This is a genomic window from Streptomyces sp. NPDC096311 (assembly GCF_044763085.1).
In the GTDB taxonomy this organism is placed as follows: domain Bacteria; phylum Actinomycetota; class Actinomycetes; order Streptomycetales; family Streptomycetaceae; genus Streptomyces.
Genome location: NZ_JBIWFN010000014.1, coordinates 55653 through 112807, shown reverse-complemented (window position 1 = coordinate 112807; position 57155 = coordinate 55653). Strand labels below are relative to the sequence as shown.

Annotated in this window: 48 protein-coding genes and 2 pseudogenes (2 of these 50 cut by a window edge); 21 read left to right on the top strand and 29 right to left on the bottom strand. The window is 70.5% G+C overall.

Annotation, left to right across the window (positions count from 1 at the left end):
• The 9 genes from ACIRA5_RS32445 to ACIRA5_RS32405 form a co-directional block, all read right to left on the bottom strand.
• Nucleotides 1–479, bottom strand: partial view of a response regulator gene (locus tag ACIRA5_RS32445; RefSeq protein ID WP_403696778.1) — the 5' portion only. 262 nt of this gene lie to the left of the window's left edge; 479 of the gene's 741 nt are visible here — the first part of the coding sequence; its start codon is at nt 477–479; its stop codon lies off the left edge, out of view.
• Nucleotides 472–1887 carry a sensor histidine kinase gene (locus ACIRA5_RS32440; protein WP_403696775.1) on the bottom strand — a complete coding sequence of 472 codons (1416 nt, stop codon included), beginning with the start codon at nt 1885–1887 and terminating at the stop codon, nt 472–474. Before ACIRA5_RS32440 ends, ACIRA5_RS32445 begins: the two co-directional genes overlap by 8 nt.
• Nucleotides 1887–2777, bottom strand: coding sequence for a type II secretion system F family protein (locus ACIRA5_RS32435; protein ID WP_099943132.1), 891 nt, complete (start codon nt 2775–2777; stop codon nt 1887–1889). Before ACIRA5_RS32435 ends, ACIRA5_RS32440 begins: the two co-directional genes overlap by 1 nt.
• Nucleotides 2778–2793: 16 nt before the next feature.
• Nucleotides 2794–3735 carry a type II secretion system F family protein gene (locus tag ACIRA5_RS32430; protein ID WP_403696772.1) on the bottom strand — a complete coding sequence of 314 codons (942 nt, stop codon included), beginning with the start codon at nt 3733–3735 and terminating at the stop codon, nt 2794–2796.
• 28 nt (nt 3736–3763) lie between these two features.
• Nucleotides 3764–5104: a CpaF family protein gene (locus ACIRA5_RS32425; protein WP_382185414.1), complete on the bottom strand. Its 1341-nt coding sequence runs from the start codon at nt 5102–5104 to the stop codon at nt 3764–3766.
• 44 nt (nt 5105–5148) lie between these two features.
• Nucleotides 5149–5514 carry a TadE/TadG family type IV pilus assembly protein gene (locus ACIRA5_RS32420; RefSeq protein WP_403696769.1) on the bottom strand — a complete coding sequence of 122 codons (366 nt, stop codon included), beginning with the start codon at nt 5512–5514 and terminating at the stop codon, nt 5149–5151.
• Nucleotides 5511–7133, bottom strand: a complete 1623-nt coding sequence (locus tag ACIRA5_RS32415; RefSeq protein WP_403696766.1) for a CpaE family protein — start codon at nt 7131–7133, stop codon at nt 5511–5513. The genes ACIRA5_RS32420 and ACIRA5_RS32415 overlap by 4 nt, the downstream gene beginning before the upstream one ends.
• Nucleotides 7134–7172: 39 nt before the next feature.
• The gene (cpaB, locus tag ACIRA5_RS32410) at nt 7173–7886 is read right to left on the bottom strand and encodes a Flp pilus assembly protein CpaB (protein WP_403696765.1); all 714 of its coding nucleotides are present in this window, start codon (nt 7884–7886) and stop codon (nt 7173–7175) included.
• A 146-nt stretch (nt 7887–8032) separates the two neighbouring features.
• On the bottom strand, nt 8033–8908 hold the full coding sequence (locus ACIRA5_RS32405; protein WP_403696763.1) for a hypothetical protein: 876 nt from the start codon (nt 8906–8908) through the stop codon (nt 8033–8035).
• A 367-nt stretch (nt 8909–9275) separates the two neighbouring features.
• Between ACIRA5_RS32405 and ACIRA5_RS32400 the strand changes: the two genes are divergently transcribed.
• Complete coding sequence (locus tag ACIRA5_RS32400; RefSeq protein ID WP_403696761.1) at nt 9276–10970, top strand: chitinase; 1695 nt, start codon at nt 9276–9278, stop codon at nt 10968–10970.
• 11 nt (nt 10971–10981) lie between these two features.
• Here ACIRA5_RS32400 and ACIRA5_RS32395 read toward each other — a convergent pair whose 3' ends face one another.
• On the bottom strand, nt 10982–11467 hold the full coding sequence (locus tag ACIRA5_RS32395) for an ATP-binding protein (protein WP_403696758.1): 486 nt from the start codon (nt 11465–11467) through the stop codon (nt 10982–10984).
• Nucleotides 11468–11671: 204 nt separating this feature from the next.
• Between ACIRA5_RS32395 and ACIRA5_RS32390 the strand changes: the two genes are divergently transcribed.
• The 4 genes from ACIRA5_RS32390 (at nt 11672) to ACIRA5_RS32375 (ending at nt 14545) form a co-directional block, all read left to right on the top strand.
• Nucleotides 11672–12523 (top strand): helix-turn-helix domain-containing protein, encoded by an 852-nt coding sequence (locus ACIRA5_RS32390; RefSeq protein WP_403696756.1) that lies wholly within the window; start codon nt 11672–11674, stop codon nt 12521–12523.
• An 11-nt stretch (nt 12524–12534) separates the two neighbouring features.
• Nucleotides 12535–12726 (top strand): hypothetical protein, encoded by a 192-nt coding sequence (locus tag ACIRA5_RS32385; RefSeq protein ID WP_403696753.1) that lies wholly within the window; start codon nt 12535–12537, stop codon nt 12724–12726.
• Between the two features lie 251 nt (nt 12727–12977).
• Nucleotides 12978–13613: a hypothetical protein gene (locus tag ACIRA5_RS32380; protein WP_403696751.1), complete on the top strand. Its 636-nt coding sequence runs from the start codon at nt 12978–12980 to the stop codon at nt 13611–13613.
• Between the two features lie 602 nt (nt 13614–14215).
• A complete protein-coding gene (locus ACIRA5_RS32375; RefSeq protein ID WP_403696749.1) occupies nt 14216–14545 on the top strand; it encodes a transposase in 330 nt (109 codons plus the stop codon).
• On the opposite strand, the pseudogene ACIRA5_RS32370 reads toward ACIRA5_RS32375, so the two are convergent.
• Nucleotides 14542–15781, bottom strand: a pseudogene (locus ACIRA5_RS32370) (RNA-guided endonuclease InsQ/TnpB family protein). The gene ACIRA5_RS32375 and the pseudogene ACIRA5_RS32370 sit on opposite strands and share 4 nt — an antisense overlap.
• Nucleotides 15782–16075: 294 nt before the next feature.
• Here ACIRA5_RS32370 and ACIRA5_RS32365 point away from each other — a divergent pair.
• The 3 genes from ACIRA5_RS32365 to ACIRA5_RS32355 all read left to right on the top strand — a co-directional run bounded on the left by ACIRA5_RS32365 (nt 16076) and on the right by ACIRA5_RS32355 (nt 19523).
• Complete coding sequence (locus ACIRA5_RS32365; protein ID WP_343324921.1) at nt 16076–16591, top strand: SigE family RNA polymerase sigma factor; 516 nt, start codon at nt 16076–16078, stop codon at nt 16589–16591.
• Nucleotides 16592–16679: 88 nt separating this feature from the next.
• Nucleotides 16680–17993, top strand: a complete 1314-nt coding sequence (locus ACIRA5_RS32360; RefSeq protein ID WP_403696745.1) for a hypothetical protein — start codon at nt 16680–16682, stop codon at nt 17991–17993.
• 192 nt (nt 17994–18185) lie between these two features.
• Nucleotides 18186–19523, top strand: a complete 1338-nt coding sequence (locus ACIRA5_RS32355; RefSeq protein ID WP_403696742.1) for a M14 family metallopeptidase — start codon at nt 18186–18188, stop codon at nt 19521–19523.
• A gap of 68 nt (nt 19524–19591) precedes the next feature.
• Here the strand turns inward: ACIRA5_RS32355 and ACIRA5_RS32350 are convergent, their stop codons facing one another.
• The 5 genes from ACIRA5_RS32350 to ACIRA5_RS32330 form a co-directional block, all read right to left on the bottom strand.
• Nucleotides 19592–20194, bottom strand: a complete 603-nt coding sequence (locus ACIRA5_RS32350; protein WP_403696741.1) for a hypothetical protein — start codon at nt 20192–20194, stop codon at nt 19592–19594.
• Nucleotides 20195–20280: 86 nt separating this feature from the next.
• Nucleotides 20281–21765 carry a GntP family permease gene (locus ACIRA5_RS32345; RefSeq protein ID WP_403697235.1) on the bottom strand — a complete coding sequence of 495 codons (1485 nt, stop codon included), beginning with the start codon at nt 21763–21765 and terminating at the stop codon, nt 20281–20283.
• Between the two features lie 142 nt (nt 21766–21907).
• Entirely contained in the window at nt 21908–22318 is a 411-nt protein-coding gene (locus tag ACIRA5_RS32340; RefSeq protein ID WP_054234976.1) for a RidA family protein, read from the bottom strand.
• The gene (locus tag ACIRA5_RS32335) at nt 22315–23088 is read right to left on the bottom strand and encodes an IclR family transcriptional regulator (protein ID WP_403696738.1); all 774 of its coding nucleotides are present in this window, start codon (nt 23086–23088) and stop codon (nt 22315–22317) included. Before ACIRA5_RS32335 ends, ACIRA5_RS32340 begins: the two co-directional genes overlap by 4 nt.
• A complete protein-coding gene (locus tag ACIRA5_RS32330; protein WP_403697233.1) occupies nt 23085–24110 on the bottom strand; it encodes a sugar kinase in 1026 nt (341 codons plus the stop codon). Before ACIRA5_RS32330 ends, ACIRA5_RS32335 begins: the two co-directional genes overlap by 4 nt.
• A 215-nt stretch (nt 24111–24325) precedes the next feature.
• Between ACIRA5_RS32330 and ACIRA5_RS32325 the strand changes: the two genes are divergently transcribed.
• Nucleotides 24326–25609 carry an amino acid deaminase gene (locus ACIRA5_RS32325; RefSeq protein ID WP_403696735.1) on the top strand — a complete coding sequence of 428 codons (1284 nt, stop codon included), beginning with the start codon at nt 24326–24328 and terminating at the stop codon, nt 25607–25609.
• Nucleotides 25610–25647: 38 nt separating this feature from the next.
• Nucleotides 25648–27270, top strand: coding sequence for an amidohydrolase family protein (locus tag ACIRA5_RS32320; RefSeq protein WP_403696732.1), 1623 nt, complete (start codon nt 25648–25650; stop codon nt 27268–27270).
• A 21-nt stretch (nt 27271–27291) separates the two neighbouring features.
• On the opposite strand, the gene ACIRA5_RS32315 is transcribed toward ACIRA5_RS32320, so the two are convergent.
• Together ACIRA5_RS32315 and ACIRA5_RS32310 are read right to left on the bottom strand one after the other, a co-directional pair.
• A complete protein-coding gene (locus ACIRA5_RS32315) occupies nt 27292–28179 on the bottom strand; it encodes a serine protease (RefSeq protein WP_403696729.1) in 888 nt (295 codons plus the stop codon).
• A 226-nt stretch (nt 28180–28405) separates the two neighbouring features.
• Entirely contained in the window at nt 28406–29137 is a 732-nt protein-coding gene (locus ACIRA5_RS32310; RefSeq protein ID WP_403696726.1) for a hypothetical protein, read from the bottom strand.
• Nucleotides 29138–29265: 128 nt separating this feature from the next.
• Between ACIRA5_RS32310 and ACIRA5_RS32305 the strand changes: the two genes are divergently transcribed.
• Nucleotides 29266–30477, top strand: a complete 1212-nt coding sequence (locus ACIRA5_RS32305; protein WP_099920887.1) for a pyridoxal phosphate-dependent aminotransferase — start codon at nt 29266–29268, stop codon at nt 30475–30477.
• Between the two features lie 104 nt (nt 30478–30581).
• Nucleotides 30582–31001 carry a hypothetical protein gene (locus ACIRA5_RS32300; RefSeq protein ID WP_403696723.1) on the top strand — a complete coding sequence of 140 codons (420 nt, stop codon included), beginning with the start codon at nt 30582–30584 and terminating at the stop codon, nt 30999–31001.
• 93 nt (nt 31002–31094) lie between these two features.
• Here the strand turns inward: ACIRA5_RS32300 and ACIRA5_RS32295 are convergent, their stop codons facing one another.
• Nucleotides 31095–31928 (bottom strand): helix-turn-helix transcriptional regulator, encoded by an 834-nt coding sequence (locus ACIRA5_RS32295; protein ID WP_403697230.1) that lies wholly within the window; start codon nt 31926–31928, stop codon nt 31095–31097.
• Nucleotides 31929–32160: 232 nt separating this feature from the next.
• On the opposite strand from ACIRA5_RS32295, the gene ACIRA5_RS32290 reads away from it, so the two are divergent.
• From ACIRA5_RS32290 to ACIRA5_RS32275, 4 genes are read left to right on the top strand one after another with little or no spacing between them, the layout of a single operon-like run.
• Nucleotides 32161–33234 (top strand): hypothetical protein, encoded by a 1074-nt coding sequence (locus ACIRA5_RS32290; RefSeq protein ID WP_403696720.1) that lies wholly within the window; start codon nt 32161–32163, stop codon nt 33232–33234.
• A gap of 12 nt (nt 33235–33246) precedes the next feature.
• Complete coding sequence (locus ACIRA5_RS32285) at nt 33247–34419, top strand: toxic anion resistance protein (RefSeq protein WP_352049841.1); 1173 nt, start codon at nt 33247–33249, stop codon at nt 34417–34419.
• Nucleotides 34416–35972: a substrate-binding domain-containing protein gene (locus tag ACIRA5_RS32280; protein ID WP_403696717.1), complete on the top strand. Its 1557-nt coding sequence runs from the start codon at nt 34416–34418 to the stop codon at nt 35970–35972. The genes ACIRA5_RS32285 and ACIRA5_RS32280 overlap by 4 nt, the downstream gene beginning before the upstream one ends.
• Nucleotides 35973–35979: 7 nt before the next feature.
• Nucleotides 35980–36570, top strand: coding sequence for a hypothetical protein (locus ACIRA5_RS32275; RefSeq protein WP_403697227.1), 591 nt, complete (start codon nt 35980–35982; stop codon nt 36568–36570).
• Here the strand turns inward: ACIRA5_RS32275 and ACIRA5_RS32270 are convergent, their stop codons facing one another.
• The 5 genes and pseudogenes from ACIRA5_RS32270 to ACIRA5_RS32250 all read right to left on the bottom strand — a co-directional run bounded on the left by ACIRA5_RS32270 (nt 36571) and on the right by ACIRA5_RS32250 (nt 42037).
• Complete coding sequence (locus ACIRA5_RS32270; protein ID WP_403696714.1) at nt 36571–37743, bottom strand: hypothetical protein; 1173 nt, start codon at nt 37741–37743, stop codon at nt 36571–36573.
• Nucleotides 37740–38501, bottom strand: a complete 762-nt coding sequence (locus ACIRA5_RS32265) for a PP2C family serine/threonine-protein phosphatase (RefSeq protein WP_403697224.1) — start codon at nt 38499–38501, stop codon at nt 37740–37742. The genes ACIRA5_RS32270 and ACIRA5_RS32265 overlap by 4 nt, the downstream gene beginning before the upstream one ends.
• 116 nt (nt 38502–38617) lie before the next feature.
• Nucleotides 38618–39355: pseudogene (locus tag ACIRA5_RS32260) on the bottom strand (RNA-guided endonuclease InsQ/TnpB family protein); the annotation flags it as partial.
• Nucleotides 39337–39963 (bottom strand): hypothetical protein, encoded by a 627-nt coding sequence (locus ACIRA5_RS32255; RefSeq protein ID WP_403696711.1) that lies wholly within the window; start codon nt 39961–39963, stop codon nt 39337–39339. The gene ACIRA5_RS32255 and the pseudogene ACIRA5_RS32260, both read right to left, overlap by 19 nt.
• Before the next feature lie 229 nt (nt 39964–40192).
• Nucleotides 40193–42037: a phosphoenolpyruvate carboxykinase (GTP) gene (locus ACIRA5_RS32250; protein WP_403696708.1), complete on the bottom strand. Its 1845-nt coding sequence runs from the start codon at nt 42035–42037 to the stop codon at nt 40193–40195.
• Nucleotides 42038–42371: 334 nt separating this feature from the next.
• On the opposite strand from ACIRA5_RS32250, the gene ACIRA5_RS32245 reads away from it, so the two are divergent.
• From ACIRA5_RS32245 to ACIRA5_RS32230, 4 genes are all read left to right on the top strand, one after another.
• Nucleotides 42372–43085 (top strand): hemolysin III family protein, encoded by a 714-nt coding sequence (locus ACIRA5_RS32245; RefSeq protein ID WP_355308810.1) that lies wholly within the window; start codon nt 42372–42374, stop codon nt 43083–43085.
• Between the two features lie 113 nt (nt 43086–43198).
• On the top strand, nt 43199–44767 hold the full coding sequence (locus ACIRA5_RS32240) for a DHA2 family efflux MFS transporter permease subunit (RefSeq protein WP_403696704.1): 1569 nt from the start codon (nt 43199–43201) through the stop codon (nt 44765–44767).
• Complete coding sequence (locus ACIRA5_RS32235) at nt 44764–45405, top strand: TetR/AcrR family transcriptional regulator (RefSeq protein WP_403696701.1); 642 nt, start codon at nt 44764–44766, stop codon at nt 45403–45405. The genes ACIRA5_RS32240 and ACIRA5_RS32235 overlap by 4 nt, the downstream gene beginning before the upstream one ends.
• Before the next feature lie 33 nt (nt 45406–45438).
• Nucleotides 45439–46197: a Mut7-C RNAse domain-containing protein gene (locus ACIRA5_RS32230; RefSeq protein ID WP_403696700.1), complete on the top strand. Its 759-nt coding sequence runs from the start codon at nt 45439–45441 to the stop codon at nt 46195–46197.
• Here the strand turns inward: ACIRA5_RS32230 and ACIRA5_RS32225 are convergent.
• From ACIRA5_RS32225 to ACIRA5_RS32205, 5 genes are all read right to left on the bottom strand, one after another.
• Entirely contained in the window at nt 46194–48458 is a 2265-nt protein-coding gene (locus ACIRA5_RS32225; RefSeq protein WP_403697221.1) for a galactose oxidase-like domain-containing protein, read from the bottom strand. The genes ACIRA5_RS32230 and ACIRA5_RS32225 overlap by 4 nt on opposite strands.
• Nucleotides 48459–48601: 143 nt before the next feature.
• Nucleotides 48602–49813 (bottom strand): glycosyltransferase, encoded by a 1212-nt coding sequence (locus tag ACIRA5_RS32220; RefSeq protein ID WP_403696698.1) that lies wholly within the window; start codon nt 49811–49813, stop codon nt 48602–48604.
• Nucleotides 49810–51480, bottom strand: a complete 1671-nt coding sequence (locus ACIRA5_RS32215; protein WP_403696696.1) for an ArnT family glycosyltransferase — start codon at nt 51478–51480, stop codon at nt 49810–49812. Before ACIRA5_RS32215 ends, ACIRA5_RS32220 begins: the two co-directional genes overlap by 4 nt.
• A gap of 169 nt (nt 51481–51649) precedes the next feature.
• Nucleotides 51650–52903, bottom strand: coding sequence for a glycosyltransferase (locus tag ACIRA5_RS32210; RefSeq protein ID WP_403696693.1), 1254 nt, complete (start codon nt 52901–52903; stop codon nt 51650–51652).
• A 202-nt stretch (nt 52904–53105) separates the two neighbouring features.
• Nucleotides 53106–55136 (bottom strand): thioredoxin domain-containing protein, encoded by a 2031-nt coding sequence (locus ACIRA5_RS32205; RefSeq protein ID WP_403696690.1) that lies wholly within the window; start codon nt 55134–55136, stop codon nt 53106–53108.
• A 137-nt stretch (nt 55137–55273) separates the two neighbouring features.
• Here ACIRA5_RS32205 and ACIRA5_RS32200 point away from each other — a divergent pair, with 137 nt between their 5' ends.
• Nucleotides 55274–57155, top strand: the 5' portion of a protein-coding gene (locus ACIRA5_RS32200; RefSeq protein WP_403696688.1) for a hypothetical protein. 1319 nt of this gene lie beyond the right edge of the window; only the first 1882 of its 3201 coding nucleotides appear in the window; it begins with the start codon at nt 55274–55276; its stop codon lies beyond the right edge, outside the window.

Below are 57155 nucleotides of genomic sequence, written 5' to 3'. Positions count from 1 at the left end.
GACGACTGTCCCACAGCCAGTTGCAGATGCGAAGGAAAATCGTTCGGTTCGTACGAAACACCGAGTGAATCCGGGACGGTCGCGAAAGCTGAAGTCGCGTGCCGTATCTCCCGTACGGCGGAGATCAGTTCGGCGGCCGTGAACTCGCCGTGGACGAGATAGCCGACCGCGCCCCGCCGCAACGCCTCGGCCACGACCTCGGGTTCGCGGCTGTAGGTCAGCATCATCACGGGGGCGAGCAGGGAGAGGGCGGGTAGGGCCGTCAGGCCGTCCGTGCCGGGCATGCGGACGTCGAGGAGGACGACGTCCGGACGCAGTCGGGTGGCGGCCGCGATGGCCTCCTCGCCGTCGGCCGCCCGCGCGACGACCTCGAGGTCCGGGTGGCCGTCGAGCAACGCGGCCAGACCGGCCCGGACGACCGGGTTGTCGTCGGCCACGAGTACACGGAGGTTCGGGCCGGGAAGTGCCTGGTCAGGCATGTGCGGCCTCCTCTTGGGGGGTGGGGGGACGGTGGGGGACGACGGAGGATCGCGGGAGGGTCAGGTGAATCTCCGCGCCTCCTTGCGGGGAACGGTTCAGGTCGATGCGGCCGCCCAGCGACGCGGCTCGCTCCACCATGCCGAGCAACCCGAAGTGGCCGGATCTGGTCAGGTCGTCGAGGGTCGGGTCGTCGAGGGCGACGGGCGGGGGCAGACCGACTCCGTCGTCCCGTACGCGTACGGCGCACTCGGCTTCCGACACGTCGAGTTCCACCGTCACCCGTGTCGCGTCCGCGTGGCGGTGGGCGTTCTCCAGCGCCTCGGACACGATCGCCAGGACGTGGTGGGCGGTGGCGTACGGGAGGACCGGGCGCTCGCCGCGGTGGTGGAGTGCCGTGGGGAGGTGGGTGCGGGACTCGAAGGCCCGCACCCGGGTGCCGAGTTCGGACAGGACGTCCGTGTTCGCACTCGTGAGGTCCGTGTGGCGGCGCAGGTCGGAGAGGAGGTCGCGGGACTCCGCGGCGGCCCGGCGGGCCGCGCCCGCGACCATCGTCGCCTGCCGCCCCAGCGTGTGCGGGTCCGCGTCCCCGTCGGCGGCCGAGGCGGCGAGGGCATCGGCCGCCAGGGCCAGGCCGTGCAGGGTCTTCGCGACCGAGTCGTGCATCTCGCGGGCCAGGCGGGCCCGTTCGGACTCCACCGCCTCGGCGACGGCCAGGCGGGAGTTCGCCTCCGACAGCGCCTGGCTCGCCGTACCGAAGCGGAACATCAGGTTGCGCAGGGTGACACCGATGATGCCGGCGCCGACACAGAAGCCCGCGACGAGGAGGGTGCTGGCGCCGGACCCGGGATGGTGTTGCCAGGCCCTGTACACCGTCACCAGCACGATCAGCTGGAGGCCGGTGAAGATGCCCGAGCCGCGCCAGCCGTACAGCAGGCCTGCCAGAAGTGGGGTGCAGACCGTCGCGTACGCGAGGGGGGAGGCGGGCGACGCCGTCAGGAGCAGGACCGCGCCGAAGGTCAGGTCCACGGCCATCAGGGTGGGGTGCGCGAGGAGGCGGGGGCCGAACCGGTCCCAGTCCCTGAGCATGGCGTACGAGCCCATGACGCCGAGGACGGCGGCGGTCAGGACCGTGTAGCGGGGTGGGCCGTTCACGGCGTTGGTCATCGCGAAGGGTGCGCCGATGGCGATCGCGGCGAGGCGGACGCCGAAGGCCTGGCGGCACAGGGCCTGGAGGGCGTTGAGCTGGAGGCGGACGCTTCCGGGGGCCGGGGCGTCGTCGGCCAGGTAGCCGTCCTCGGTGCTCGCGAGATGCCGTCGCGCCCACAGGCGGGACAGCCACGGCGGGGGCGCCGACAGCCACAAGGAGAACGGTGACGGCCTCGGCAGGGGAGTACGGCGGCTGGTCATCAGCGGCCCAGGATCGAACCGAAGTTCGTGCCCGACCCCAGGAACATGCCCGTGGCGATCAGGATCATCGTCGCCGGGAGCATGAAGACGAGGGTCACCATCGTCGCCTTGGGGATGGTCTTGGCGGCGCGGCGGCGGGCGTTCTGGGCGTCCGTGCGGCGCATGTCCGTGGCGAGTTGGATGAGGGTCTCGGCGATGGGGGAACCCAGTTCCTCGCCCTGCTGCAGCGCCGAGACGAACTGCGCGACCTGCTCGGAGGAGTTGCGCTTGCGCAGTTCGTCGAACGCCTGGCGGCGGCTGACGCCCATGTCCATCTGGCGCAGCGTGATGCGCAGTTCGTCCGCCCAGGGACCCTCGTACTTCTCCGCGACCCGGTCCAGCGCCTGGCGGAAGCCGAGGCCCGCCGAGACCACGACCGCGAGGACGTCGAGGAAGTCGGGGAGGGTGCGGTCGATGACCTCCTTGCGTTCGCGGACGGCCTGCCAGATGAGGGCGTCGGCGGCGACGAGCCCGAAGGTCAGGGTGAGCACGGCGAACAGGAGCCGGCCGTTGGAGAGGAAGACGAGGCCGAGTACGACGCCGAAGACGCCGTACACCGCGCGGCGGGCGGCGTAGCGGTTGAGGGTCAGTCCGCCGGGGTTGCCCGCCATGTCGATGCGGCGGCGTTTGGCCTCGACACGGCGGGGGCCCATCAGGCGCAGGACCGTGGGTGCGAAGCGCATGCCGAGGCGGTCGACGGCGGACTCGGCGGTGGAGACGCGGGTTCCGCCGACCTCCAGGGCGAGCGCGAGGTCGCTCGGGAGTTTGGCGTCGGCGCGGATCATGCGGATGCCCAGCAGGGCGCCCGCGACGGCCCCGGCCGTCAGGAGGGCGAGCAGCAGCGCGAGCAAGGGGACCCCTCCTCTCTCAGACTTCGATCTTGCCGAGGCGGCGGATGACGAAGAAGCCGACGGTGTAGAGGCCGAGCGAGATCAGGACGAGGGTCTGGCCGAGGCCGGAGCCGGTGACGCGGGCGAGGGCCCCCTCGTTCGAGGAGTTGATCAGGAGCAGCGAGCCCAGACCGAGCATCGGGACCGTGAAGGCGGTGGCGTTGACCTCGGAGAGCATGGTGCGGACCTCGCGGCGGGTCTCCTTACGGTCCTCCAGGGTGTGGGTGAGGTTGCGCAGGGAGCTGACGACCGAGCCGCCCGCCTTGTTGGCGAGGACCAGGGTCGTGACGAGGACGATCAGCTCACGGGACGGGAGACGCTCGGAGAGTTCGCCCAGGGCGTCGTCGATGGTGCGGCCCAGCATCAACTGGTCGGCCACGTGGGCGAGTTCCTCGCCCGCGGGGGCTTCGAGCTCCTCCGCCGCCATCGCCAGTGCCGTCCGCAGGGCCAGCCCCGCGGCGGTCGCGTTGGCCAGCAGGCGGGCCACGTCGGGGAGTTGGCCGATGAAGGCCTCGATGCGTTTCTGGCGCTGCCAGTTGAGGAAGATGGCCGCGCTCCACACGCCCACGAGGGCGGCGATCGGGCCGAAGAAGGGGGCCAGCACCGACGCGGCGATCAGCCACAGCGCGACGACGACGGCGGTGACGTACGCGGCGAACTCCCCCGCCGTCACGTCCAGGCCCGTCGCCGACAGGCGCAGGTGGATCGTCCGGCCGAGGCGGGTGCGGCGCAGTCGGCGGTCGATCGCGGCGAAACGGCGTACGCGGCCGGCCGCGGTGCGCAGCGGGCCGCCGCCGGAGAGGCGGTCGACGAGGGCCTGGCGCTGGGCACGGCCCGAGGCGTACATGTGGACGCCCGCGACGGCGAGGGTGCCGCACAGCACGGTGGCGCCGAGGGCGAGAAGTGCGGGGTCGTTCATGGCTGCCTCCCTTCGGGGGCGGGGTGGGTCATCCGATGGCCCGCCTCGTGTCGAGTACGTCGAGGACCTCGGCCACGCCGAACGCGGGCGGCAGCGGTTCGTTCGCGACGTACAGCTTCTCGGCGACCTGGCGCGGCAGCGGAAGGTGCTCGAAATGGCCGTGTACGACACGGTCGGGGCCTGCGGGGCGGGGGACGAAGCGGGTGACGGGGACGACGCGGAACTGTTCGCGGCCGTGCGAGACGACCAGGGCTATCTCGGTGACCTTGCGGGAGCCGTCGGCGTGGCGGGTGAGTTGGACGACGACGTCCACGGCCGAGTTGATCTGGTCCTTCAGCGCCTCGAAGGGGATCTGGACCTCGGACATCGAGCCGAGGGTCTGGAGCCTCATGAGGGCGTCCTCGGCGGAGTTCGCGTGGACGGTGGCCAGGGACCCGTCGTGGCCGGTCGACATCGCCTGGAGCATGTCGAGGGTCTCGCCGCCGCGGACCTCGCCGACGATGATGCGGTCGGGCCGCATACGGAGGGAGTTGCGGACCAGGTCACGGATGGTGATGTGGCCCTTGCCCTCGACGTTCGGGGGGCGGGACTCCAGCCGGATGACGTGTTCCTGCTGGAGCTGGAGTTCGGCCGAGTCCTCGATGGTGATGATGCGCTCGCGCGACGGGATCAGGCCGGAGAGGGCGTTGAGCAGGGTCGTCTTCCCGCTGCCGGTGCCGCCGCTGACGATGACGTTGAAGCGGGCCCGCACGAAGGCCGCGAGCAGCATCAGCATCTGCTCGTCGAGCGAGCCGAGGCCGATGAGTTCGGGAAGGGTGTACGCGCGGGGGAAGCGGCGGATGGTGAGGGTGGGGCCGGTGAGGGCGAGCGGCGGGATGATGACGTTGACGCGCTCGCCGGTGGGGAGCCGGGCGTCGACCATGGGGTTCGACTCGTCGACGCGGCGGTTGACCGTGGAGACGATGCGCTCGATGGTCTGCATCAGCTGGTCGTGTGAGGCGAAACGGAGCGGGAGCTGTTCGACCCGTCCCGCCCGCTCCACGAAGATGGAGTCCGGCCCGTTGACCATGATCTCGGTGATGGACGCGTCGGCGAGCAGCGGTTCGAGGACGCCGAGGCCGAGGGCCTCGTCGACGACCCGCCGGATCAGCTGGGAGCGCTCGGCGGAGGACAGCACCGGGCCCTCACGGCTGATGATGTGGCCGAGCACGCGCTCCAGGCGTACCCGGCGTTCGGCTGCCGCCAGGCTCGACATCTCCGCGAGGTCGATCTCCTCGAGGAGCTTGGCTCGGTAGACGGCGACGAGGTGTCCGTCCTCGCGGGCGGGGCCCGATTCGTCGGGGGTGGAGAGTCGGCTGCGCAGGCTCATGGTTTCAGCTCCTCCCGGTCATTCGTCGGTTGTCCGTTTCCGGTTCAGTTGTCGGTGGGCATGGTGGCGTGGCGGGTGACGGTGTAGGGGCCGAAGAGGGGGATGACTCCGGGGACACTCACGGTGACCGTCGCCGTGGTGAGGTCGGCGCCCTCGTCGGGCGTCACGTTCGGTTTGAGCCAGCCGCTCACCGCGGCCTGTCCGGCCGCCGTGCCGTCGCCCCCCTGCGAGGCGACCCGTGCCGCCGCCCGCGCGCCCGTCCCGGCCTGGTTGATCCCGTAACCGATGAGGCCGAGCTGTATGGCGGCCATCCCGATGACGAGCAGGATGGGCAGGAACCCGGCGAACTCCAGCATGGAGACGCCCCGGTCGCCGCGCAGCCGGCGCCTCAGCCACCGTAAGGGCCTCATCCGTCGTTCCCCTCCAGCGCGGCGCCCGCGTTCCCGTCCACGTGCCAGCCCGCGTCGAAGCCCGGGAAGAAGAGCGGCACGTCGACCTTCACGGTGGCCTTCATGACCGAGCCCGCCGGGCCGCAGGTGATCGTGGCGCCCTGCCAGGAACCGGGCAGATGTTTGCTTCCAGCGGCCGCGCACGCGCCCTGATAGTCCCCGTGGTTGACCGCGTACGCCGCCGTCGCCGCGCGCGCCGCCTCGTCCGCCGCGTTCCCGGCGAGCGAGTACGAGTAGCCGTACAGCACGCACTGCCACAGGATCGTCATCACGACGAGCAGGATGGGGAACATGCCGGCGAATTCGAGGGTGACCGCACCCCGGTCGCCGCCCTTGCGCCGCAGGGCCAGTGCGCCCCGGTCCGAGGAGGCCTTGCGGCGCCTGCCGCCGCCCCCGCCGGTCTCCTGGGCGACCACGAGCCCGAGTTCCCCCGCCAGCGCCCACAGGGCCTGTTTGACCGTCGAGCGGGTGTCCAGGTCCTGGAGGCGCCCCGCGTCGACGACGGACTGGAGTTCCTTGAAGGCGGCGGGAACGGGGGTGCGGGCGACCTTGGTGCCGGTGACGCGTTCGACGAGGGAGGGCTGGATCTCCGTAGCGCGGGCGAAACGGTTGACGACCGTGGTCGTCTCCTCCGCCTTGCGGATCTGGAGGCGGTCCCACATGCGGACCATGCGCTTGGCGGCGCGCACGGCGACCACGTCGGGGGTGACGAGGAGGAGGGCCCGGTCGGCCATCTCGACGGCCGCGGCGGTCGCGGAGTTCATCTGGGCACCGCAGTCGACGACCACGACGTCGTGGCGGGAGCGCAGGGCGCCCAGCACCTGGCGGGTCACCCGGTCGGTGACCTCCTCGCCGCGTTCGCCCTCGGCCGGGGCCAGCAGGAGGCCCACTCCGCTGTCGTGGGTGTAGACGGCGTCCTGGAGGACGCGGGGGTTGATGTCGCTGATGGCGGCGAGGTCGGCGATCGACCGCCGGAACTGGACGTCCAGGTACGAGGCCACGTCGCCGGACTGGAGGTCGAGGTCGACCAGCGCGACGCTGCGCCCCGATGCCTGGGCGGCGAGGGCGAGTTCGACGGCGGTGACCGTCGCTCCGACGCCGCCCTTCGCCCCGGTGACCGTGACGACGGTGCCGCCGGGGCCCGCGTACAGCTCGGGGGTGCCGCTGCCGAGGTGGCGGCGCATGCCGAGCGACCACCCGGCGGCGGCCTGGACGCGTTCGGCGAGGGCGTCGTAGCCCAGCGGGAGGCCGATGATGCCGCGGGCGCCGGAGTCCATGGCGGCGGTGAGGACACCGGTGCTGGTGTCCGCGGTGATGAAGACGACGCCGATCGCGGGGAAGCGCATGACGACGTCGCGGATCAGGTCCAACGCCGGTACGGGTCCTATGCGTTCGTGGACGAGGACGACTTCGGGCAGTTCGTCGAGGGACTCGGCGGCGAGCCGCGCCAGGGTGTCGAGGAGCGCCGTGGAGTCGGGGACGGGCGGGGCGGGCTCGGCGTCCGCGAGCTGGCTCAGCAGGGTGGCGAGCGCGCGGGCCGAGTCGACGTCACTGACGGCCGGGAGGATACGGATGGTCATCGGCACAGCCCCGTGGGCGTGGACCTCATGCGCGGCCTCCTACTTGTCCTCGTCGAGGGTGTACGTACGGTCGCCGGGGGCGACGGTCGTGTCGGAGCCGCCCGCGACCAGGGCGAGGCGGACGTGTTCGGCGAACGACTCGGCGTACGCGACGCGTTGGGCGTCGGCGGTGTCGAGCGCGAAGGTGATGGGGACGGCCTGGGTGGCGCTGTTGCGGCGGTCGTTGCTGGACTGGCCGGGGTCGAGGGCGGTGAGCTTGCCGACGTCGATGACGCGGGCGTTCGCCACGATGACCTTGGACTGGTCCTTCTGTTTGTCGTTCTCGGCCTTGAAGGTGGCGAAGATGTTGACCCGGGAGCCCGGGTCGATCTTTCCGGCCACCCCGGTCGCCGCGTCGATCATGATCGCGATCTCCTGCTGGCCCGCCGCCAGCGCGGGCCGGTCCACGATCATGTCGGTCTGGAGCAGGGAGCCCTTCTCCAGTTGGGTGACGGCGATCTTCCCGCGGATCTGGCCGAGGTTCGTGACCGCCGTGCTCGACAGCCAGCGCTTGGGCATCGAGACCTTCTGGAACTGGTCGGCCGACAGCTCCTTGTAGGGCGCGATGTCGTCCTTCAGGCGGTACGCCGCCACCTCCGGGCCGACCTTGGAGTTCACGTCGCGGATCACGGAGAGCACTCCGGCGAAGGCGCCCAGGGCGCACAGGACCGAGAGGACCAGCAGGATGACGCCGCGGCGCTGGCGTGAGTTCATGACGCGGGCAACCTCGATCGTGGGGCGGGGACGGGCGGGGTCGAGCGGTCGTGCCTGGTGTGGTTCGACGTGTCGATCAGCGTGTTGTTGTCATTGATCAGAGTGTTGTTGTTGATCGGCGTGTTGTTCGGCCGTACGGACGTGGCTTACGTGGCGCCTCGGGGCAGAGCGCGTACTGAGGATGCTGCCCGCACAGTGGCCGCCGGAAGCTCGGGAGGCGGGGGCAGCGGCGCGGCACAGAATCCGCAGCGGTCACCGATGAGTTCGAGGCCGCACCAGTGGCACTCCTCCCGGCGGACGGACGACACGAGCTGGTACAGCACGGAGACGTCGTACAGACCGGCGGCGAACTCGGCGAGCTTGGTGGTGCCCCACCAGCGGGCGGACTCCTGCGGCAGCGGTACGGTCAGGGCGCCCTGCACACGCCAGGCGGGTGCGAGGGTCGCGGTGACCCAGTCGGAGGGCGGCTGGCCCGCGGCGACGAGCAGCCGGGTGCCGAACTCGGGCCCGGGGAGCTCGTCCTGCCCGATCCGGGCCAGCTGCGGACGCGGATGGGACAGTACGGCGAACTGGGCCCCCGGCACCCATGACTTGGCGTGCGACTTCAGCGTCACCGGGACCCGGTCGAGCTTGGCGACCGAGCCGAGCAGGGCCCCGGCGTAGATGTAGTGGGCGAGCAGCCGGGCGGCAGAGGCGAGCACGCCCGGGCTGAAGTCGCAGACCGACAGCTGCCGCAACTGCTGGGCCAGCAGCGCCACTCCGAGCGGCGGCAGGTCGATGCCGAGCAGGGCGATGCGGTCGCTCTCCAGGACCGAGCGGACGGTGTGCAGCCGCCGGGTGACCGCGTCCTCGACCGAGGCCGGGTAGAGGGCGATGACGTACCCGTGCTGCTCGATGAGGGCGTGCATGCCCGTGAGGGAGCTTTCGAGACTGTCGAGGGGCTGGACCACGGCGGGCGGGGTCTGCCGGTCGTGCGGCGGGAGCACCAGATCGGGACTGGTGACGGCTATCGCGGTCGGCACGCTGCACACACCCCGTTCACTGTGGCGGGGTGGTCGACCACCGCCTCAGATGGCCCCTGTGACGTCCTCTTGCATCAGCACCATATCCACGGCATGGCCGCCTCAACACCGAATCTTCCACATCAACTCACGGAAGGTACGGCCTTGATCAACGGAGAGTAAGACGAATATGCCACAAGTCACCCACCCCGTGGACCCGTTGAGGTACCCGGCCGCCCCTGTCACCCACCAGAGGTCTTGACAACCCAATTGGTCTGGACCAACTTGTACGCCAGCAACGTCCGACGGTGGCCACCGTTCCGCACCCCGCTCCTCCCCCTCTTCTCCCCTCCCCTCACCGGAGGTCCCAGTGGACCGCGTCATACGTATGCCCCGACCGCCCCGACGGAGATGGGCGGGCGCCCTCGCCGCCGTCGTCACCGCCTCCGTCCTCTCCCTCACCGGTCTGGCCGGCCAGGCCCAGGCGGCGGACGTCAACAACGCCAAGAACGGCGGCTACGAGTCGGGCCTGAGCAACTGGACCTGTACGGCGGGCAGCGGTACGACCGTCACCTCGCCGGTGCACGGCGGCTCGGCCGCGCTCAAGGGCACGCCCGCCGGGCAGGACAACGCCCAGTGCACCCAGGCCGTCGCGGTGAAGCCCAACTCGACGTACACGCTGAGCGCGTGGCTGCAGGGCGGGTACGCCTACCTGGGCGTGACGGGCACCGGCACCACGGACGTCTCGACCTGGACCCCCGACTCCGCCTCCTGGAAACAGCTCTCGACCACCTTCACCACGGGCGCGTCAACGACCTCGGTGACGGTGTACACGCACGGGTGGTACGGCCAGGCCCCGTACTACGCCGACGACCTCTCGGTCTTCGGCCCCGACGGCGGCGGAGGCGGCGACCCGGCCCCCACGGTCCCGGCGGCACCCACCGGTCTGGCGGTCTCCTCCACCACGTCCTCCTCCGTCTCCCTCTCCTGGAACACGGTGTCGGGCGCGACGGGCTACAACGTCTACCAGGCGGGTACGAAGGTCCAGTCGACGACGGGGACATCGGCGACCGTCTCGTCCCTCGCGGCCTCCACCTCGTACTCCTTCCAGGTCACGGCGACGAACGCGGCGGGCGAGTCGGCGAAGTCGACGGCGGTGACGGGTACGACGACGGCGTCCTCGGGCGGCGGTGGCGGCACGCTGCCCAAGCACGCCGTCACGGGCTACTGGCAGAACTTCAACAACGGCGCCACGGTCCAGAAGATCTCCGCGGTGCAGTCCCAGTACGACATCATCGCGGTGGCGTTCGCGGACGCGACGGGCACGCCGGGCGCGGTGACCTTCAACCTCGACTCGGCCGGGCTCGGCGGCTACACCGTCGACCAGTTCAAGGCCGACATCAAGGCCAAGCAGGCCGCGGGCAAGAAGGTCGTCATCTCCATCGGCGGCCAGAACGGCACGGTGTCGATCAGCGACTCCACGTCCGCGACGAACTTCGCGAACTCCGTCTACTCCCTCATGCAGACGTACGGCTTCGACGGCGTCGACATCGACCTGGAGAACGGCCTCAACGCGACGTACATGACCCAGGCCCTGCGATCCCTCTCCGCAAAGGCGGGCGCGTCTCTCATCATCACGATGGCCCCGCAGACGATCGACATGCAGTCCACGTCGAACGCGTACTTCCAGACCGCCCTGAACATCAAGGACATCCTGACGGTCGTCAACATGCAATACTACAACAGCGGTTCGATGCTGGGCTGCGACGGCAAGGTCTACAGCCAGGGCTCGGTCGACTTCCTCACCGCCCTCGCCTGCATCCAGCTCCAGGGTGGCCTGGCCCCCTCCCAGGTGGGCCTGGGCCTCCCGGCCTCGACGAGCGGCGCGGGCAGCGGCTATGTCTCTCCGACGGTGGTGAACAACGCGTTGGACTGCCTGGCCAAGGGCACCAACTGCGGTTCCTTCAAGCCCTCCAAGACCTACCCGGACCTGCGCGGCGCGATGACCTGGTCGACGAACTGGGACGCGGCGGCGGGCAACGCGTGGTCGAACTCGGTGGGGGCGCACGTGCACGGGCTCTGAGGATCCGAGGGTCAGCCATCCCTCAGGTACGCTGCCGCGCTCGCCCGCGGCAGCGTCGCCCACATCCGCGTCCCCCCGCCCGGCTCCCGCGCCTCCCCGAAGCCCCAGTCGCCGTCGCAGGCCCGGCATACGCAGGCCAGGACCCGCAGGGCCGCGCGGCGACGGGTGTCGCAGGCGGCGGTCAGGCGAGGGTGGGTGTGGCGCGGGTGACGGTCGTAGACGATCACCCGGAAGGCGCCGCCCCGGTAGCGGAGGGACAGGTAGAAGTCCGGTGACTCGGTGAACTGACATGCTGCGGCCGTCAGTTCACCGACCGCCTGAAGCGCCGCGTCCATGATGTCGCGAAGGCCGTGCGCCACGAGGAACGCGCGCGAGGCCGCCCGCGCGAGCGCCGGACTGGCCAGCGCCGCCGGGAGGGTGAGGCTGTAGGCGAGGGTTTCGGGGCTGGGTCGGGTGGGGTCAGCCGGGTAGGCGGTCGCGAGAGGGCAAGGGGACATCGGTCCTCCTGGGGGGAGGGCAGCGGTGGCCTGTCGCGGGCAGGGGCCTGCGATGCACTTCCAACTGCCGTGAGTGCTGGATGCGTTACTCAATGTAGGGTGCGGTTTGGTTACATTGCCACCTCGGTGCAGAAATTGACCCATACGTGGTCCGTCGACGGCCAGTGACGGCAGACTGCTGCCGAGCCGCGCGAGAGGGAGGCCATGCCACCGAGGACGACACCCACGGAACGTCAGAAGCGTCTGGGCGCCGAGCTGCGCAAGATGCGGACGGCAGCGGGAATGAGCGCGGATCAGGCCGCCGGGCTGCTCGGGCTCGACCGAGCGAAGATCTCCAATATCGAGACCGGCATCCGCACCATCAGCCCCGAGCGGCTACGCACCCTCGCCTGCAACTGCGACTGCTCGGACCCGGCTTACACGGAGGCGCTGGTGGCCATGGCTCAGCCCAGCGCTCGTGGCTGGTGGGAACGTTACCGGGGCTCCCTTCCCTCCAGCCTGCTGGACATCGCAGAGCTGGAGTCGTACGCGGTCAGGATGCGCACGGCCCACACCATCCACATTCCTGGGGTACTACAGACCAGCGACCACGCACTCGAACTCTTCAGGGCCGTACTGCCACCGCTGCCAGAGCGCGAGGTCGCCCTGCGGCTCGCCTACCGCGTGGAGCGGCAGCGTGTGCTGGAAGGCGAGAACCCGCCCGAGTACGTCGGCCTGGTGCACGAGGCCGTGCTGCGCATGCAGTTCGGTGGCCGAAAGGTCGCCCGCGCCCAGCTGGAGCACCTGCTCAACCTGTCCGAACGCCCACCGATCCGTCTGCTGATCATCCCCTTCGCCGCAGGAACGTTCCCCGGCGCCGGCAACACGGTCAACTACCTGGAAGCATCCGTGCCGCAGCTCGACACCGTCCAGGTCGACAACTCGCATGGTCCGGAATTCCTCGGCGGGGCAGCACAGTTGGCCAAGTATCGTGCGCACTTGGACTGGATGGAGCGCATGGCCCTCCCCCCAGAGGCGTCACGCGACTTCATCCGCGGCATCGCCAACAGCCTGTGAGGAGACGCCCGATGGGCAACATCACCTGGGAGAACCCGTTCTGCGGCGAGGGAGCCAGCTGCTTCCGCCTCGGCACCGACGCCCAAGGCAACGCCTACATCGCCATAGCCGGAGCCGAAGACCACTACCTCACCGACACCCGCGAAGCCCTCCGCACCCTCATCCAGGACATCAAGGACGGCAAGGCCGACCATCTGCTCTGAGACGCCATCCGCGAAACTCCAAGATCCCCCGACAGGGTCGAGCCCAGTAGGCAGCAGACCCGATACGGACTTCACGACGCGACCACTGTCATGTCACGAACGTGTCCTGAGCACGCTCAAGAAGCAACTGGGGCAACCACACCGCCTCTCTGAGAGGACAGAAAGCCACCCGGACGAGCAGCCGCCCGGCTCACTCGCCCGCCCGCCCGCCCGCTCCTCAGGAGCGACAGCCCCACGCAGAGGACACCAGCATGCGCACTCGGAAGATCTCGGTACTGACCCTGACCGCTGTGGCCCTCGGCCTGGCGCTGACGGCATGCAACAACGACGGCACCGGCAACGCGTCCTCTTCCGCGAGCAGCTCATCGGTGGCCACGAAAACCCCGCAGTCCGACACGGCGCAGGGCAAGTCGTCGGGCACGCCCACCAAGTCCGCCACGAAGTGCACGGACCAGCTCAACTACGCCGGCGACTCCCGCTCCAACGCCGAGATCAACTCCATCGGCGCCAACACGGGCACCTGCCCGCCGGTCAAGAAGTCCCCGTCCGACACGAAGTGCACGGACCAGCTCAACTACGCCGGCGACACCCGCTCCAACGCCGAGATCAACTCCATCGGCGCCAACACGGGCACCTGCCCGCCGGTCAAGAAGTCCCCGTCCGACACGAAGTGCACGGACCAGCTCAACTACGCCGGCGACACCCGCTCCAACGCCGAGATCAACTCCATCGGCGCCAACACGGGCACCTGCCCGCCGGTCAAGAAGTCCCCGTCCGACACGAAGTGCACCGACCAACTCAACTACGCCGGCGACACCCGCTCCAACGCCGAGATCAACTCCATCGGCGCCAACACAGGCACCTGCCCGCCGGTCAAGAAGAAGTGACTTTCTCACCGTTCCTGAAAAGAAGGGGGCGCCGGGGCCTACCAGCGGCCGAAGCAGAATGAAGCCGCTGGTACTCCGCCTCTGTGCTCGGACGCCGGGTGGCAGCTACCAGCAGCCCGGTATGGACCGACGTACCACACCTCCGCTACGGGTCCGACTGCTTCCACGGGGCGGTGCGGACGGTTGACCGGGGCGTTGCGGTGATGGAGCAAACTCCCGCCCCGCCACGGCACTTCCTTCAGAAGGTGCATCCCAACCGATCACGGATCGTGCGAGTCGAGCCGGTTTCCCGGCGGGGTGATCGCGCGGGCGTGGGCGCATGAAGACAGGGCCTTCTGGCAGCTCGGGGTTGCGAAGCCATTCGAGCACCAAGGAAACCCTGTTGCCGCAGCCTTGTATGTCCGTGCCCGACGCGTTCAACTCCCGCGTGCCGCCGTGCGAATGTCTCACGCACAGGTTCGGAAATGCCGCTGACCGGTCGGAGCGCACCCCGTACTACTCGTCGGACATGACCGACGCGGAGTGGCAGGTGGTGCGGACGTCACTGCCGGTTCCGGCAATCGCTGGAGGGCCGGGCGGCCCGAGGCTACTGCCACCGCGCCATGCTCGACACGGCCCGCTACGTGGTCGACAACGGCGTCAAGTGGGCCAACCCGCCCGCCGACTTCCCGCCGTTTCGGCGCGTGCATGCTTTCGGCCGCCGCTGGCAGGTCACAGGTCTGCTCACCGAGCTCCACGACCGGTTGCGCGACAAGATCCGCCAGATGGAGGGCCGTTCGCCGGACCCGACGGGCGCCATCGTGGACTCGCAGTCGCTGCGGGCAGCGGCGACGCCACGGCCAGCCGTTGACAGCGCATGCCCTCCCGGCCCGCTTCCGACTCCAGCACCGACACAATCCGCTGCGGATGGCATGTCAACTACCCGTCGCTAAAGCGACGGGCTTGCACAACGGGCGTCACTGGCGGTGACGCTGCGTTTGCGTCCAGTCCCACTCCGCTGGCGCGGTGGTGGGGCGGGGGCCGTTGACTCGGCCCCGCGTCGCCACAACTCCCGCGCGCGGGCGCGGATGTTGCGGGAGCCGTTCCGGTCCGCGTGATCAACGAATCCGCAGGACCGGCACGCGAACCAGGCGTGTGAGACCCGGTTCGCCTGGTCGATGTGTCCGCACTCGGCGCAGGTGCGGGTGGTGTACGCCGGATCGACGTACACCACCGGCACTCCCGCCCGGCGGGCCTTGTACGCGATGAACTGCCCCAGCTGGGCGAAGGCCCAGCTGGAGTGGGTGGCCCGTTGGGGCTTGCGAAGCCGTACCCGTTCACGGATGCCCGTCAGGTCTTCCAGGGCGATTCCGCGACCGGTGCGTTCAACCTCGGCCACCACATGTTTCGCGATCTTGTGGTTGATGTCCCTCGCCCGCCGCGCCTCCTTGCGCCTGCGCTTCTTCAAGCGCCGTTTGGCGGACGGAGTGTTCTTCTTTTGGAGTTTGGTGCGCAGGGCCCGCTCCCGGGTGCGGACGCGGTTGATCTCCCGCCCGGCCATGATCTCGCCGTCGGAGGTGGCGACGATGTTCACGATGCCCAGGTCGACGCCGAGGAAGTCCACCGGCTCGGTGTTCGCCGGGGCTTCGGGGACCTCGCAGGTGGCCAGCAGGAACCACATGCCGTCCCGGCACACGAGATCGGATTCGCCCTTGCGGTACAGCGCCAGCGTGGCCAACTGCTCCGGTGCGGCAGTGAAGGCCACATCCTTGACCCGACCGGCCACGGTCCAGATGGACACCCGGCGTTCGGGGATCTGCCAGGACAGCATCCGGTCGTCATAAGGCTGCGCGCCCTGGGAGCGGAAGGCGATCGGCTTTCCGACAGCACTTCGGTAGCGCTTCGAGCCCGGCCTGCCCAGATTCCCGGCCTTCAGGTTCGCCTTCAGCGTGGCGTACGCGTCGCACGTCTTCTTGATCACGTGCTGGGCGGCCTGCGCCCCCAGCCCCCATCGGGCCTTGATCCGGTCGTAGGTGTGCTCGCGCAGCGCGAAGTTCCGCTTCACGTCGTTCTCGAACGCCACGCCGCTGGCCCAGGTGGCCGCTTCGTTGCAGGCACCCAGGGTCGCCTCAAGTGCCGCCCCCCTGCCCGGGCGTCGGCAGCAGCTTCACCTGCACCACCAGCTTCACGATCACCCAACGTACACACACGTACGACAGTCCACCTCACATTCACCATCCATCACCCAACCGGGTGACACTCGCATCGAGCACAGCACCGGCTCCGCCGGAGGGGGCGCCCGGCCACTTCGCGGCCGAACACGCACGAGCGATACCGCGGCGCTCCGCGCCGCGACCACAAGGATGCGATTCCTCCCGGGCGTGAACACCCGGGGTTCCTCGCAAGATCAGGCTGAAACATTTCCATAGGGCTGGCGCATCAATGGAGTGAAGGCGGCGCGGTACCAAAGGCAGGGGGGCGGGATGAGGCAGGTCCGGGGGGACGAGTACGCCGAGTTCGCGGCGGCTCGGGCGGGGCATCTCTACCGTTCCGCCTGTCTGCTCACCGGCGGGGACACCCATCTCGCCGAGGACCTGGTGCAGGAGACCCTCGGTCGCCTGTACGTCCGCTGGTACCGGGTCTCCCGCGTCGGCAACCCCGCCGGATACGCCCAGACCGTCCTCACCCGTACCTTCCTCGCCCACCAGCGGCGCCGCAGCAGCCGGGAACGCGCCACGGACGAGTTCCCCGACCTTCCCGACCCGCGCGCGGCCGACACCGACACGCCCCTGCGGCTGACCCTGGTCGAGGCACTCGGCCGGCTGTCCGCCAAGGACCGGGCCGTCGTCGTGCTGCGCTACTGGGAGGACCGCAGCGTCGAGGAGACCGCCGAGGCCATGAACGTCAGCTCGGCCGCCGTACGCACCCGCTGCACCCGCGCGCTCGCCCGGCTGCGGCTGCTGCTCGGGGACGCCCTCGGCGAGCACGCCAGACCCTGACCCCGGCCCGGCGCCAGCGCCAGCGCCGACGACCGTACAGACCGCTCCGACAGACGGCCCTTACGGAGAGCAGAGAGGGTGATTCGCCATGCCCGTTGACGACCGCGACCACGACCACGACCGGCACCACGACCACCACCGGGATCACGTCCACCACCGGGGCTACGACCCCGAGGACCGTTTCGAGGAACGGCTCGGCGAGGCCCTGCAGCACGCGGGCGGGGCCTACGAGACGGACCGGCGTGCCCTGGTCGCCGCCGGCGAGGCGCGCGGCCACAGGCTGCTGCTGCGGCGCAGGGCCGCCGCCGTGGGGGGCGTGGCCTCGGTCGCGCTCCTATGCCTCGGCGGGGCACTCCTCGTACCGGGAAGCGACGACGGGCGGCAGTCCGTGGCCACCGGTGCGAAGACCCCCGTCGCTTCGGCCACTCCCAAGGCGTCGTACACCGGCGACCAACTGATCGGCATCCTCGAGAAGCTCCTCCCCCGGGGCGAGTTCAGCTCGGCGCAAGCACGCGGCACGGACGACAGGCTGCCGCCGTACGCACAGGTCGTCTACAACGACGGCAAGGGCAAGGCGGCCATCGCCGTCGGCTTCGACCGGGTCCTGCCGGGCAGCGAGCAGGCCCGCCAGACCGTCGAGTGCCCGGACAAAGTCCTGACGCCGTACGACAGTTGCGTCGTGACCAGGCTGTCCGACGGCTCGGCGCTCAAGACCTTCCAGGGGTACGAGTACCCGGACCGCCGCGCGGACACGAAACTGTGGACGGCGGACCTCGTCACCCCCAAGGGTCAGCACGTCAGCGTGAGCGAATGGAACGCCGCCGCCGAGAAGGGCGCGCCGGTCAGCAGGGCCGAACCGCCCCTGTCTCCGGCGCGGTTGAAGACCCTCGTCACGGCCGGAGCGTGGCTGGGCGTCGTCGACGCGATCCCGGTGGACCCCAAGGCCCCGACGGCGCTCCCCGCACAGCCCTCGGGCATCGACGGCCGCGCGGTCACCTCCACGCTCGTCTCGCTGCTTCCCAAGGGCGTCAAGGTGGTCACCAAGAGCGGCCCGGACAGCGGGTACGGCTATGTCGTCCTCGACGACGGCAAGGGCAGGAGCCTGGTCCAGATCAACGTGCAGCCGAACATGTCGGACGTCGAGGACCAGCTCTTCGGAGCGAACGCCGAGACGCTGGCCGACGGCACGAAGGTCGTCACGCACAAGGAGCCGGGTGAGAAGGGCGGCGCCGGCGTCGTCATGTGGACCGCCGACACCATCAGGACCGACGGGTTCCGTGTGGTGGTCAGTGCCTTCAACTCCGGCAGCCAGGAGACGGCCGCGACACGCGACGCCCCCGCGCTCACGACGAAGCAGCTCCGGGCGATCGCCCTCAGCGCGAAGTGGCGCGGTCTGGGCTGAGTTCCCTCGCCGCCCTCACACATCGGGCCCCGTCGGGCGGACCTGCCGACGGGGTCCGAGGCATGACCGGTTTCCGCCATCGGCCCTTTAGCGACTCTTGACCTGACCATGCCAAACACTCACCATGAGCGCCACACCCGCACTCCGTACGTCGCACTGGTTCCACCCCCCACACTCCGCCAAGGAGACTTCATGCGACTTCACCGACGCGGCAGGCGCACCGTCACCCTCGCGACCCTGCTCGCGCTCGCCCTCGCCGCCCCGATCACCGCCACCGCCACCCACGCCACGGCGACGGGAGCGAAGGCCCCCGCACCCTCGGCCGACGACATCCGCCAGTACGAGATCCACCAGAGCACCACCCCGGTGACCCGCACCGCCATCCAGCGGACCGGCGTCACCGTGGACGAGGCCGACGAGGAGACCGTCGTCGTCTCGGGCCGCGCCGACCAGGTCAAAGAGCTGCGGCGACTCGGCTACGAGGTCTCCCTGTCGGGGTCCGCGCCGGACCGGTCGAACGGCGCCGGTGACGTCCGCCTCCTCGACTTCCCCTCGGCCGACTCGAAGTACCACAACTACACCGAGATGAACACGGAGATCGACCAGCGGCTCGCGGCCTACCCGAGCATCATGAGCAAGCGGGTGATCGGGAAGTCGTACCAGGGCCGGGACATCGTCGCCATCAAGGTCAGCGACAACGTGGCCACCGACGAGAACGAGCCCGAGGTCCTCCTCACCTTCCACCAGCACGCCCGCGAGCACCTGACCGTCGAGATGGCGCTGTATCTGCTGCGCGAGCTCGGGGCCGGGTACGGCAGCGACTCCCGGGTCACCAACATGGTGAACGGTCGCGAGATCTGGATCGTCCCGGACCTCAACCCGGACGGTGGCGAGTACGACATCGCGACCGGCTCCTACCGCTCCTGGCGCAAGAACCGCCAGCCCAATTCCGGTTCCTCGTACGTCGGTACGGACCTCAACCGCAACTGGAACTACAAGTGGGGTTGCTGCGGCGGCTCGTCGGGCTCCACGTCCTCCGAGACCTACCGCGGCGCCTCCGCCGAGTCCGCGCCCGAGGTGAAGGTCGTCGCCGACTTCGTACGTAGCCGGGTCGTCGGCGGGAAGCAGCAGATCAAGGCCGGGATCGACTTCCACACGTACAGCGAACTCGTGCTGTGGCCCTTCGGGTACACCAACGCCGACACCGCGACCGGCATGACCGCGGACGACGCCGCCGCGTTCAAGGCCGTCGGCCAGAAGATGGCGGCCAGCAACGGGTACACCCCGGAGCAGTCCAGCGACCTGTACATCACCGACGGGTCGATCGACGACTACCTCTGGGGCAGTCAGAAGATCTTCGACTACACCTTCGAGATGTATCCGACGTCCAGTTCCGCAGGCGGGTTCTACCCGCCCGACGAGGTCATCGAGCGGGAGACCTCACGGAACCGGGACGCCGTGCTGCAGTTGCTGGAGAACGCGGACTGCATGTACCGGTCGATCGGGAAGGCGACGCAGTACTGCGGCTAGGAGCGGGACAGACCGGTGGGTGGGGAACTGCGGGCCGGATGTGGCTGGCCGCGCAGTTCCCCGCGCCCCTACGAGGCGCTTTCGTCCTGGGCCTCTTCGGAATCCTCACCGTCTTCGAAGTAGGCGTCCAGGACCGCGTCCAGCTGGTCCTCCCACTCCTTGAACCGGGCCCGGGCCGTCGCCTCGATCTCGATCGGGTACCAGCGGCGGTCCGGGGTGTGCACCGTGATGGTGAACCGCTTCCCGAAGCGGGGCGACTCCGTCTCGACGGCGCCGATCTCGTCCCAGCGGAACTCCGCCTCCTGGTCGTCCAGACGCAGCCGTACGCCGCTGTGGTCGGCCTTGATCGAGGCGCGCCGATCGGACACCTCGAACACCGGCCCGTCCGGGTCCGGTTCGGGCTCCGAGTCCGAGTCGGATTCGGATTCGGAGGTGGCCTCCTCTTCGGGTTCGGCGGGTGCCTCCTCGGAGACCTCGTCCCCGGGGGCGGCGTCCTCGACAACCGCCTCCTCGGACACGGCCTCTTCGGCGGCGGTCTCCTCGGACTCGGCCTCCTTGACGGCCGCGTCTTCCGGCTCCGCCTTCGCGGGTGACGTGAGCCCGGGGATGTACGCCGGGTTCACCGCGGCGGCGTCCAGGGGCTGGCTCTTCGAACCTATGCGCTGCTCCACAGCGGGCAGTATGGTCGAAGATCCTGTGTCGGACACAGCCAGCCCCCAAGTTGGCAACGCGACTGTTGCACGAAGACGCCCCGTACCTACACGAACAGGCTCACCACCGCCGCCACCGCGAAGCCCGCCACCGACAGCACCGACTCCAGGACCGTCCAGGTCTTGAGGGTGTCCCGTTCGGAGATGCCGAAGTACTTCGCCACCATCCAGAAGCCGCCGTCGTTGACGTGCGAGGCGAAGATGGAGCCCGCCGAGATCGCCATGATGACCAGGGCGACGAAGGCCTGGGAGTGGTCGCCCTCGGTCAGCAGCGGGGCCACGATGCCGGCCGTGGTGACGATGGCGACCGTAGCCGAGCCCTGGGCGACACGCAGGACCAGGGAGATGAGGTAGGCGAGGACGATCACCGGCAGGCCGACGTCGTTGAAGGTGTCGGAGAGGGCCTGGGCGACCCCGCTGCCCTTGAGGACCGCGCCGAAGACACCGCCCGCGCCGACCACGAGCAGAATGTTGCCGACCGGCTTCAGCGAGGCCGTGGACACCGTCTCCAGCGACTTGCGGGACCAGCCGCGGCGGATGCCGAGCAGGTAGTACGCCAGCAGCAGCGCGATCGTCAGCGCGACGAAGGGGTGGCCGAAGAACTCGATGACCGAGCGGCCCGTGGAGGGGTCGAAGGCGATCGAGGAGAAGGTCGCGAGCAGGATCAGCACCAGCGGCGTACCGATGATGGCCAGGACCGTGCCGAGCGGCACCGGCTTCTCCTGCGGCGCGACCCCGGCGGCCCGCTGCTCCTCGACCAGCGCGGCCCTCGCCTCGTCGGCGGCCTCGGCCATGTCCTGCGGTACGGGGACGAAGATCCGCCTGCCGATCCACGCGGACCAGGCCCAGGCGGCGAGCACGGCGGGGATGCCGCAGACGACGCCCATGAGGATGACCCAGCCGAGCTGCACGTGGAGCAGTCCCGCGGCGGCGACCGGGCCCGGGTGCGGCGGCAGGAACGCGTGGGTCATGGAGAGACCCGCGAGCAGCGGCAGGCAGTAGAGCAGGATCGACTTGCCGCCGCGCTTGGCTGCCGCGTACACGATCGGCGCGAGGACGAAGATGCCGACGTCGAAGAAGACCGGGATGCCGAAGATGAGGCCGGTGAGGCCCATGGCGAGGGGCGCCCGCTCCTCGCCGAAGAGGTTCAGCAGCCGGGACGCCAACACCTCGGCCCCGCCGCTGACTTCGAGGATCGCGCCGAGCATCGTGCCGAGCCCGATGATGATCGCGATGTGTCCGAGGGTGCCGCCCATGCCGGACTCGATGAGGGAGACGGCGTCGGAGCGCTGGACCGTGCCGAAGAGTTCGGTGACGGAGAGGCCGGCCGCGAGGCCGACGGCTATGGAGACCGCGAGCAGCGCCACGAAGGGCTGGAGTCTCGCCTTGATGATCAGGACGAGGAGCAGGGCGATGCCGAGCGCGGCGACGGTCAGCAGACCGGCGGTGCCGTGGATGAGGGCGATCAGACCGCCGGTGTGGGGTGGGGCCGGGGGTGCGGTGGCGGCGAGCAGGGGCAGGGGCGAGGACATGAGCGAGGACATGAGCGGGGGACCTCTGCAGTCGGGTAAGTGGGGCATGCGGCTTTCGGGCAGGGGGGATCGCGGCACGGCGTCCCGTGGGGGACGCCGCGCCGTGATGACGTACGGGGTGCGGGAGTTCGGGGGGCGGCGCTCAGCCCAGTACGGCGAGCGCGTCGATCTCGATGAGGAGGCCGGCCGGCAGGCCGACGTAGACCGTGGTGCGGGCGGCGGGGGGCGCGGTGAGGCCCTGCTCCTCGAAGTAGGTGTTGTAGATCTGGTTCATCTCGGCGAAGTGGTCGACGTCCGTGAGGTAGACGCGGATCATCATCGCGTCGTCCCAGCTCGCGCCGCCCTCTTCGAGGATCGCCTGGACGTTGGCGAGGGTCTGGAGGGTCTGTTCACGCAGGGTGGGACCGGCGGGCGTGGGCGGCTTGCCCTCCTCGGCCGGGAGGAAGCCGACCTGTCCGGCGACCTGGAGGATGTTCCCCTTCTTCACGCCGTGCGAGAACTTCGCGGGCGGCGTGGTGTGGGTCTTGGGGGTGAGGGCGGTCTTCTCGGTCATGGACGTCGGGCACTCTCTTCCTTGGCTGGGGGCTTGCCGGAGTACTCGTGGCTGATGGCGTCGGCGGTCCGGCGCACCAGCGGGAGCAGGGTGAGGAGTTCGTCGGCGGTGACGACGACGTTCGGCGCGGAGACCGACATCGCGGCGACGACGCGTCCGTCGGCGCCGCGGATGGGGGCCGCGACGCAGTTGATGGACTCCTCGTGGCCACCGAGGTCGGTGGCCCAGCCCTGTTCGCGCACCGTGGCCAGCTCCTTGAGGAAGGCGGGCGCGCCCGGGGTCGAACGGGGCGTGTACATGGGGTAGTCGAGCTTGTCCGCGAGGGCGCGGCGCTCGGGCTCGGGGAGATCGGCGAGGAGGAGTTTGGCGACGGCGGCGACCGTGATGGCGACCGGCTTCCCGATCCGCGAGTACATGCGCACCGGGTAGCGGCTCTCCACCTTGTCGATGTAGAGGACCTCGTTCTCCTCGTACACCGCGAGGTGGACGGTGTGCCCGCACGTCTCGTTGAGCCGCATGAGATGGGGGTGGGCGATCTCGCGGACGTCGAGGTTCTCGACGGCTTCCTGGGCGAGGGCGAAGAGTCGGGCGCCGAGGCGGTAGCGCTGGTCGGACTGGCGGTAGACGAGGCCGTGCTCGTGCAGGGTGCGCAGGAGGCGGAGCGCGGTGGACTTGTGGACTCCGAGGCGGTCGGCGACCTGGCCGAGGTCGGCGGGGCCCTCGGCGAGCAGCGGCAGGATGCTCAGCGCTCGGTCGACGGTCTGGCTCATGGGGTACGTACCTCCTCCTGGGCCCGCGTGACGGCTTCGGTCCAGCCGGGGCCGAGTCGAAGTGTCTCCCACGCCTCGTCGTCCAGAGCGGCCAGCCGGTCGGCGTGGTCGCGGGAGGGGGGCGCGGCGAGGTCGCCGTGGACGGTGAGGGCGGCGGCGGCCATGAGGTGGCCGTGCCGGAGCCGCTCCCGGGCGGGCAGTGCGCGCAGGGTGGCGGAGAGGAACCCGGCGGCGAAGGCGTCGCCCGCGCCGACGGCCGCGATCACGTCGACGCGCAGGGCGCGTACGAACGTGGCGGTGTCGGGGGCGTCCTGGGCGGACCCCGAGACCGCGCGGCCTGCCGCGGCCCTCTCGAACACGGTCGCCCCGTCCCCGCCCTGCTTGACGACGAGGACGGCCGGTTCCGGCAGTGCGTCGCGGATCGCCCGCGCCCCGCGCAGCCCCCAGGCCGCGCGGGCCTCGTCGTCCCCGACGAACACGATGTCCGCGCCGCGCGCGAGGTCGAGCAGGACGCGGGGTCCGTCGGCGTCGCGCCACAACCCGGCGCGGTGGTTGACGTCGAAGGAGACGAGGGGGCGCCTCGCGCGGGGCGCGGTGAGTTCGCGCATCAGGCCGAGGCAGTCCTCGGACAGCGCCGCGGTGATGCCGGACAGGTGCAGTACGCGGCCCGAGCGCAGGGCGTCCACGTCCACGTTGTCCACGGTCATCGCGGAGGCGGCGGATCCGGCCCGGTAGTACGCGACCTCGTGGGCGTCGCTCGCCCGGTCACCCGCCGTGCGGAAGTAGACGCCCGTCGGGCGCGCGGGATCCCGTCGTACGGCGGAGGTGTCGACGCCGTACGCGGCGATCGCCTCGACGAGGTGGTCGCCGAACCCGTCGGTGCCGACCCGGCCGACCCAGCGCGCGGTGTGCCCGGCCGCGGCGAGCACGCACGCCACGTTGGACTCGGCTCCGCCGATCCCCCGTTCGAACGACGGCACATCGGCGAGGCGCCCGGGGCGGGTGGGCAGGAACGTGACCATGGACTCGCCTAGCGCGACGACATCCACGACGTCCGGGGCGTCGACAGGTCCGTTGGGGGTCACGATGTCTGGGGCTCCTCGTTCTCGCGGCCGACGGGACGCAACGGCACCGTTGACCCTGCGTTGGCTGGGATGTTAGACAGCAGTAAGCGACATACGCAATGACCGTTGCACATGATGCAACACAGTGCAGCACCCTTGAAGGGATGGCTCCCATGACCGCCTCCGATGCCGCCGCCCGTCCGGCGGCGGACCGTCTCGCCGCGGACCGCGTCGACCACCGCTTCAAGGGCCTCCCCCCGGACGCCGAGGGTCTGACCGTCGGCGAGCTGGCCGCCCAGCGCCGCGACCTGTTCACCGGCGGCTTCACCACCCCCGTCCTCGCCCTGTCCGCCGAGCGCCTGGCGCACAACCTCGAACTGATGGAGACGTACGCCGACCGTCACGGCCTCGTCTTCGCCCCGCACGGCAAGACCTCGATGGCCCCCCAGCTGTTCTGGCGGCAGATCGAGCACGGCGCCTGGGGCATCACGCTCGCCGTGCCCCACCAGGTGCGCGTGGCACGGGAGTTCGGGATCGAGCGGATCTTCCTCGCGAACGAACTCGTCGACGCGGCGGCGCTGCGCTGGATCGCGTCCGAGCTGGCGGCCGACCCGGACTTCCGCTTCGTCTGTTACGTCGACTCGGTGCGCGGCGTCGAGCTGATGGACGCGGCACTGCACGGCTCCACCCGTCCGGTGGACGTGGTCGTCGAGCTCGCCGCCGGCGCGGGGGCCCGCACCGGGGTGCGTACGGAGGCCGAGTGCGCGGAGATCGCGGACGCGGTGGCCGCGACGCGGACCCTGCGGCTGGTCGGCGTGGCGGGCTACGAGGGCGAGGTCCCGGGGGCGGACCCCGAGCGCGTGCACGCCTGGCTGCGGCGGCTGACCGCGCTGGCGGTGGACTTCGACAAGGCGGGCCGGTTCGAAGGACTGACGGAGATCGTCGTCAGCGCGGGCGGCAGCGCCTGGTTCGACGCCGTCGCGGACGTCTTCTCCGAGCTCCCCGACCTCTCCCTGCCCGTACTGAAGCTGCTGCGCTCGGGCGCCTACGTCTCGCACGACGACGGCCACTACCGCCGGCTGACCCCCTTCACCCGGGTCCCCGAGGAGGGCGCCCTGCACCCCGCGTTCCGCCTCTGGGCCCAGGTCGTCTCCCGGCCCTCCCCCGAGCAGGCCTTCCTCAACGCGGGCAAGCGGGACGCGGCGTACGACCTCGATCTGCCCGAGGCCCAGGTGGTGCGGCGGGACGGCGGCGAGCACCCGGCGACGGGTCTGACGGTGACCGCGCTCTCCGACCAGCACGCGTGGCTGCGCACGGACCCGGAGGCGGACGTGGAGGTCGGGGACTGGGTGGGCCTCGGGCTGTCCCACCCCTGCACGTCCTTCGACAAGTGGCAGCTGATTCCGCTGGTGGAGGCGGACGGCACGGTCGTGGACTACATCCGTACGTTCTTCTGAGAGGCCGTTGTGACGAATGATTCCAGGAGGCCCCTGTGATGGATCTCGTCATCCGCGACGCGGAAGTCGTCGACGGCACCGGAGGCCCCTCGTACCGCGCCGACGTGGGCATCGAGGACGGCAGGATCACCACCGTGCTCAAGGAGGGGGCGGCGGCCGGCTGTCTGCGGCCGGTCGCCCGGCGGGTCCTCGACGCCGAGGGCCTGGCCCTCTCCCCCGGCTTCGTCGACATGCACGCCCACAGCGACCTCGCCCTCCTGCGCGACCCGGACCACAGCGCGAAGGCGGCGCAGGGGGTGACCCTGGAGGTCATCGGCCAGGACGGGCTGTCGTACGCGCCGGTCGACGACCGCACCCTCGCGGAGGTCCGGTCCACGATCACCGGCTGGAACGGACCCGGTGACGACATCGACTTCAGCTGGCGTTCGGTGGGCGAGTACCTGGACCGGCTCGACCACGGCTTCGACGGCGAGGGCATCGCGGTGAACGCCGCGTATCTGATCCCGCAGGGCACCGTCCGGATGCTCGCCGTCGGCTGGGAGGACCGCCCGGCGACGGCGCGGGAGCTGGAGCGGATGCGGCGGCTGGTGGCCGACGGGATGCGCGAGGGCGCCGTCGGCATGTCCTCCGGCCTCACCTACACCCCCGGCATGTACGCCCAGGACGCCGAACTCACCGAGCTGTGCCGGGTGGTGGCGGAGTACGGCGGCTACTACTGCCCGCACCACCGCTCGTACGGGGCGGGCGCCCTCGCGGCGTACGAGGAGATGGTGGCCCTCACCCGCGAGGCGGGCTGCCCGCTCCACCTCGCCCACGCCACCATGAACTTCGGGGTCAACGAGGGCAGGGCCCCGGAGCTGCTGGCCCTCCTGGACGACGCCCTCGCCGCGGGCGCGGACATCACCCTCGACACGTACCCCTACACGCCCGGCTGCACCACCCTCGTGGCGATGCTGCCGAGCTGGGCGAGCGAGGGCGGCCCGGAGGCGATCCTCACGCGCCTGAAGGACGAGGAGACGGCCGAGCGCGTCCGGCACCACATGGAGGTGATCGGCGCCGACGGCTGCCACGGCGTGCCCATCGAGTGGGACACGATCGAGATCTCGGGGGTCACCGACCCGGCGCTCGCGTCGTACGTCGGCAGCACGGTCCGGCAGTCCGCCGACCGGCTCGGCGAGAGCCCCTGGACGACCGCCCGCCGCCTGCTCCTCGACGACCGGCTGGGCCCGACGATCCTCCAGCACGTCGGTCACGAGGAGAACGTCCGCGCGATCATGCGCCACCGTGTGCACACCGGCGGTTCGGACGGCATCCTGCGCGGCGACAAGCCGCATCCGCGCGCGTACGGCACGTTCCCGCAGTATCTGGGGAAATACGTACGGGAGTTGGGCGTCCTGTCCCTGGAGGAGTGCGTCGCCCATCTCACCGGCCGCCCGGCCGCTCGGCTGCGGCTGCCCGACCGCGGCCTCGTCCGCGAGGGGTACCGCGCCGACCTCGTCCTTTTCGACCCGGCCACGGTCGCGGCGGGCTCGACGTTCGAGGAGCCGCGCAGACTCCCCATGGGCATCCCGTACGTCCTGATCGACGGCCGGTTCGTGATCGAGGACGGGCGGCGCACGGACGTACTGGCGGGGCGGGCGGTCCGCCGGACTCCCCGGTGACCGCCCGCCGCCGCACAGGGGTCACGGCTTGGGCAGGGTGCACCCGCTCGCGCTCAGGCTGAGCTTGTTGCCGGTCGTGAAGCACGCCGGGATCTGGTAGGTCTCCTCGGCGTAGTTGATGCCCGGGTGAATGGTGACCTTGCCGCTCGCGTCGACCTCGCAGGGGTTGTTCACCGTGCAGGTCTCGCCGTCCTCGTTACCGGTGTTGTTGACCGCGACGACCTTGCCGGTGGCCTGGTCGATGACCGGCGAGCCCGACGTGCCGCCGATGGTGTTGCAGGCGGAGGTGTAGCGAATGGAGTCCTTCCAGGTCCAGTCGCCCTCCTTGAGGCGGTACGCGAACCCGTCGATGCTGCAGTTGTAGAGCCGCTTCCAGTAACCGGAGGCGACCGTGATGGCGGTACCGACGGTCGGGTGCGTGTCCTGCACGGTCAGCGCGCTGATGCCGTACGAGTTCTTGATCGTCGTGTAGGTGCTGGTGAGCTGGTAGATCGTGACGTCCGTGTCGGTCATCGTCGAGTACGCGACCTTGCTGGCCCGCAGGGTCGCCACCCGGGTGCCGGCGGAGTTGAGCAGGCCGAAGGTACGGCTGGACGCCTGGTCGACGATCACTTCACCGGGCTCCGGGAAGCCCGTCTCCAGGCAGTGGCCGTTGGAGAGCACGAGCGCCGGGTCACTGTCCGCGGAGTTGGGGAAGCGGATGACGGAGCCGGAGCAGTTGCTGAGCGCGACGGTCCCGGCGAGGCTGACGGCCTGGAGCGTCGGCGCCGCCGCCTTCGTGTCCGCCTTGACCGCGGACACGGACGTGGACGTGGACGCCGCCGCGGGTGCGGGTGCCGCGACCGCGGGTGCCACGCCCGCCCCGGTGATCACCAGGGCGAAGAGCGCGGCGACGAGAGGCTTTCTCATGTGGGGGTCCCCTCTTGCGACTTGGGCGACCGGAGATCTTCCGGCCACTTCCAGTTTTGTCATGCGCATTGTCAATCGAGGGGACGGGAGGGACAAGGAGCGGTTTCCGGCCATGGGCATGCCGCAGCGGCGGGACGGGGCACGTCGTATACGCGGGCGAGCCGGCGGGGGTGAACACGACCGCGGGGTCTGCCGCGGCCCGGACAGAAGCCGTCGGGACCGGCGGCTACTTCGGCCGCTTGGTGGCGCCCTGGCCGTGGCCGGGATTGCCGTTGGCGGGACCGTGCCCCGTGGTCGCGCTCGCGGTCGCGGTAGCGGTCGTGGTGGGGCCTGCGACGGGAGTGGTGGAGGTCCCGGCCGACGGGGACCGTGGCGCCGTCGTGGACGGCGTCGCCGAGGTGGACGCGGACGCGCCCGGAGAGGTCCGCTCGGCGCTCGCTGCGGAGGCGGCGGGCGAGTCACCCGGCGTCGCCTCAGCCGCCCCGGCGGTCGAGCCACCCACCGATGCCTTCGGCTCCGGGGACGCGGACGCCCTCCGGCCGTCACCGTCGCTCCGCCCGGAGGGCGAGGAGCCCCCGGACGGCCCGGAGTCGAACAGTCCCACGACCACCGCACCGAGGACGACCACGCACACCGCGCCGCCGGCCACCGCCACCCGCCGCCGCGGGAGCCGCTCCCGGCGGCGGCGCCGCGAGCGGTCACGGCGGCCGGCCCCGGCACGCGCCAGGGCTCCGTCGTCACCCGTCCCCGCACCCGGCCCGTCGCCATCGGCCGTCCGCGCACCAGGCCCGTCGTACGCACCAGGCCCGTCGTACGCACCCGGCTCGTCGTACGCGTCCTGCCAGCCGTGCGCCGCCGCCGGATCCGCGTACGCCTCGTACGCCGGAGGCGCCTCGCCGTCGCCGCTCGGGAGGTACACCCTCGGCTCGGCCTCGGTCTCACCGTTCTGCCAGGACATGGGCGCGGATTCTAAGGACCGCAAGGGCTTACGGCACAACGCGGGGGAAGAAAGCGACGCAAAACGCCACGTCTCACGTGGTGGAAAACACCCCCCGCCGAGCGTTACGCGGCCGTAAGCTCACCGTCATGCAGGTGATCCAGTCGACCAAGCTCGCCAACGTCTGTTACGAGATCCGGGGCCCGGTGCTCGAGGAGGCGATGCGGCTGGAAGCGGCAGGTCATCGGATCCTCAAGCTGAACACCGGCAATCCGGCCGCGTTCGGTTTCGAGTGCCCGCCCGAGATCCTGGAGGACATCCTCCGGAACGTGTCGACGGCGCACGGCTACGGCGACGCGAAGGGCCTGCTCGCCGCCCGCCGCGCCGTCGTGATGCACAACCAGACCCTCGGCATCGAGACCGACGTCGAGCACGTCTTCATCGGCAACGGCGTGTCCGAGCTGATCGTGATGGCGATGCAGGGCCTGCTGGACGACGGTGACGAGGTCCTCGTACCGGCGCCGGACTACCCGCTGTGGACCGCCGCCGTGTCCCTGTCCGGCGGCACCGCCGTGCACTACCACTGCGACGAGCAGTCGGACTGGATGCCCGACCTCGCGGACGTGGAGCGCAAGGTCACCGACCGCACCAAGGCGATCGTCATCATCAACCCGAACAACCCGACGGGCGCGGTGTACGACGAGGCGATGCTGCGCGGGCTCACCGACATCGCCCGCCGCCACAACCTCCTGGTCTGTTCGGACGAGATCTACGACAAGATCCTCTACGACGGCGCCACGCACACCCCGACCGCCTCGGTCGCGCCCGACCTGCTCACCCTCACCTTCAACGGCATGTCGAAGGCGTACCGGGTGGCGGGCTACCGGGTGGGCTGGATGTCGATCTCCGGCCCCCGCGCGCACGCCGACTCCTACATCGAGGGCCTGACGATCCTCGCGAACATGCGCCTGTGCGCGAACATGCCCGGTCAGCACGGCGTGGTCGCGGCGCTCAGCGGGCGGCAGACGATCAACGACCTGGTGCTGCCCGGCGGCCGGCTGAAGGAACAGCGGGACGTCGCCTACGAGCTGCTGACCCAGATCCCGGGCGTGAGCTGTGTGAAGCCCAAGGGCGCGCTCTACCTCTTCCCGCGGCTCGACCCGAAGGTCTTCAAGATCAAGGACGACCGCCGGATGGTCCTCGACCTGCTCCGCCAGGAGAAGATCATGGTCGTCCAGGGGACCGGCTTCAACTGGCCCGAATCGGACCACTTCCGGGTGGTCACCCTGCCGAGCGTGGGCGATCTGACCGACGCGGTCACCCGGATCGGGAACTTCCTGGACGGTTACAGCCAGCCGTGACGCTCACACTGTGTGCGCGGGACGACAAGATGTGCGACAAGGCTCAACTTTAGACGAAATCCAAGCTAGGATGGCTTCCTGAAAGAGCACAGGAGGCCGTCCCCATGTACGAACCGATCCGCACCAAGTCGGTCCACACGACGGCCGGTACCCCCTCCGGCTTTCCCCACCGGTCACGCGAGGAGGAGCTGGACATCCAGCTCGCCGGACACCTCGCGGCGCTCCTCGCGGTGACCGACGAGATCCGCGCGATCGAGCCGTCCGCCGACCTGGACGCGGCGGCCGAGCGGCTCGCCGGGCAGGTGGCGCGGCTGCGGGAAGGAGTGGCGCCGGTCCGCGCGTCGTCGGCCGCCGCCGCGCGCGAGCCGCACGTCGTCGCTCTCCACGAGCGGGCCCACGCCCTCGCCGGCCGTGCCCTCGTCGTCGCCGCGTCCCGCGCGGACACCGCGGTCGCGATCCTGGCCGCCGAGCGCATGGACGCCCACGCCCCGGCCGCCGAACCCCGCGCACTCGCGGCTCGCTGAGAGCCCGCGTCCGAGCCCCCGGGCTCCCCTTGTACGGCCCCGGTCCGCGCGCACCCGCAGCGACGTGCGGACCGGGTGCCACACACCCATCGGTCAGCCGAGAGCAGTGGCCGTCGTCTGCAACCCGAGCGTCGCGAGCAGCGCCAGTTGCTGTGCCGCCTCCGTGCCCGGCGCGGCCGAACAGATCGTGATCCGCAGGTCCCCGCCCGGCACCGCGAGCGTGTCGCAGTCCAGGACGATCATCCCCACCTCGGGATGGTGGACCGCCTTGCTGTCGGCCGTGTGGAACCCGACCGCGTGCGAGGCCCACAGCTCACGGAACGACTCGCTCTCCCGCCGCAGATCCGCGATCAGCGAGCGCAGCCCCCGGTCGTCGGGATAGCGGGCGGTGGCGGACCGCAGATCCGACACCAGGGCCGTACGCAGCCTCCGCTCCTGCTCCGGGGTGTGCGTGGTGCGGCTGGGCAGACCCATGAACTGCCGCCACACGTAGTTGCGTTCGCGCCCGCGCCCGCCGGACGGGTCCCCCATCAGCGCGGCCCACAGCGGGTTCCACGAGATGAGGTTGTACGCCGCGTCGTGCACCCCGATCGGGGACTGGCCCAGCTGGTCCAGGAGGCGCTGCACGCTCGGCGGGATGTGCTGCGAGATGTGTCCGGTCGTGGGCGGGGCGTGCCCGGCCAGCCGGTAGAGGTGGTCGCGCTCGGGCTCCGACAGGCGCAGACCGCGGGCGAGCGCGCCGACGACCTGGCCGGAAGGGGCGGTGGCCCGGCCCTGTTCGAGGCGCGTGACGTAGTCCACCGAGAGTCCGGCGAGCTGCGCCAGTTCCTCCCGGCGCAGTCCGGGCGCCCGCCGCGCGCCGCCCCTCGGCAGCCCGGCCTCCTGGGGTGTGGTCCGGTCGCGCCAGTACCGCAGCGCGGTACCCAGCTCTCCGTGCTCACGATGACCCCGAAGGTCTCGATGGTCCTGATGATCTCGAAGGTCTCGTCGGCTCACCCCTCCATGGTCCTCCCCCTCCGCCGCCACAGCCTGGTACTGCCAGTCCCCCGACACGCAGGGCTCGAAGCCGCCGTTCCGGTTGCATACCGGGATCGGTCGGACACCCTCCGTTCACCCGGCACGACCGGGAATGTTGGGTTCCGGGAGCACTCTCCTCGGTGTGAGACGCATCGCGGGAATCGTCCTGGCGGTCCTGCTGATCGGCGGCGTGGTAGCAGCCGTCGTCGCAGGCCGCGAAGATCAGGACAAGGGCACGGCAACGAAGACCGTGCAAGGAGTGATCGGATCGGAGAAGGCGGAGTTCTTCGCCGATCCCGACGTGGTGAAGGCCCTGGCTGCCAAGGGCTTCACCGTGAAGACGGAGACCTCCGGGTCCTGGGCCATGGACGGCCTGGACCTCAAGGGGTACGACTTCGCCTTCCCCTCCAGCCAGGCCCCGGCCGACGAGCTGGCCGCCAAGTTCCACGTACGGCAGCCGCTGCCGCGCCCGTTCTACTCGCCCCTCGTGGTCGTCGCGCACCGCAGCGCCGCCGAGGTCCTGGCGGCGAACGGGCTCGCGACCGTCGGCAAGGGCACCGGCACGCTCAAGATGGCCGCCTATCTCAAGGCCGCCGGGCAGGACCGGACCTGGCAGCAGCTCAAGGGGGCCGCCGCGCACGGCGAGCTGACCGGCACGCTCTTCATCGCCAGCACCGATCCGAACACCTCCAACTCCGGCGCGCTCTACCTCGCCGCCGCCTCGTACGTCGCGGACGGCGGCCGGGTCGCTTCCGACACCGCCGCCGTCGGACGCACCGCGCCCCTCATGCACAAGCTCGTCAGTGTCCAGGGCGCCCAGCAGTCCAGCACGGACGCGGCGTTCCGTGACTTCATCAGCGGGGCCGGGAACCCGCTCGTGCTCGTGTACGAGTCGCAGGTCGCCGCGCTGCTCAACCAGGGCCAGGACGTCGGTGACCTCACCGTCCTCTACCCGGACACCACGGCGAACAGCGACCACACCGTCGTACCCCTCACTTCCGAGGGCCGCGCGCTCGGTGAGCTCCTCAGCAGTGACCCGGCCCTGCGCAGGCTCGCCGTCAAGCACGGGTTCCGGCCGCAGGGCGCGACCGGGGAGTTCACGGCGGCCACCGCCGCCCACGCCACCTACCTCAACCAGAAGCTGACCGGCGTCCGGCAGGCGCCCGTGCCCGCCTACAAGGTGCTGCACGAGATGGCGCGCCGGGCCGGGAACTAGGGGGAAAAGCAAGTGACGACCGAAGACACCTTCACCCTCACACCGCCCGAGGCCGTCGCGCCCGTGCCCCGTGAGAAGGCGGGCGGGCTGGTGCCCGTCGACCCGTCCGTGCAGGACGAGATGGCCCGCCGGGCGGCCGAGTACGTCGGCGGGCTCGCCGCCCTCGACGCCCGCTCGCCCGAGTTCGCGGGCAAGGTCGGGGAGATCGCGGGCCTCGGCGCGAGCGAGATGCGGGGCGCCGCCGCGCAGTCCAACCGCATGCTGGAGCGCACCCTGCGCAGCCTGCCCGACAAGGGCGGGGACGCCCAGTCGCACGTGGCGGGCTCGCTGGTCGAACTCCGCCGTGTGGTCGAGGACCTGGACCCGCGCGATCTGCCCGCGAGCAAGGGGCGGAAGTTCCTGTCCAAGCTGCCCGGCGGCAACAAACTGCGTGACCACGTCGCCAAGTACGCCTCCTCGCAGGCCACCCTGAACAAGATCGTGGGCTCGCTGCGCGGCGGCCAGGACGAACTGCGCCGCGACAACGCCGCGTTGCAGACCGAGCGCGTCCGCCTCTGGGAGACGATGGGCAAGCTCCAGGAGTACGTCGTCCTCACCCAGGCCCTGGACACGGCGGTCGAGGACCACATCGCCACCGCCGAGACCGTGGACCCCGCGCAGGCCGACACCCTGCGCGCCGACGTCCTCTTCCCCGTCCGGCAGAAGCACCAGGACCTGCTGACCCAGCTCGCGGTGTGCGCTCAGGGCTATCTCGCCATGGACGTGGTCCGGCGCAACAACGACGAGCTCATCAAGGGCGTCGACCGCGCCGCCACCACCACGGTGTCCGCACTGCGCATCTCCGTGATGCTGGCCTCCGCCCTCGAGAACCAGCGCAAGGTCGTCGACCAGGTCAACGCCCTGCGCGGCACGACCGAGGACCTGATCCGCGGCAACGCCGAGATGCTCGCCACCCAGAGCGGGGAGATCCAGCGCATCGCCGCCGACCCGGCCGTCGGCGCGGAGACCCTGCGCACCGCCTTCCAGCAGATCTACCGCACCCTCGACGCCATCGACACGTACAAGGTGCAGGCCACCGAGTCGATGGCGGCGACCGTCGAGTCCCTCACGTCCGAACTCCAGCACGCGAGCGCCTACTTGGAGCGCAGCCGCTCACGGGGCGCCCTGGAAGGAGGCTCCGCGTGAGACGTCGCAGGGCCTACGCCCTCGTGTCCCTGCTCGCCGTCACGGCCGCCGCCGCGGTCACCGGCTGCACGGCGCAGGACCAGCAGCAGCACTCCGACAGCAACGCCCCCGAACCCGGCACCCTACGCGTCCTCGCCTCCAGCGAGCTCAGCGACATGGCGCCGATCCTCGAACAGGTCCGCAAGGACACCGGAATCAAGGTCCGCCCCACCTACATGGGCACCCTCTCCGCCGTCGACCTGCTCGCGAAGGGCAAGGTGGACGGCGCGTACGACGCGCTGTGGCTGTCGTCCGACGACTATCTGCGGCTGCGCCCCGAAGCGGCGAAGAAGGTCGTCTCGGAGACTCCGATCATGTCGAGCCCGGTGGCGATCGGAGTGAAGCCCGCGACCGTGAACGCGCTGGGCTGGAAGCCGCAGGACGTCACCTGGTCGCAGGTCGAGCAGGCCGTCGCGGACGGGAAACTGACGTACGGCATGACCGACCCGGCCCGCTCCAACTCCGGTTTCTCCACGCTGATCTCGGTGGCCTCGGGACTGTCCGGGGCACAGTCGGCGCTCACCGACGCGGACGTGGTGAAGGCGACCCCGCGGCTCAAGGAGTTCTTCAAGGGGCAGAAACTGACGTCGGGGTCCTCGGGCTGGCTGGCGACGGCGTACGAGCGGCGCGGCACCGTGGACGCCCTGCTCAACTACGAGTCGATCCTCACGGGCATGAAGGGGCTCACGGTCATCCGCCCGCGCGACGGCGTGGTGACCGCCGACTACCCGCTCTCCTCGCTCGCCTCCTCCAGCAAGGACACCCGCGAGAGTGTCCGCCGCCTCACCGAGGCGCTGCGCGCTCCGGCCGTGCAGCGGGAGATCACGCAGCAGACGCGGCGCCGCCCGGTCGTCGCCTCCGTCGCCCCGGCGGCCGGCCTCGACACCGGCCGCCGACGTGAACTCCCCTTCCCCGGCAGCCGGTCCGTCGCCGACCAGCTCCTGGACTCCTACGAGAACAAGCTCCGCCGGCCCTCCCGGACCGTCTACGTCCTCGACACCTCCGGCTCGATGGAAGGCGGCCGGCTCGACCGGCTGAAGAAGGCGCTCACCGGGCTGACGGGCGACTTCCGCGACCGCGAGGAGGTGACGCTGATGCCGTTCGGCTCGAAGGTCAAGAGCGTCCACACGCACGTGGTGCGGCCCGAGGACCCCAGGGCCGGTCTCGACGGCATCCGCAAGGACACCGAGGCCCTGAGCGCCTCCGGCAACACCGCGATCTACACCTCGCTGGAGAAGGCGTACGAGCATCTGGGCGCGGGCGGCGACACGTTCACGTCGATCGTGCTGATGACGGACGGCGAGAACACTAGGGGCGCCGACCCCGAGGACTTCGACGGCTTCTACGGCCGGCTGCCGGGCGGGCAGAAGGAGATCCCGGTCTTCCCGATCCTGTTCGGCGACTCCGACCCCGGCGAGCTCCAGCACATCGCCGACCTGACCGGCGGCCGCCTCTTCGACGCCCGCAAGGGTTCGCTCGACGGCGCCTTCGAGGAGATCCGTGGCTACCAATAGGAACCCCCTGAAGTATCTGGAGTCCCGCAAGAACCTCACCGGCAGCGCCTGCGGGCTCGTCGGTCTGGCCCTCACCTTCGCGGGGGTCGCGGGCCCGTACTGGCCGATCGTCGTCGTGGGGCTGTACGGGGCGGGCGCCCTGGTCGCCCCGCCGGAGCGACCGCCGCTGCCGGACTTCCCCGACCCCTCGGCCCAGCTGGAGGAGCTGCGGGGTGACTTCGGCCGACTGCGGGAGTATCTGGGCGGTGTGGAACTGCCCCCGGCGGCCGCGGGCCGGCTCACCGAGCTGACCGAGCTCCTGACCGCGCTGCTCGATCCCGGCTGGGTCGCCGAGGTGCTCGCGCAGGACCCCGAGGGCGTGCACGCGCTGTCCCGTGCCGTACGGCAGGACATCCCCGAGGCCGTCGACACCTTCGTACGGACCCGGTGGTGGACACGGCTGACGCCCGGCACCGAACCACCGGAACGCCACCTGGAGCGCCAGCTCACCCTGCTGTACGAGGAGGCGGACCGGCTCGCGGTGGCCCTGCGGGAGGTCGAGGCCCGGCGCCAGGAGTCGCACACGCGCTATCTGGAGGACCGCGGTCGCTCGCAGTGATCAACCGCCGCCCAGCTGCCTCGCGACGACCGCCAGGGCCACCACCAGCGCGACCAGCAGGGCGACCTTCAGTGCCGGGCTCAGGCGTCCGTCCGGCCGCTCCTCCTCCCGCGGCGGCGGGTCCGGCAGCGGGAGCGGCGCGGGCCCGTTGAACACGTCGTGGCCCGTGGTCGCCGCCCGCGTGCACCACGGGCAGGACGTCAGATGGGAGCCGTACGCGTGCAGGGGGCGGAGGGCGCAGATCCGCACCTGGGAGCGCTCCTTGTTCAGGGCACGCAGCCAGGCTTCCGCGGGGGGCCGGGCGGCGGGGGCGCGGACACCGGGGCCGAACGCGGCGCGGGCCAGGGTGAGCAGGTCCGGCGGCAGGACGGAGGGGTCGACGGTCCCGCGCGGGATGACGACCCGCTCGGGGCGGACCACGTACGAGCAGCTGGCGGCGATGTTGTCCTGGACGGTCGACTCGGACGCGCTGTCGTGCGGGACGCCCCCGAAGGGGTGGTTGCCGGCCGTCAGGAGCTGGTATACGAGGACCGCGAGGGCGAAGTCGTCGGTGGCGCGGCCGGCCGGGCCGCCCGCCTGGCGCTCGGGGGGCGAGTAGTCGGTGGTGTGCATCAGGCAGGGGAAGAGTTCCCCGGTCGCCGGGTCGGTGAAGGCGATGGAGTCGCAGTCGAGGAAGGTGACGAAGCCGTTCGCGTCGACCACGACGTTGCTGCTGGAGAAGTCGCCGATGACGAGGTTGTCGTGGTGCATGCGGGCGGTCATGAACGCGAGGTTCCAGGCGACGCCGAGCAGGAAGCGCCAATCGGCCCGTTCGGGAAAGAGCTTGCGCCGCTGGGCACGGGTGAACAGGCCGATCAGCTGGATGTGCGCGGGTTCGCCGAAGCGTCGCATGGCATAGCCGAGGAACTCCCCCCGCGCGCCGCGGGCGACGGCCGTGGGCCAGGCCAGTTCGGGCGGCTGGAAGGCGTTGGTGGGGCGGGCGGCCAGCGGGGACATGGTCAGCATCCGGGTCAGCCGGCGCTCCTGCTCGGGACCTGGTGGATCGCGGTAGAGCTTGACGACGATCCCGTCGTCGCCGACCACCGGGAAGACGGCCGCCTGGCCGCCGCCCTTGAGAGGCAGTTCCGCGAGGGTGACGGGCTTGCCGTCCAGGAACACGGTCAGGCCGCTCATGGGCGCGCCTTGCGGACGGCCCGCAGCAGGGTCTTGTCGTCGGCGTTCAGCGCGGTCAGCCGGTCCGACCTCAGCAGCGCGGCCAGTGCCTCGTGCGCGTTGTCCGACACCGGTCCCGGAGCGTCCAGGGAGCGGAAGACGGCGTCGGCGAAGGACGCGTTGGGGCTCGACGCGCCGCCGGCCGAGCGGTTGAGCGCGGCCTGCGCGAGTCCGTCGGTGGACAGCAGCACCCCGTCGATCCCGGGGTCGGACACACAGTCGGTGCGCACCCAGCGGGCCGCGTCCGGTGAGGTGAGGAACACCGTCTCGTTGCTGTACTCGCTGGCCTCGGCGGCCTGCGGCAGCAGATGGAACTGCCGCTCGCCGTCCTCCGTACCGGCGCGTACGACGACGAAGCCGTCGCCCAGGGTCAGATGGCCCAGCCAGCCCGGAGTGAGCACCACGACGGTGAGGGTGGTGGCGAAGTCGGGGGCGTGCGCGCCGGTCGTGTCCAGAAACACCTTGCTGACGTCGTGGAAGGCGTCCACGAGCAGTTCACGCACGGCGGTTCCAGGTCCGCCGTCCGCCGCCGCGGCCGCCCGCCGTCCGAAGTGCTCGGCGGCCAGTTCCACCGCGAGCAGGGAGCCCTCGTCGGAGCGCGGCCGACTGCCCGCGCCGTCCGCGACCGCGAGCACCACCACCGACGGCGACTCCGTGTACGCGCAGGCGTCCTGGCAGGGCAGGCCCTGGCGGCGGTGCCGGTCGCCCTCGACGCTCATACCGTGCACGCGCCACGGCGACTCCCCGCTCGCCCTTCTTCGTCCCGCCCCTGTCCGCCATCGGTCAGGATTCCCAGGCCGGGCGCTGGGTCTTGAACTGGGTCAACAACCCGGGACTAAAGTCCCGGGCTTGCACAACGGGCGCCACTGGCTGTGGTGCTGCGTTTGCGTCCTGTCCCACGCCCGGGTGCGGGAGGTGGGTCTGGGGCGGTTGACTGCGCCCCGCGTCGCCACAACGCCCGCGCTCGCGCGCGAATGTTGCGGGAGCCGTTCCGGTCTGCATGATCAACGAATCCGCAGGACCGGCACGCGAACCAAGCCTGGGAGACCCGGTTCGCTCTGTCGATGTGCCCGCATTCGGCGCAGGTGCGGGAGGTGTACGCCGGATCGACGTGCACCACCGGCACTCCCGCCCGGCGGGCCTTGTACGCGATGAACTGCCCCAGCTGGGCGAAGGCCCAGCTGGAGTGGGTGGCCCGTTGGGGCTTGCGAAGCCGTACCCGTTCACGGATGCCCGTCAGGTCTTCCAGGGCGATTCCGCGACCGGTGCGTTCAGCCTCGGCCACCACATGCTTCGCGATCTTGTGGTTGATGTCCCTGGCCCGCCGCGCCTCCTTGCGCCGCCGCTTCTTCAGCCGACGCCTGGCGGACGGGGTGTTCTTCTTCTGCAGCTTGGTGCGCAGTGTGCGCTCCCGGGTGCGGATCCGGTTGAGCTCGCGTCCGGCCATGATCTCGCCGTCGGACGTGGTGGCGATGTTGACGATGCCCAGGTCGACACCGAGGAAGTCCACCGGATCGGTGTCCAGCGGCGCTTCGGGAACCTCGCAGGTGGCGTTCAGGAACCACATGCCGTCCCCTGCTCGGCGTTCGCGCTGGCGGACATCATCTGCAGCAGCTCGCGGAAGGGGAAGCCCTGGAGGCGGGCGTGGAACTTGGGCGCGAAGGCCTGGAGGACCTGTTCGCCCATGTCGGTGATGCCGCCGACGCCTGTCGCGTAGAGCCGGAAGCGGCGGGCGCGCTGTTCCTCGGCGAGGACTGGGATCAACCGGTGCCAGGAGTCGGTGAGGTGGCCCGTGCCGTCGGTCGGCAGCCCGTCGGTGACCAGGCAGATCTGCGGCCGGTAGTGCTGAAGGCCGGAGGCGCGCAGCTCGGCCTTGCGGGCGGCGGCGATGTGCATCGACAGCTCCAGCGCCTCGGTCATCAGCGTCACCCCGGCCGCGGTGAGCCGGGGCGGCCGGAAGAGGTGGGCCGGCACGAAGGGGCTCACCGGGGCGCGCGGGTCGAGGAGTTGGGGTCCGCGCCAGGCGCCGACGCCCTGGCCGCCGAAGGTGATGACGGCGACCTCGACGCGGTAGCTGAGGCTGACGTCGTCGTGCAGTTCCCGGGTCCACTCCATGAGCGCGTTGATGAGCGTCTGGACCGGCGCCCCCGCCATGGAGCTGGAGGTGTCGAGACAGAGCACCAGCGGCAGGCGCTGCGCGTTGTTCTCGAACTCGATGTCGGCGTACTCCGCCGACAGCGTGGGCGGGTATTCGCTGTGCCCCCTCCGGCGTTCGCGTACGGCGAGAGACCTCCCGGCCTCGCCTCGGTCACCGCGGCCGGTCTTGGCGACGTCGCAGGTCAGGGCAAGTCGGACCGGCCGCGGAGTTCAGGGGTGGACGGCGGCCGCGGGGCCGCCGTCCACTCGGAACTCAGCCCAGGCGCCGCACCAGCGCGCGGTACTCGTCCCACAGTTCCTTCGGGGTGTGCTCGCCGAAGGTGTTGAGGTGCTCGGGCACGAGCGCCGCCTCCTCACGCCACACGTCCTTGTCGACGGTGAGCAGGAAGTCGAGGTCGGCCTCGGTGAGGTCGAGTCCCTTGGTGTCCAGGGCGCCCTTGGCCGGCAGGATGCCGATGGGAGTCTCGACGCCCTCGGCGCGGCCGTCGAGGCGGTCCACGATCCACTTCAGGACACGGCTGTTCTCGCCGAAGCCCGGCCACACGAACTTGCCCGCGTCGTTCTTGCGGAACCAGTTCACGTAGTAGATCTTCGGGAGCTTCGCCTGGTCCTTGTCCTTGGCGACGTCGACCCAGTGCCCCATGTAGTCGCCCATGTTGTAGCCGCAGAACGGCAGCATGGCGAAGGGGTCGCGGCGCAGCTCGCCGACCTTGCCCTCGGCGGCGGCGGTCTTCTCGGAGGCCACGTTGGCGCCGAGGAAGACGCCGTGGTTCCAGTCGAAGGACTCCGTCACCAGCGGTACGGCGGTGGCGCGGCGTCCGCCGAAGAGGATCGCCGAGATCGGCACGCCCTTGGGGTCCTCCCACTCGGGCGCGATGATCGGGCACTGCGAGGCGGGGACGGTGAAGCGGGCGTTGGGGTGGGCGGCGGGCGTACCGGACTCCGGCGTCCAGTCGTTGCCCTTCCAGTCGGTCAGGTGGGCCGGAGTCTCCTCCGTCATGCCCTCCCACCAGATGTCGTTGTCGTCGGTGAGCGCGACGTTGGTGAAGACGGAGTTGCCCCACAGCGTCTTCATCGCGTTGGCGTTGGTGTGCTCACCGGTGCCGGGCGCGACGCCGAAGAAACCGGCCTCGGGGTTGATCGCGTACAGCCGGCCGTCCTCGCCGAACCGCATCCACGCGATGTCGTCGCCGATCGTCTCGACCGTCCAGCCGGAGACGGTGGGCTCCAGCATGGCGAGGTTGGTCTTGCCGCAGGCGCTCGGGAAGGCGGCGGCGACGTACTTGGACTCGCCCTGCGGCGGGGTCAGCTTGAGGATGAGCATGTGCTCGGCGAGCCAGCCCTCGTCCCGCGCCATGACGGACGCGATGCGCAGGGCGTAGCACTTCTTGCCGAGCAGCGCGTTGCCGCCGTAGCCCGATCCGTACGACCAGATCTCGCGGGACTCGGGGAAGTGCGAGATGTACTTGGTGGAGTTGCACGGCCACGGCACGTCCGCCTCGCCCTCGGCCAGCGGCGCTCCGAGCGTGTGCACAGCACGCACGAAGAAGCCGTCGGTGCCGAGCTCGTCGAGGACGGGCTGTCCCATGCGGGTCATGGTGCGCATGGACACGGCGACGTAGGCGGAGTCGGTTATCTCGACGCCGATCGCGGAGAGGTCGGAGCCGAGCGGGCCCATGCAGAACGGGACGACGTACATCGTCCGGCCCTTCATCGAGCCGCGGAAGACGCCCTTCTCCCCCGCGAGGCCTTCTCCCTCTCCGGTGAAGATGGCCCGCATCTCGGCGGGCGCCTTCCAGTGGTTGGTCGGGCCCGCGTCCTCCTCCTTCTCGGAGCAGATGAACGTCCGGTCCTCGACCCGCGCGACATCGGTCGGGTCGGAAGCGGCGTAGTAGGAATGCGGGCGCTTGATCGGATCAAGCTTCTTGAAGGTGCCCTTGTGAACGAGCTCCTCGCACAGGCGCTCGTACTCGGCCTCGGATCCGTCACACCAGACCACGTTGTCCGGCTGGGTCAGTTCTGCGATCTCGTTGACCCACGAGATCAGTTCCTTGTGCTGGGTGGGGACGGTGGAGGGAGCCGCGATGTCGCGCGCCACGATTGCTCCTAGATGAGGGGTTTTTTATTGAGGCCCCGTGGGGGCTGCGACCCGGATGCTTCGGGGGTGTGGATACCCATGGCGCTCATCCGGTGCCGACCGCACTCATTTGATCATCCGACGGGTTCGCCCATATGTCCAGAGGGCCGCACACGTGAGCGGAGTGACCATCGCCACGTGTATCCGTGATTCTTTGCGTACACGTTGGGTTCAGCTGAAGGTTCTTTTGCGTGGACGCCGCCTCACGCCGCACTCGTGAGAACATGGCCACTCTTGGCTGTTCAGTGCGCCGTACTGACACGTAACTTACGGTTCCGTAGGTAGGATTCCGCCTATGACTGCGCCCGTCCCCGACGCGCCCACGGACTCGCCGGCCGCAGGCCGCAGTCCCGCAGCGCTCTCCCCGTCGCATCCGGTCAAGCCCAAGCTCCGCGGCTGGCTGCACCTCGGCATGTTCCCGGCCGTCCTGATCTCCGGTCTGGTCCTCACCGCTCTGGCCAGTTCCACGCGGGCCCGCATCGCCTGCGGGATCTTCGTGCTGACGGCCTGCCTCCTGTTCGGAGTGAGCGCGCTCTACCACCGCGGCAACTGGAGCCCGCGGATGGACGGCGTGCTGCGCAGACTCGACCACGCCAACATCTTCCTGATCATCGCCGGCACCTACACACCACTGACGATGCTGCTGCTCCCCGGCGCCAAGGGGCAGTGGCTCCTGTGGAGCATCTGGGCCGCCGCGGCGGCGGGGATCACCTTCCGGGTGTTCTGGGTCGGCGCCCCGCGCTGGCTCTACACCCCCTGCTACATAGCGATGGGCTGGGCGGCCGTCTTCTTCCTCCCGGACTTCATGCGCACGGGCGGCATCGCCGTGCTGGTCCTGGTGATCGTCGGCGGACTGCTCTACAGCGCGGGCGGTGTGATCTACGGGATCAAGCGCCCCAACCCCTCACCCCGCTGGTTCGGCTTCCACGAGGTCTTCCACTCCCTCACCCTCGCGGCGTTCGTCGTGCACTACGTGGGCATCTCACTGGTGGCCTACCAGCACGGGTGACACACCCCCTTCCTCTCCTCATGGCCACGGCTTCCGAGCCGTGGCCATTTTCGTATGCCCTGACAGTTAGCCCCCATTGACATCCACCGCCTTTTGACAGCTACTCTCATTTCATGGTTACTGTCACTCAAGACGACGGTGTGCGGCGCGACCCGCGCCGCTGGTGGGCCCTCGGGGCCCTGGTCGCGAGCATGCTCACGCTCGGCTTCGACACGACGATCCTCAACGTGGCCCTGCCGACGATGGCGGGCGAACTCGGCGCCACCACCGGCCAGCAGCAGTGGATGGCGGACGCGTACGTGATCGTCTTCGCCGCTCTGATGCTCCCGGCGGGACTGCTCGGCGACCGCTTCGGACGGCGCCGGATGCTGGTCGTGGGGCTCGGGATCTTCCTCGCCGGTTCCGTGGCCGGCTCCCTGGCGGGCGACGTGAACTGGGTCATCGCGGCCCGCACGGTGATGGGCGTCGGCGCGGCCCTGATCACCCCGCTCGCCCTGTCCGTACTGCCCTCGCTCTTCGGCCCCGACGAGCGCACCAAGGCCGTCGGCATCATCTCGGCCGCCTCGTCGCTCGGCCTGCCGCTGGGCCCGATCATCGGCGGCTGGCTGCTCAACCACTTCTGGTGGGGCTCGGTCTTCCTGGTCAACATCCCGATGGCCGCGATCGGCATCGCCGCCTGCGTCTTCCTGCTCCCCGAGACCAGCGACCCCGCCTCCCCCAAGGTCGACACCCTCTCCACCGCGTTCACGGCGGCCGGCCTCGGCTCCCTCATCTACGCGATCATCGAGGCGCCCAGCCGCGGCTGGGGCGACCCGCTGATCGTGGGCATGCTCGCCGGAGCCGCGGTCCTCATCGCCGCCCTCGTGCTACGCGAGCGGCGCATGGAACGCCCCATGCTCGACATGTCACTGCTCGGCCACCGCGGGTTCCTGTTCAACACGCTCGCGGCGACCCTGGTGATGTTCGTCCTGTCCGGCCTGCTGTTCGTGCTGCCGCAGTACCTCCAGGCGGTGCTCGGCAACGACGCCCTCGGCACCGGCGTCAGGCTGCTGCCCATGATGGGCGGCCTGATCGTCGCGGCCCGGGCCGCCCAGCCGGTCGTCGCCCGGTTCGGCTCCCGCGCGGTGGTCTGCGCGGGCCTGGTGGTGCTGGCCTTCGCCGCGCTCCTCGGCAGCCGTACGACCGTCGACTCGGGCTACGGCTTCACCGCGCTGTGGCTGTCGATCACCGGCTTCGGCTTCGGTTTCTCGGTCGTCCCCGCGATGGACGGCGCCCTCGGCGCCCTGCCCCGCGACCGGGCCGGCAGCGGCGCCGGGCTCCTCATGACGACGCGCCAGGTAGGCGCCGCGATCGGCATCGCCCTCCTCGGCAGCCTGCTGGCGAGCACCTTCCGGGACCGCCTCGACGTCACCGGTCTGCCCGCGAAGGCCGCCGACACCGCCGGGGAGTCCGTGGTCGCGGCCCATATCGTCGCCCAGAAGGCAGGCTCGGCCGACCTCGCGGCCTCCGCGAACAGCGCATACGTCCACGGCATGGGCCTGGTCCTGCTGGTGTGCGGCATCGCGGCCCTCGTCACCGCCCTGCTGGCCGCGGCACTCCTGCCGAACACCCCGGTCACGCACGCCACGAAGGAGGACGAGGACCCGGCCATGGCCACCGCTTCGGCGGATGCCGGACAATGAACAGCATGACGGCCGCACCCTCCCCCTTCAGCCCCGCCGACCGCCCTCAGCTGGGCCTGCGCGAGCGGAAGAAGATCAAGACCCGCGAGGCGATCCGCACCGCAACGTACGCGCTCGTCAGGGAACAGGGGTACGACGCGACGACGATCGAGCAGATCGCCGAGAGCGCCGAGGTGTCACCGTCGACCGTCTTCCGCTACTTCCCCACCAAGGAGGACATCGTCCTCACGGACGAGTTCGACCCGCTCATCCTGGAGGAGCTGCGGGCCCGGCCCAAGGACGAGCCGTGGATGGACACCCTCCGGTACGTCATGCAGAAGGCCATCCGGCTCGGCCTCAAGGACGACCCCGAGATGTCCCGGCTGCGCACCCACCTGATGGTCCAGGTCCCGGCGGTGCGCTCGCGGATGATGGAGAGCATGTCGGTCACCGGCAGCATGCTCTGCCAGGCCATCGGCGAGCGCACCGGCCGGGACCCGGACAGCCTGGAGGTGCGGGTCTACGCGATGGCGATCATCGGCGGCCTGATGGAGACGTCCCTGTACTGGGCGGAGAACGACCACCGGGACGACTTCAAGGACCTGGTGGACCGCACGATGGACGTCCTGGAACACGGCCTCTCCGCCGAAAACCCCTGAGGCCAGGGCTCTCAGGCGTGACATCCTGACCGGGTGAACGGACCGGAGATCCATGTCGCCTTCGCCCCCGAGCTGGGGATGTTCGTACCGCACGGGCGCCGTTCAGGAGCCTCGGCGGTCGCCACCGACGGCTCCTCCACCCTCGGGCATGTCGTCGAGTCGCTCGGCGTCCCGCTGACCGAGGTCGGCGCCCTCGTCGTGGACGGCCGCGAGGTGCCCGTCTCGCACCTCCCGGGGGCCGGCGAGAGCGTCGACGTACGGGCGGTCGGGCGCCCGCAGCGGGTTCCCGGCGCCCCGCTCCGCTTCCTCCTCGACGTCCACCTCGGCACCCTCGCGCGGCGGCTGCGCCTCCTCGGGGTCGACGCGGCGTACGAGTCGACGGACATCGGCGACCCGGCCCTCGCCGCGCGCTCCGCCGCCGAACGGCGCGTGATGCTCAGCCGCGACCGGGGCCTGCTGCGCCGCCGCGAGCTGTGGGCGGGCGCGTTCATCTACAGCACCCGGCCCGATGACCAACTCCGTGACGTGCTGGGCCGGTTCGCGCCCGAGCTGAGGCCCTGGACACGCTGCACCGCCTGCAACGGCCTGCTCGAGGAGGCCACCAAGGAGCAGGTCGTGGACCAGCTGGAAGGCGGCACCGAGCGGTCCTACGACGTGTTCGCGCAGTGTCAGGAGTGCGGGCGCGCCTACTGGAAGGGCGCGCACCACGACAGCCTGGAGACCATCGTGGAGCGCGCCCTCACCGAGTTCGGAAGCCAGGACCTGCCCGGCGGACAGGCCCTGGATGCCTAGCGGCGCCTCAGATCCTTGGCTCCGCAGGCCAGCCCGTCCTTGTTCGGGTCGAGACCCAGCGGGTCGTCCTTGCCGTTGACCTTCAGGCGGCCGTAGTCGTTCGTCTTCAGCCACGCGCAGCGCGAGGCCGTCGTCTTCTTGACGCCGTCCGGGAAGACGGTCGGCACACAGACGTTGATCGTGCCGTAGTGCCGGTCGCAGCCGGAGATCGTCGTGCTGACCTTCTGCGAGGTCCGCTTCTTGCCGCCCTTGGTGACCGTGCCCTCAAGGGAGTCGGCGAAGGAGTGGACATGCGCCGAGGCGGTGTCCGTGGCCAGGGCGGCGGGGCCCTGGAGGTGCACCCACTTGGCGACCGAGGGCACCCCGCCCGCGTCGACCGCGAAGAGCATGTACCAACCGGGCGGGGCCATGTCGGGGTTGCTCGTCACGTTCAGGTCGACGTTGTTGCCGTCCACCGACAGGGGCAGGTCCACGAAACGCTGGTTCGGGTCGGAGGAGTGCGTCACCGCGGCCGGGCGGATCAGCTCGGCCTGCACGATGGGCCGGTCGACCGTGATGCGCTGCGTGTCCCCGTACACCCACTCGTTGTCGATCACCGACGTGATCGTCGGACGGGTGCCCTTGAGGAGGTAGGGCGGGGTGTAGATGGACACGTTGTGGTTCCAGGTGCCGTTGCCCGGGTTGTCACCGGTGGCCATCACCCGGCCGTCGGGCAGCAGGAACGCGGAGGAGTGGTAGCCGCGCGCCTCGGGGTCGGCGGCCACCGGATCGAAGGTGGAGGTCGCCGGGTCGAACATCGACGCCTCGAACACCGGGTTGGCGCGGTTGTGCAGGCCACCGCCCGTCTCCAGCACCTTGCCGTCGGGCAGCAGCACGGCGGAGACGTACATCTTGCCCTGGTTGCCGGTCTCGGCGACCTTGCCGTTGCCGAGGTCGACCGTGCCCTGCGGGATCTGCGGGCCGACCGTGTACGCCGGGTTCGCGGCCTTCAGGTCGATGATGTCGGTGAGCCGGTTCGCCTCCGGGTTGGAGTCGATGTTGCCGCCGCCGATCGTCAGCACCTTCTGGTCCTGGGCCGGGGGCAGCAGCACGCTCGCGGACTGGTCGCGCTCGTCCTTGCTCTGGAGCCCGGGGACCGCCGTGACGGTGTTCGCGTCGTAGTCGTAGATCGCCGAACCCGTGCCGGGCGTGCCGTTGCCGAAGACGTGACTGCCCGAGTAGAAGAGCCGCCCGTCCTGCATCAGGATCATCGACGGGTACAGACCCCAGTACGACCAGGTCTGGTTGACCTGCGTGAACGGCAGCCACTTCTGCTGCGCCGCCGACCAGCGCTCGGCCGTCACCGACCCCGTGGAGTCCTCGCGCAGTCCGCCGAACGAGATGACGTCACCGTTGCCGAGCTCGGTGGCCGACGGGTACCAGTGGCCGTCGTTCAGGTCGTTGGTCTTGCTGTACGTCTCGGTGACCGGGTCGAAGATGTACGAGTCCTTGTACCCCTCGTAGCCGTGCCCGCCCGCGACCGGGAACGCCTTGTTGCCGCTCATCACCAGTACCCGCCCGTCGGCGAGCTGGACGTGACCCGAGCAGAACATGTCCTTCGGCGTGGGGATCACCTTGTACGTGCCCTTCACCGGGTCGTAGACCGCGCTGGTGAACGTGCCCGCGTCGAAGTTCTCCTCGCTGTTGCCGGACCCGGCGATCAGCAGCACCTTGCCGTTGTTGAGGACGACGGAGTGCATGGAGCGCACCGGGTTCTGCGTGGGCAGCACGTCCCAGCGGCCGTTGGCGCACTCGTCGGCGCCGGCGGTGCAGGTGGCCGGCGGGATCGGGTCGGAGACCTGTTCCATCGTGTAGTCGTCGGTGGTCGCCGAGCCGGTGCCGTACACCGAGACGCCCCAGGTGATGCGGTCGGTACCGGCCGGGACGGCGGGCGTACGGACGCTCGCCTGCGTCCAGCCCGCCGCCATGTCCAGCGTCTTGAGGTCGGTCCAGTACTGCCAGCCCGCCGTGGTGTCGTGCCGGAAGAGCGTGATCGCGGCGTCGGGCGTCGTCGTCTTGTACCAGAGGCCGAGGTCGTACTGCTTGCCCGCGGTGACCACCGGCGCGCAGGTCGCGGACTCCGTGATGAGGGCCTTGCGGTCGCCGTCGACGCGCCGGGTCAGCGTGACCTTCATGGCCTTGGAGCCGGAGTGGGAGTCGGCGACGGTGGCGAAGGTGAAGTCGTTGTCGCCCCAGCCGGACTTCTCCCAGCAGTACGGCATGCCGTCCGTGCCGTCGGTCTCGAAACCCGGGTTGGTGACGAGGTTGGCGGCGGAGGCGGGCTGGGGCGAGACGAGCAGCAGCCCGGCGGCCAGGCCCGCCACCGCCAGCAGTGAGGTTCTCCGTCTGGGTCGTGCGAGATGTTTCACGCGGCTCTCCTTGTTGTGCGGCTACGGCTCCCGTCCGGGGCCCCACTGCTGCGGCGCGGCAGATAGACCAGCGCCTCGGTGCCCACGAAGCGCAGGACGAAGGTCATCACCAGGGCCAGCGCGGTGGCGGACAGGGCGCCCATCCCGAAGTGGCCGACGAACAGGGCGATCAGCGGGATGCGCAGCACCAGGTCGGCGTTGGCGAGCAGCGCGAACCGGCCCCCCCGGTCCCACCAGCTGCGGTGCTTTCGGCGCTCGCGGAACAGCAGATGCTCGATGAGCAGGAAGTTCCAGGCGACGCCGAACTGGTTGGCGAGGATCTCGGCCGGTACGTAGTGCATGCCGGCGGCGGTGAGCGCGTACAGGCCGATCAGGTTCGGCAGGAAGCCGGTGGCGCCGATCAGACCGAAGACGACCATCCGGGCGACCGGCGAGGCGGTGCGCAGCCCGACGAGGTGACGCAGGAACCGGAAGCCCTCCTGCGCGGTCGACTTGGACTCGCCCGCGAACCGGTCCTGGAAGACGAAGGGCACCTCGGTGACCGCGCGGGGACGGCTGCGGACGGCGAGTTCGAGGAGGATCTTGTAGCCGAGCGGTTGCAGGACCTCGGCGGTGACCGCGCTGCGGCGGATGGCGAAGAAGCCGCTCATCGGGTCGGTGATACCGCGCAGCCGGCGCGGGAAGAGCGTCTTGGTCAGCCAGGTCGCGCCGCGCGAGACGGCGATGCGGTAACCGCCCGCGAGGCCCTCGCGGCTGCCGCCCTTGATGTACCGACTGGCGACGACGAGCCCGGCGTTCGCCCGCTCACCGGTGGCGACCAACTCCGGTACCAGCGAGGGGGGATGCTGGCAGTCGCCGTCCATGACGACGATCCAGTCGGACCCGGCCGCCTTCATCCCCTCGACGACCGCGCCGCCGAGTCCGCCGACCGGCTCCTCCCGGTGCAGGACCGTCACCGGGAAAGGGCAGTCCTTCGCCGCTTCACGGATGACCTCGGGTGTGTCGTCCGTGGAGTCGTCGACGAAGACGACCTCGCAGGGCAGCCGCGCGGGCACCGACTCGGTGATCTGCTGGAGCAACTCCCGCACGTTCGCGGACTCGTTGAACGTCGGTACGACGATGGTGACGGCGCCCGGCTCGGGAACTTCGGCGGCGCGTACGGCGGGATCGCCGAGCTCCTCGGGGACGGTGCTCTCGAAACTGCTCATCGACTGCCCCCGGACGTCGTCGTGGTCATGGTGTTTCCCGTGCTCTCGTCGATCCGCCGGATCTCGATCCGGTCGGCGCCCTCGCCGAAGGTGGCGACCGGCGTCGAATGCTCGATGGCCGCCTTGACGTTGGGCAGGTCGACCGCGTCACGCCGCACCGTCGGGGAGGCGACCACGTAGTCGATGTCCTTCCAGCCGCGCGGCATCGTCTTGGTCACCGCGGGGTCGAGGTCCGCCTTGTAGAACCAGATGACGCCGAGCCCGGGCCGGTAGCCGTCGTGGACCAGGTCGAGCCAGAGGGCGTCGTCGACCAGGACCCGGGTGTCCGCCGGGTCCTGGACCTCGGTCTTCAGCCAGGTGGCCGCCGCCCGGTAGGGGGCGTTGGCGTCGGCGGTCACGGCGGTGCGGTCGCCGTCGTACCAGTGCGGCAGCACATAGAGCGCGGCGACCGCCACGAGCGTGGCCGCCGTCACCCGCCGTCCCCAGGTGACGTACGGCTTCTCCTCGTCGCTCCGCCACCTGCGCAGCACCAGATGGGAGAGGCTGGCGGCGCCTCCGGCGAGGACCAGCGCGAGGAACGGCAGCGCCTGGATGATGTACATCGCGGGCAGATAGCCGCTCGGGCGCAGCGCCACCAGGGCGAGAATCGCCACCGTGAGGGCGGGTCCGGCGAGGGCGCGGGCGGTGACGGACCAGCGCCAGGTGGCCAGGAGCAGCAGCGCTCCGGCGAGGCCTCCGATGATCAGCACCCGGTCGTAGTAGAGCCAGGAGTGCAGCACGCCGTACGAGCCGGAGCCGGGGTCGAGGAGGAAGCCGGAGCCGGGGCGGCTCATCTGGTACGTGATGCCGTCCCAGAGCGAGACATGGCCCGCGCCCGGGAACAGCTCGCCCTTGAGCAGGGCGAACAGCGGGTACGCGAGGCCGATCAGGACGCAGGCGGTGATGGCTCCGGTGAGCGCGAACTTGCGGGTGTCGCGGTGGCCGTGGCGCCACATGGTGACCAGGAGCGCGGGCAGGACGACGAGCATCGTCTCCTTGGTGAGCACGGCGGCCGCGGCCGCGATGCCCGCCCCGAAGTGGTGCCAGAGGTGCCGGCTCGGGGACGCGGCGAGGCAGAACGCGAGCAGCGTCCACATCACCGCGATGTTGTCGAGGAAGATCTCGCGCTGGAGCACCACCGACAGCGGGGAGAGCCCGAAGAGCACCATCGCGAGGCCCGCGGCCCAGCGCGGCAGCGAGAGACGGCGCGCGAGGACGTACAGCAGGACCGCGCTGGCGGCACTGATCACGAGCATCGCGACGCGCATCGAGCCGACCGTCATCAGCGAAGGGCTGATGTGGGCGGGGATCCAGGTCAGGGCGGCTATCTGGATCCAGCCCAGTGGCGGGTGGTCGTACCAGTACGTGTAGTGCGCGAGGCCCTTGCCCTGCTGCACGGCCCACGCCTGGGCGAGATAGGTGCCCTCGTCGTCGCTGAGGGTCGGGTAGTCGGTGATGTTCCAGCCCTGCACGACGATGATCGCCAGCAGCAGGGCGCCGCACAGCAGCAGGTCGGCGCGCGAGGTGCGCAGCCGCCGGAGCGGCGGGTGGTCGTGGACGATGCCGGGCGCGGCGGGTCGCGTCGCGGGGACCGTGGACGTGGTCACCGCGGGAAGTGTCGAGGTCACGCGGGAAGGTCCTCTCGGGACTTTCGGTACGTTCGGGATGTTCGGGCCCAAGGCCTGCGGCACCAAGGACTGCGGCACCAAGACCTGTGGCACCGGGGCATGCGGCACCAAGGCGTACGAAACTGGGGCCTGCCCGCCGGCAGGGATGCCCGGCGGGTGGCTTCAGGTCCTAGCGGGCCGCTTCGGCCTCGGTGAGGTGCGCGCCGACATGACTGGTCAACTCCCAGTCGTTGCGTCCCCTTTGCTCACGCCATACGGCACGGACGGCCGCACCGGCGAGGAGCACCTGATAGAAGGGGCCGCCGACCACGAGCTTCAGGTAGTGGACGAACCGCACGCGCAGCCCGTACTGCTTGCCGAAGTCGTGCAGTCCGACGAGCTCGAAGACGAAGGTGACCAGGGCGGTCACCGCCGGCAGGAAGGTGATGAAGGCGATTCCGACGGGCACGTCGAGGAAGAGCGCGATGGCCACGTTGAGCGGGATGACCACCCCGGAGACGGCCTGCAGATACGGCGTCATCAGCGTGTAGCGGGCGAGCAACCGCTGTCCGAAGCCGGGCAGTTGCTTCCAGTCCTTCTTGCGGTAGACCTGCAGGAAGCCCTGGTTCCACCGGGTGCGCTGTTTCATCAGCGACACCAGGCTGCCCGGGGTCTCCTCCCGGGTCACCATGTCGGAGTCGTAGGCGACGACGACCTTCTTGCCGACGCTGGAGAGCCGTACCCCCAGGTCGCAGTCCTCGGCAAGGCACTCGGGGTCCCAGCCGTCCGCTTCCCGCAGTACGTCCGTCCGTACGAAGACGGTGTTGCCGCCGAGCGGGATGAAACCTTTTTGCGCATGCAGGTGCAGCCGCGAGCGGAACCAGAAGAAGTACTCCAGGCAGTTGCGCAGGCTGTACCAGTTGGAGTGGAAGTTGATGAGCTGGACCCCGCCCTGGACGACGTCCGCACCCGTCGTGCGGAACGCGTGGTCGACATGGGCGAGCAGCTCCGGATGGACCTGGTCCTCGGCGTCGAAGACCCCGACGACGTCGCCGCGGCAGTGCGGCAGCGCCGTGTTCATGGCCTTCGGCTTGTTCTTCTTCTCGTGGTGGTCGACGACGACCCGCACCCGCCCGTCGCGGGCCGCGGCCTGCCGGGCGACCTCGGTGGTCTCCGGATCGTCGTGTCCGACGATGACGATGATCTCGAAGTCGGTGTGGCTCGATTCCAGCAGTCGCTGGATGGTGTGGTCGAGCACGGCCTGTTCGTGGCGGGCCGGCAGCAGCAGCGAGAACGCCAGCCGGTCATCGCCGTCCGGTCTGCTGAACCGGGTGGACGCCAGCACCTCGGGCGTGCGCCACGCGTGCATCTGCCACCAGAGCGTGAACGCCGCCATCCAGAACAGGGCCAGTGAAACGGCAGCAATAAAGACAGACGTGAGCAACAGATCCCCCCAGATCCCCAAACCCCCAGTCGCGACGATGTGTCACATCCGCCGCGTCACGATCCAGAGACTATGGGCGATCTGTGAAGCGCACGGGCTGTTCCGGTGAAGAGCGTGTTTCATCACAGTCGGATCATTTGCTGAACAATTCGAACACTGGTCGCGTTTCGGCCGATTGATCGGCAGTCCGATGATGTGTATTTCAGCTGCTCAGAGCCGTTCGAAGCCGGTCGGGATCGGTCGTCGGAGCGTCACAAGTGAAGTTACGACAGACATACGCGGCGGGTTCGCCCTGCACGAGGGGGCGGCCGGCAAGGAGCGGCAGCTCGTCACTCTCCGGAGTGCCCACGGCGACCACGGCACCCGGCGCGGTACCGAGCAGGGCCGTCCGATGCAGGGCTTTTGTCAGGGTATGCCCCTCCGGCCCCACGACGGCCACCTCACGCGGACCGTCGAGCAGCGCCTCCGCCACCGCAAGCCCCCAGCCGATGAAACGGGGAGCGCGCGGCCCGAGCGCCTTCACCACGCCCAACGCCCTTTCGGCGGCGGTCCGATGGGGCTCGGCGCCGGTCTGGGCGGCATAGCTCAGCAGGGCACCGGCCGCCGCGCTCCAGCCGGAGGGCGTGGCGTTGTCGGTGGGGTCCTGGGGCCGGCGGATGAGCCGCTCGGCGTCGGCCGCGGTGTCGTACAGCGCACCGGACTCGGGATCGGTGAACTGCGTGATCACCTGGTCCAGCAGGAGCCCGGCGAATTCCAGCCACACCCCTTCCCCGGTGACGGAGGCCAGCGCGAGGAACCCCTCGGCGACGTCCGCGTAGTCCTCCAACACCCCCGCGTTGGCCCCGGCCTGCCCGTCCTTGCTGGTACGGGACAGTCGCGCCCGGTCGTCCAGGTGCACCCGCACGAGGAGATCCGCGGCGGCGATCGCGGCGTCCACGAGGTCGGGGCGGTCGAAGTAGGCGCCGGTCTCCGCGAGGGCGGCGACGGCGAGCCCGTTCCAGGCGGCGACGATCTTGTCGTCGCGCCCGGGAGCGGGCCGCTCGGCCCGCGCGGCGAGCAGCCGACGTCGCATGCCGGCCACCTTCTGCGCGTCGAACAACTCGTCCTGCTGCGGCAGTTGCAGCACGGAGGAACCCTCCTCGAAGGTCCCCTCCTCCGTCACCCCGAAGTACCGTGCCGCGAGTTCGCCGTCCTCCGCGCCGAGAACCTCACGGAGCTGCCGCGGAGTCCACACGTAGTACGCACCCTCGACGTGCTTGCCCGCGCCGTCGTCGCTGTCGGCGTCGAGCGCGGAGGCGAACCCGCCTTCGTTCGTGCGGAGTTCGCCCACCATGAAGTCGGCGGTCTCCAGGGCGACGCGACGGGCGAGCTCGGAGCCGGTGGTGCGCCAGAGGTGCGCATAGACCCTGCACAAAAGCGCATTGTCGTACAACATCTTCTCGAAGTGGGGCACAACCCACTCACGATCCACGGAGTACCGCGCGAACCCCCCACCCAACTGGTCGTAGATCCCGCCCCGCGCCATCCGCTCACAGGTGTCCTGCGCCATCTGGAGAGCACCCTCGGAACCGGTCCGCGCGTGGTGCCGCAGCAGGAACTCGATCACCATGGACGGCGGGAACTTGGGCGCGCCCCCGAAGCCGCCGCGCGAGGCGTCGTACTCCCGGGTGAGCCCGAGCAACGCCCCGGCCAGGTCCTCCTCGCCGGGCACCTCGCCGCCCCCGAAGCTCATCTCCCGCTCGCCGAGATCCCGCACGATCTTCCCCGCGACCTCGGCGACCTCGTCCCGGCGATCGGCCCAGGCCCCGCGCACCCCCTCCAGCACCTGCCGGAACGACGGCATCCCGTGCCGGGGCGCGGGCGGAAAATACGTCCCGAAATAGAAGGGCTCCGCATCCTGCGTGAGAAACACGGTCATGGGCCACCCGCCCTGCCCCGTGGCCGCCTGCACGGCCTCCATGTAGACGGCGTCGACGTCGGGCCGCTCCTCGCGGTCGACCTTGACGCTGACGAAGTGCTCGTTGAGGTAAGCCGCGGTCGTCTCGTCCTCGAAGGACTCGTGCGCCATGACATGACACCAATGACAACTGCTGTATCCGACGCTGAGCAGCACGGGCACACCCCGCTCACGGGCCTCCTCGAAGGCCTCTGCCGACCAGGGCCACCAGTCGACGGGGTTGTCGGCGTGCTGGAGCAGATACGGGGACGTCTCATGGGCCAGTCGGTTCGGCATGGGTCCATCCTGCCGCAGTCCCCGGCCCCTGACGCGTCGGGCGCAGCCGCCCATTGATCGCGTCGCACCCTCGCGCTCACGCCGCCGACCAAGGACACTTGAAACGCAAGGGAGTTGCCGCCGGAGGGGGACGTGACATGCGGGAAGGCCATCGGGCGGAGGCCGAGCGGCTGTTGACCCGGGCCGTGGAGGAAGAGGTACGGCGCTCGGGCGGGCGGAGCGACGGGGCCGTGCTGCTGTCGCGGGCCCGGCCCGCGCTCGACACCATGGCGGAGGCTGCCGCCGAGGAGTACGGGGCGTACACCCGGGCGCTGGACGAGGCGGAGGCCGGCCGGCTGACGTTCGGACAGCGGTACGCCCGGGAGGGCGCCGGAACTCCCCTGCTGGTGGCGGTGGTTGCCGCCGTCACGGCCTGCGCGGCGGACCTGGCGCTGGGCACGGGCGCCGCAGCGGCCGTCGGCGCGGGGGCGACCGTCGCCGTGGTGGGCGCGGCGGCCACCGTGCTCAAGGTGACCGCCTCGCACGTACCGGCCGCGAGCCGACGGGCGGGAGCCCTGGGCCAGCCGGGCGGCCCCGAGCAGTTGCGGCTCCAGTGGCTGACCGCGCTGGAGGTACGGGGCATCCGGCCGTTCCTCGATCAGCAGCGGGTGCTCAGCGCCTCCGCGGGGGCCAAGCAGGGTGCGCCCCAGCTGCGGCGCACCGACAAGAGTGCCGCCGCGCGCAGACGCAACGTACTGGAGCAGTCGTTCGGGCAGCTTCCCGAGCCGGCCGGCCCGTTCACGGGGCGCCGGACCGAGCTGTCCCGGGTGGCGCAGTGGGTGCACGCGGCCCGCGCCAGCACCGAGACGAAGCCGACCGTCGTCGTCCTGCACGGCGCCCCCGGCTCAGGCCGCAGCACCCTCGCGATCCGGGCGGCGCACAGCCTGAAGGACCAGTTCCGCGGCGCGTGCGTGGTGGACCTGCGCGGCGACAGCACCGAGGAGCCGCCCCTCACCACCCGCGACGCCATGCTCCACCTCCTCAACCGGCTCGGCGCACCCCGCGAGCAGCTCCTCTTCCGTGAGCGTTCCTCGCAGGACCAGCAGGTCAGACGCCTCGGCGAGCTGTACCACCAGCACCTGACGGGCCTGCCGGTCACGATCGTCCTCGACGACGCGAGCGACGCCGAGCAGGTCCGCGCCCTGGTCCCCGAGCGCTCGGACAGCCTGGTCCTGGTCACGGCCCGCAAACCGCTCGACCTGCCCGCCGACCTCCCCGCCTGGGTGCACCAGCTCCCGGTCGACGCCCTGGACGCGGCGGGCGCCGAGGAACTGCTCAACGCGGCGGCGCAGGAGAAGCCGGACCCGTACGACGCCGAAGCCTCCGACCAGGTACGGGAGCTGTGCGGCAGCTTCCCCCTCGCCCTGCGCATCGCGGGTTCCTCCCTCGGCCCGCGCACCCCGCGCCAGCTGGCCTCCGACCTCGGCGCGTACGGCCCCGTGGAGCCGGTCGAGCGGGTCCTGTGGCTGCGCTACACCGACCAGACCGAGACGGCGAGGCGCCTGCTGCGCCGGCTGGCGCTGGCCGGCCGGGCCTCGCTCGGCGCCGCTGCCGCCGCCTCCCTGCTGGCGACGGACGAGCAGGAGGCCACCCGCCACCTCACCGCGCTCGCGCAGGCGGGCCTCATCGACCACGTCCGCGGCAGCCGCTACCGGCTGCACGACCTCGTCCGTGGCTTCGCCCAGGCACGGCTGCTCGACGAGGAGGAGCCGTCCGAGCGGACGGCGGCCCAGGAACGTCTGATCGTGAACTACGCGGAGCTGGCCGACTCGGTGATCCGCCTGGTCGACGGCAAGACATCGACGCGAGCGGATCAGTTCGGGCCACACGGCTTCACGTCCCTCGACGCGGCCCTGCGCTGGCTGGACGACGAGTCGAGCTTCATCACGGCCGCCCTGCGCCACGCGGAAGGCGTGAACCAAGCGGCCGTGCTGAACCTCCTCGGCGCCCTGTGCGACTACTGCCTGCTGCGCGGCGACC

Excerpts from the sequence above, each read along its gene's own strand:
- ACIRA5_RS32320 (WP_403696732.1), top strand. The coding sequence starts at position 25,648 with ATGGATCTCGTCATCCGCGACGCGGAAGTCGTCGACGGCACCGGAGGC.
- ACIRA5_RS32385 (WP_403696753.1), top strand. The coding sequence starts at position 12,535 with ATGGGCAACATCACCTGGGAGAACCCGTTCTGCGGCGAGGGAGCCAGC.
- ACIRA5_RS32440 (WP_403696775.1), bottom strand. The coding sequence starts at position 1,887 with ATGACCAGCCGCCGTACTCCCCTGCCGAGGCCGTCACCGTTCTCCTTG.
- ACIRA5_RS32345 (WP_403697235.1), bottom strand. The coding sequence starts at position 21,765 with ATGTCCTCGCCCCTGCCCCTGCTCGCCGCCACCGCACCCCCGGCCCCA.
- ACIRA5_RS32325 (WP_403696735.1), top strand. The coding sequence starts at position 24,326 with ATGACCGCCTCCGATGCCGCCGCCCGTCCGGCGGCGGACCGTCTCGCC.
- ACIRA5_RS32340 (WP_054234976.1), bottom strand. The coding sequence starts at position 22,318 with ATGACCGAGAAGACCGCCCTCACCCCCAAGACCCACACCACGCCGCCC.
- ACIRA5_RS32245 (WP_355308810.1), top strand. The coding sequence starts at position 42,372 with ATGACTGCGCCCGTCCCCGACGCGCCCACGGACTCGCCGGCCGCAGGC.
- ACIRA5_RS32395 (WP_403696758.1), bottom strand. The coding sequence starts at position 11,467 with ATGTCCCCTTGCCCTCTCGCGACCGCCTACCCGGCTGACCCCACCCGA.
- ACIRA5_RS32380 (WP_403696751.1), top strand. The coding sequence starts at position 12,978 with ATGCGCACTCGGAAGATCTCGGTACTGACCCTGACCGCTGTGGCCCTC.
- ACIRA5_RS32235 (WP_403696701.1), top strand. The coding sequence starts at position 44,764 with ATGAACAGCATGACGGCCGCACCCTCCCCCTTCAGCCCCGCCGACCGC.
- ACIRA5_RS32270 (WP_403696714.1), bottom strand. The coding sequence starts at position 37,743 with ATGAGCGGCCTGACCGTGTTCCTGGACGGCAAGCCCGTCACCCTCGCG.
- ACIRA5_RS32305 (WP_099920887.1), top strand. The coding sequence starts at position 29,266 with ATGCAGGTGATCCAGTCGACCAAGCTCGCCAACGTCTGTTACGAGATC.
- ACIRA5_RS32330 (WP_403697233.1), bottom strand. The coding sequence starts at position 24,110 with ATGGTCACGTTCCTGCCCACCCGCCCCGGGCGCCTCGCCGATGTGCCG.
- ACIRA5_RS32310 (WP_403696726.1), bottom strand. The coding sequence starts at position 29,137 with ATGTCCTGGCAGAACGGTGAGACCGAGGCCGAGCCGAGGGTGTACCTC.
- ACIRA5_RS32355 (WP_403696742.1), top strand. The coding sequence starts at position 18,186 with ATGCGACTTCACCGACGCGGCAGGCGCACCGTCACCCTCGCGACCCTG.
- ACIRA5_RS32430 (WP_403696772.1), bottom strand. The coding sequence starts at position 3,735 with ATGAACGACCCCGCACTTCTCGCCCTCGGCGCCACCGTGCTGTGCGGC.
- ACIRA5_RS32205 (WP_403696690.1), bottom strand. The coding sequence starts at position 55,136 with ATGCCGAACCGACTGGCCCATGAGACGTCCCCGTATCTGCTCCAGCAC.
- cpaB (WP_403696765.1), bottom strand. The coding sequence starts at position 7,886 with ATGAACTCACGCCAGCGCCGCGGCGTCATCCTGCTGGTCCTCTCGGTC.
- ACIRA5_RS32400 (WP_403696761.1), top strand. The coding sequence starts at position 9,276 with ATGCCCCGACCGCCCCGACGGAGATGGGCGGGCGCCCTCGCCGCCGTC.
- ACIRA5_RS32240 (WP_403696704.1), top strand. The coding sequence starts at position 43,199 with ATGGTTACTGTCACTCAAGACGACGGTGTGCGGCGCGACCCGCGCCGC.
- ACIRA5_RS32360 (WP_403696745.1), top strand. The coding sequence starts at position 16,680 with ATGCCCGTTGACGACCGCGACCACGACCACGACCGGCACCACGACCAC.
- ACIRA5_RS32300 (WP_403696723.1), top strand. The coding sequence starts at position 30,582 with ATGTACGAACCGATCCGCACCAAGTCGGTCCACACGACGGCCGGTACC.
- ACIRA5_RS32315 (WP_403696729.1), bottom strand. The coding sequence starts at position 28,179 with ATGAGAAAGCCTCTCGTCGCCGCGCTCTTCGCCCTGGTGATCACCGGG.
- ACIRA5_RS32375 (WP_403696749.1), top strand. The coding sequence starts at position 14,216 with ATGCTCGACACGGCCCGCTACGTGGTCGACAACGGCGTCAAGTGGGCC.
- ACIRA5_RS32415 (WP_403696766.1), bottom strand. The coding sequence starts at position 7,133 with ATGACCATCCGTATCCTCCCGGCCGTCAGTGACGTCGACTCGGCCCGC.
- ACIRA5_RS32390 (WP_403696756.1), top strand. The coding sequence starts at position 11,672 with ATGCCACCGAGGACGACACCCACGGAACGTCAGAAGCGTCTGGGCGCC.
- ACIRA5_RS32225 (WP_403697221.1), bottom strand. The coding sequence starts at position 48,458 with ATGCCGTACTGCTGGGAGAAGTCCGGCTGGGGCGACAACGACTTCACC.
- ACIRA5_RS32365 (WP_343324921.1), top strand. The coding sequence starts at position 16,076 with ATGAGGCAGGTCCGGGGGGACGAGTACGCCGAGTTCGCGGCGGCTCGG.
- ACIRA5_RS32265 (WP_403697224.1), bottom strand. The coding sequence starts at position 38,501 with ATGAGCGTCGAGGGCGACCGGCACCGCCGCCAGGGCCTGCCCTGCCAG.
- ACIRA5_RS32425 (WP_382185414.1), bottom strand. The coding sequence starts at position 5,104 with ATGAGCCTGCGCAGCCGACTCTCCACCCCCGACGAATCGGGCCCCGCC.
- ACIRA5_RS32220 (WP_403696698.1), bottom strand. The coding sequence starts at position 49,813 with ATGAGCAGTTTCGAGAGCACCGTCCCCGAGGAGCTCGGCGATCCCGCC.
- ACIRA5_RS32335 (WP_403696738.1), bottom strand. The coding sequence starts at position 23,088 with ATGAGCCAGACCGTCGACCGAGCGCTGAGCATCCTGCCGCTGCTCGCC.
- ACIRA5_RS32420 (WP_403696769.1), bottom strand. The coding sequence starts at position 5,514 with ATGAGGCCCTTACGGTGGCTGAGGCGCCGGCTGCGCGGCGACCGGGGC.